Below are 57,671 nucleotides of genomic sequence, written 5' to 3' on the forward strand. Positions count from 1 at the left end.
ATTTTTATCGTTATTCGTTGTAGAGTTTTAAACAGAAACCAGATTTCAGGAATACCGCTCAAAACAGTGACTATTTAATTAAACAGTCATGTGACTAATACTATAAATTACTTCTTCTATCTCAAAATTCATCAAATTTAGCTATGCCAGCATGAACAGCTGAATGAATCTTTTATATAAAATCAGACTTTATGCCATGTTGTTTTTTTAGCCCGACAATAGAAAACAATTCTCATTATAAATTAAAAAAATACACGATTTATCCTAATTTCACTCTTATAATTGTTCACAATTATCTGATTTTGAAACTATATTGATCATGCCAAAAATAAAACCGACGAAATTGATTATGGTCGCCGTGATTGCCATTGCGTTAATCGCTGCAGGCTGGTATTTCCTCAAACCCAAAGAACAGCCTCCGCAATATATTACCGCTGAGGTGACTGTAGGAGACATTGAAAGCTCTGTACTGGCAACCGGTATTTTAGAAGCCACCAAAATGGTCAGTGTCGGCGCCCAGGTTTCTGGTCAGGTCAAGAAAATGTATGTGCAACTCGGAGATCAGGTCAAGCAAGGTCAGCTGATTGCCCAGATTGATTCTGTCCGTCAGGAAAATGAGTTAAAAACGGCTGAAGCCAGCATTAAAAATCAGATGGCTCAACTGGCGGTCAGACAGGCCAATCTGGCCAAAGTTGAAGCTGAGTATAAGCGTCAGCAGGCCATGTATGCACAAGATGCGACTTCACGCTCTGAACTGGAATCTGCACTGGCAAACTATAAAACTGCCCAGGCGGATATCACTGCTATTAATGCGCAGATTGAACAGTCGCGTTTGACTTTAGCCACTGCCAAGGAAGACCTCGGCTACACCCAGATTGTGGCACCGATGGATGGTACTATCGTGGCGATTGTGACCGAAGAAGGTCAAACCGTGAATGCCAACCAGAGTGCACCGACTATAGTCAAACTGGCCCAACTCGACACCATGACCATCAAAGCTGAAATTTCTGAAGCAGATGTAATGAAAGTCCATAAAGGCCAAACTGTTTATTTCACAACTTTGGGCAATACTGACAAAAAGATTTACGCCAAACTGCGTCAGGTTGAGCCTGCACCAAATTCAATAAATACCGATAACAATACCTCAAGCTCAACTTCAGGCTCTGCGGTGTACTATAACGCCCTGTTTGATGTACCCAATGAAGATGGCAAGCTGCGTATTGATATGACAGCGCAGGTCTATATCATTCTGGATGAGGCACGGAATGTGCTGACTATTCCAGCTGCTGCCATTCAAAGTTCAAACCGTCCACAACGTCCGAATCGTGGTGAAGGATCTCGCGGTGCTGGTGCCCCATCTGAACCTAACGAAGCTCAGAATCAAGCCCGTGGTGATGAACGAGCTGCAGGTGATCGCCCTGCCCGTCTGGTGCTTTCCGATGCTGAACGTGCCCTGATTGAACAAGGTAAAGCACAGCGTGGCATGGTTCGTGTGTTGCAAGCCGATGGTACTGCAAAACCAACCCCTGTACTGATCGGACTAAATAACCGTGTGACAGCGCAAGTGATTAAAGGCCTGAAACGCGGCGATCAGGTGGTGATTGCAGATGGTTCCGACACTTCCAATGATGCAGCAAAACGCGGTGGCAATAGCCGTGGCCCAATGAGAATGTAAGCATGAATTCACAACAACAGCCTCTTCTGGAGGTGAAAAATCTGGTACGTGAATTCCCTGCGGGTGAAAGCACGGTTCAGATTTTAAAAGGGGTCAATCTGGAAATTTATCCGGGTGAGCTGGTGGCGATTGTCGGCCAGTCCGGTTCGGGTAAATCGACCCTGATGAATATTCTGGGTTGTCTGGATAAACCAACCACTGGCAGCTATAAGGTCAAAGGTCGTGAAACCCGGGAACTGGAAGCGGATGAACTGGCGCAATTACGCCGTGAATATTTTGGCTTTATTTTCCAGCGCTATCATCTGCTGGGTGACTTAAGTGCAGCCGGCAATGTCGAAGTCCCCGCGATTTATGCCGGTGAGGATTCATCGGAACGCCGTGAGCGTGCGGTCAAGATTCTGACCGATTTGGGTCTGGGTGAAAAAACCCAGAACCGTCCGAGCCAACTGTCAGGTGGTCAGCAGCAACGTGTCTCGATTGCCCGTGCGCTGATGAATGGTGGTGACGTGATTCTGGCCGATGAACCGACAGGGGCTTTGGACAAGAATAGCGGTATAGAGGTAATGCGGATTCTGCGTGAACTGAATGCCAAGGGTCATACCATTATTCTGGTCACGCATGACCATAATGTGGCAAAAAATGCGACCCGAATTATTGAGATTTCGGACGGAAATATCATTTCCGATCAGCCGAATGTTCCTGAAGTCGAAGACCATCTTGAAAAACAGCCGCTGATCCGCAATGAAAAAAAGAAGATTTCTTCATGGCGTTCCGCGGTTGACCGTCTGGGTGAAGCCTTCCGTATGGCCTTGCTGGCCATGAATGCACACCGAATGCGGACTTTCCTGACCATGCTGGGGATTATTATCGGTATTGCTTCGGTAGTCTCAGTCGTCGCACTGGGCAATGGTTCACAAAAGCAGATTCTGGACAATATCAGCAGTCTGGGAACCAATACCATTACCGTATTTCAGGGCCGGGGTTTTGGAGATAATTCCCGCTCCTCACAAGCCAAAACCCTGATTCCAGCCGATGCCGATGCGCTGGCTGAACAGCCTTATGTAGATGGGGTCAGCCCGTCAGTAAATACCAGCGTCACCGGACGTTATAAAGAAATTGAAGCCTCAACCACGGTAAATGGGGTGAGTGAAGATTTCTTCTATGTACGTGGCATGACCTTCCAGTCTGGTCAGCCCTTTGACCGTAACAGTGTCACGCAACAAGCACAAGATGTGGTAATTGACACCAATACCAAAAATACCTTTTTTAAGGATGGTACCAATCCGGTAGGACAGGTGCTTTTACTGGGCAGTGTCCCGAGCCGGATTATCGGTGTGATCGACGCGCAAAAAGGCATGATGGGTAATAATGACAGCCTGAATGTGTATTTGCCGTATTCCACCGTAATGAGCCGTATGCTGGGGCAATCCAATGTGCGCAGTATCATTGTACGGATTAAGGATGAATACCCAAGTGCAGCAGCGGAAAATGCAATTCTGAATCTGCTGGTACAGCGGCATGGTGCGCAGGATGTATTTACCCAGAATGCCGACAGTATCCGTGAAACCATTCAGCAAACCACAGCGACCATGACCCTTTTGATTTCAGCGATTGCCGTGATTTCACTGGTCGTCGGCGGAATTGGGGTGATGAACATCATGCTGGTCTCAGTGACTGAACGTACTCAGGAAATTGGAGTACGGATGGCGGTGGGTGCACGTCAAAGTGACATTCTGCAACAGTTCCTGATTGAAGCGGTGCTGGTGTGTATTTTAGGTGGCATTTTGGGTGTGCTGCTCTCCCTCGGGATTGGCCAACTGATCACCCATTTTGCTGGTAGTACATTCCAGATGGCATATTCAACCACTTCGATCATAGCCGCCTTTGTCTGCTCAAGCTTGATCGGGATTGTGTTCGGCTTTATCCCGGCACGTAATGCCGCTCGTCTGAACCCAGTCGATGCACTCTCTCGCGAATAAGGAATCTGATATGCAAATGAATTTAACCAAGCTTGCCAGTGCCCTGTTGCTAGGAAGCTCGCTGGTCGGTTGTGCCGCAGTGGTAAAAACACCCTATGAGCCACCTGCTCTTCAGGTGCCTAACAATTTTCAAAATAGTCAGGCTTTAAGCCGGCAGATCCATGCCGATATTCTGACAGATCAGTGGTGGACTTTATTTAGAGATTCACAATTGAATAATCTGGTGAATGAGGTTCTGGCAGCCAATAGTGACCTGGCCGTGGCCGGGATTAATTTGCAGCAGGCCCGGATTCAGGCCAGACAAACGCAAAGCCAGCAAGGGGTCCGTATTGGCGATGCCGGACTGACAACACGTAGAAGTTTTGATTTAGAAAATGGTGATAGTTCATCAGGTTTTGGGATTAATTATCCAGGTTTAAGCTATGAGCTGGATCTGTTTGGCAAACTGGCCAATCAGACCGAAGCCGCTCGCTGGGAAGCCCTAGCCTCTGAGGAAGACTTGCAGGCAACCGCACAAAGCCTGATCGGCACCACGGCGCAACTCTATTGGCAACTGGCCTATCTGAATGAGCGTTATAGTGTGGTGCAACAAAATCTGGCGACTGCACAGCGTACTTATGATCTGGTGAATGTCCAGTATCGTGCCGGTGCAGTATCCGGTCTTGATCTGACCCAAGCCGAACAGGCCATTCAAAGCCAGCAGGCGACCTTAAGCCAGATAGCGCAGCAACGGGTAGAAACGCGTACAGCACTTGCGGTACTGCTGAATATACCGGTGCAGCAACTCTCTCTTCAGGAACCACAACGTTTACCCAACATTGCCTTGCCTGCGATTGAAGCCGGCTTGCCGGCAAGCCTGCTGGCACGTCGTCCTGACCTGAGAGCAACCGAACTGCGTTTACGCAGGGCTTTGGCCAACAAGGATGCCAATAAAGCCAGTTATTATCCGTCTATTAGCCTGACCGGCAGTTTGAGTACCGGTGTGGGCAGCAGCACCTCATTGTCAGATGCATTAAAAAATCCGGTTGCGACTTTAGGTGCCGGTCTGAGCTTGCCTTTCCTGCAATGGAATGACATGAAGCGTGATTTACAGGTGAATGAACTGGAATATGAAAAAGCCATTATCCAGTATCGTCAGACTATATATCAGGCTTTTGCTGATGTCGAAAACGCCCTGTCGAACCGTACTGAGCTAACCAAACAGGTCGCATTACAGCAACGCAATGTTGAACTGGCTGAACGTACAGAACGTCTGACTGAAGTGCGTTATCGTAATGGAGCTATAGCTTTGAAAAACCTGCTGGATGCACAGGAGACCACACGAAATGCCCGGCTGGCTTTGGTGCAAACCAGACAAAACCAGTACAATGCCTATGTAACTTTAATGCAGGCATTGGGTGGTAGCCCCCTCCGGGAATTGCCTTGAATCCAACCTGAATCATAAAAAAACCGCTGTCCAACAGCGGTTTTTTAGTGCGTGTGATTCGAGGAAAATTATTGCATTTGCAAATAAGCATTCACATTTTTCAATAATTCATTGGATCGCTCATGTCCGAGTAAACTGCCTTTTTCCAGCCAGTCTCGTGCGGTTCCGATATCACGCTCCACGCCAATGCCCTTAGTATATAAACGTCCAAGATGGCTATAAGCATCCACATTCACCTGCGCTGCCGCCTGCTGATAATACTGTACGGCTTGTTCAATATTACTCTCAACTCCTTGACCCTGCTCATATGCTTCGCCCAAAGCATTTAGTGCCACACCATTCTGCTGAGCAGCTGCTTTTCGCAGATAGCTCAAGCCTAAGGCAATATCCTGCGCAATCTGTTGCCCTTTAAGATACTTCAAGCCCACTTCTGCTTGTGCCTGGGCATGCCCCAATTGTGCAGCCTGATGCAGATAACGATTGGCCAGCTCTGCATTATTGCTAAACACAGGATAAATACCTGAGAGAGCTTGGTACAGGAACCATGCCGCTTCTTTCGAACCTTTCGCAACTGCCTGATTCAGGTACTGGACAGCTTTATCACGTGTCGACAATGGATATTCAGCCAGACTATAAAACCGGCCGACGCTATAAATTAAATCCGCTTCAGACTGAGCCACAATCTGCCAATACTGCTGTGCCGCGCTCTGAATCATTTGTGTGGCTTTACCCGTATCTTTCGCCGTACCAATACCATTTAAATAACACAGCGCCATCCCCATCTGTGCAGACACATCGTTAGGACTAAGCCGATAGGCAGCCTGATATAACTCAAATGCTTTTTGCGGTTCGTTGGCAACCAGATGCTGCTCAAAATACAGCGCAGCAATTATGCATAAGGCAGGCACATGTTTGCTGTTGGCCGCTTCCGACCAGTAACGAAATGCCATGGTTTCATTTTTATCGACATACCAGCCATGAAAATAGGCCAGCCCGATTAAAGCCTTGGCGTGTGCATCGGCGTGATCTTTGGACTGCTGCAATAAATGCTGAAACACGCGCTGACGCTGATCGGGATCGATACGGCCTTGCAACACACCGGCATAATAATCATAGAGACCTTTCTGGTCACCGAGACTGATACAGCGTTTAATAAATTGCAGCGATTGCGTCAAGTCTTGGGGGAGAATCTGTCCATGCGCATAATCATCGGCGATCTGCTGATTGGCAGCCAAATGATCCTGCCGAGCCGCCAGAAACAGATAATGTATTCCTTGCACTAAATCTTGGGCTGCAGAATCAGCCAGATAATACTGGGCCAGCTGATACTGCGAATTGGCATGACCCTGCCCGGCATTTTGAATGAATAATGCCAGACGCTGTTTTTCTGCAATCATCTCGTTTTGATGGTCTTCGGCAGAAGAAAGTTCAGTGATACGATACTGGGCATCCAGATTACCCCGTGCTACCGCATGACGGTACCAGTACAGGGCTTTTTCCGGGTCAGCCTGCTGATACGCCTCTCCTTCATGAATTTGACCCAGATGATAAGCTGCTTCATCACTACCTAGGCGAAAGGCTTTGTCCAGGTAGCTGATGGCTTTTTCAGTATTTTGCTCATGTCCCAGACCTTGCAGATGCATCAGACCCATCCCGACATAGGCTTGTGGGATTTCCTGTTGCTGAGCCAGTCCCTGATAAATCTGATAGGCACGTTCATAGTTCGGATGCTCCGGATCTGAACTCAATCGTGCTGCATGTTTAAGCTGCGCATCAACCTGCTCAATCCATAAATCATGATACTCGGCTTTGGCCTGATCACGTTTCACCGGATCCGGACGTTTCCACATCCACACCGCTAAAGCTCCTGTCCCCAAAATCAATACCAGCAAAAACCACATAGCTGCTCCAAAACATTATTTTTGTTCTGTGAATGAATCCTTTCATTCTAAACGTCACTTGAAAAAAAGCACAGATACTGTGCTTTTTATTTTTCAAATCAGGATTTTGCTCTTTTACTATCGAGCTTTTTCAGCCCTTCTGCCACGGCGACCATGGCAAAACTGGAGGTCACCACCACAGCCGACCCATACCCTCCACATCGCAAACCGGCACTGGCACAGACATCGGCACTTGAGAATGGATTATCAATTGAATAGACACAGGTAATACCGAATTTTTCTTTGGGCTTTTTACAGATGCCTTTAGCACGTAACTGGGCACGCAATTTGGCCAGCATCGGATCCTGCTCGGTTTTAGATAAATCTGCAACACGAATTTTCAGTGGATCCAGTTTACCCCCTGCCCCGCCCGATACGATTAACGGAATCTTGTTAAAGCGACAATGTAACATCAAGGCGAATTTGGCTTTGACATCATCGATGCAATCTAAAATCAGATCCGGTGTCGGAGCTAAAATTTCTTTGATATTCTCAGGTGTCAGATAATCATCAATCAGATTGATTTTAATCCGTGGATTAATTGCACGACACCGCTCGGCCATAACTTCAATTTTTTCATGACCCAAGGTGGTACTCATGGCAGGTAACTGGCGGTTGATATTTGATGCTGCGACGACATCCATATCGACCAAGGTCAGTTCGCCAATTCCGCTACGTGCCAGAGCTTCTACTGCCCATGAACCGACACCGCCGATACCGATCACCATCACATGACTTTTTTCATAATGGCTAAAGCTGTCTTCTCCATAAATTTTGGCAACACCGGCAAAGCGGCGCTCATATTCATCGTCTTGAAGCAGATCAGTCATAAGTCATCAATAGCAGTTAAATCACAGTTTATTTTAGCAAAGTCAGCATTGTTTTACTGCTCCTAAAATTTCGATACAAAATCCATCAGGAAAATCAGAAAGATAAATTCAGGAACACCTTATAATTGAATAAAATTTATACATATAATTTTAAATTAAATAGAATTTTAAATATAGGAGTCAAACCCTGTGCTCATCAATGCTCTTTTGACTCTCAACTTTATACTGATTGCGTTACATTTATATTTTTACAGTAGCCAAAAGCAGAAAAACTATGGGCTGAGTATTTTTATTCGTTTGCTGACTTTAGGCTTGTTTGGTTTTGTGATCTTGGATCGTTATGAAACCCAGACCCATTTGATTTTGGTGCTTGTATCGTGGGCCATATTTGAAATCATAGAGGGTCTTTTTAAAAAGAAAAAAGCCTCAGCACCATAAAAAAAGAGGCTTACGCCTCTTTTTCATCTATCGGAATTAGTCTTTATTCATGATGAAAAAATATTCACGATAGTATTTCAGTTCGGCAATTGAATCGCGAATGTCATCCATCGCCAGATGCGAAGCATTTTTCTTGAGGCCACTCATGATTTCCGGGCGCCAGCGTTTGGCCAGTTCTTTTACTGAAGAGACATCCAGATTACGGTAATGGAAATACTGTTCCAGTTCAGGCATCAGGCGGTGCAGGAAGCGGCGATCCTGACAGATCGAGTTACCACACATCGGTGATGATTTTGGATTCACCCATTTTTTCAGAAATTCAAGCGTTTGCTGCTCGGCATCCTGAGCGGTCAGTTTACTGCGACGCACACGTTCAATCAGGCCAGACTGACCATGTTGACGGGTATTCCATTCATCCATGGCATTTAACAGACGGGCAGGCTGATGCACCGCAAGCACAGGACCTTCAGCCAGAATATTTAAATTGTCATCGGTTACAATCGTCGCAATTTCAATAATTTGGTCGTTGTCTGTGTCTAGACCTGTCATTTCCAGGTCAATCCAAATCAGGCGGGTATCAGCGGTACTGCTCATAAATGTGCAATCTTATTGGGTTTAAAAACAACTATAGTAGCAAATTAATTACATCTTGGGTGTCATTCGGGGGCTGCTTCATGCTATTTTTGCCATCTGATTTACCCGGTTTTTTTAGGATATGAATGGCCTTAATACGTAAGCGTCGTCTGACAGAGCAACAACAGCGCCGCATTCAGAAACAACAGAAAACACGTCAAGAAGATCTCGATACCTCCAGCGATCTCGAAGGTCTAGTGGTGCAACATTATGGTCGTCAACTTGAAGTGCAGGCCTTGTCTACCCCCGACATTCATCCTGAAAAACCGGTGGTACAAGAGGGCGAACCTGAACCTTTCTGGAAAGAAATCGAGCTAGGCAGTGTCTGGCGCTGTCATACTCGGACCAATCTGGATTTACTGGTCACTGGGGATCGGGTCAAATGGCAAGCCGATCCAAATACCGGTTTGGGGATTATCACCGCGATTCATCCCCGCAAATCGTTATTGACACGCCCCGACCGCTATCACAAGGTTAAACCTGTAGCGGCCAACATTTCACTGATTGTGATTGTATTCGCTCCTCTGCCTGAGCCAGCGCCGGGTCTGATCGACCGTTATCTGGTGGCCTGTGCCGATGCCGACATTCCTGCGCTACTGGTAATGAACAAAGCCGATTTATTGAAAGAAAACGATCCAATTCTGAATCTGTTACAAGAATATCAGGACCTTGGTTATGAAGTGATGCAGACCCAGTCCGATGGTGACCTGAGTGCTCTGTCTAATCGTCTGGAAAATGAAACCGTGGCCTTTGTCGGTCAATCGGGCGTCGGTAAAAGTACGCTGATTAATGCGATCGTGCCAGATGCTGCACAAAAGACCAATATCATTTCTGAAAACTCGGCACTGGGTCAACATACCACGACTTCGACGCGCCTGATTCCATTCGGGGAAAATGCTGCGCTGATCGACTCACCGGGAATCCGGGAATTTGGTCTCTGGCATCTGACTTTAGACAAGATCCAGACTGGTTTTCCTGAAATAGAAAATCTGCTCGGTCACTGCCAGTTCCGCAACTGTACCCATAAACATGAAAAGCAGTGTGCCTTACGTCAGGCAGCAGCATCAGGTGAAATTTTGCCGCGCCGACTGGACAGCTATTTGCGTTTAATCGACGAAATTACTGAAGCACAGCAAAAAAATTAATTTTCTTAAGGCCTCGCCCTTGAAGCGGTGATTTTGATCACCATATTTATGAGCTATACTCTTGGCAATTTTAAAATTGTAATTAGGTGAATTGTGGAACGTTGGTTCGAGTTTATGGGGAATCACCCCTTCTTATTTGGAACACTCGCGGTATTAGTGGTTTTGTTCTTCATTGTCGAAGGCCAACGTAACGGTCGCAAAATCTCTCCGCAATCGCTGGGAATTTTAGTCAAAGCAAAAAATGCCATGCTGATTGATTTACGTGATGCCAAAGACTTCCGTGAAGGTCATATCAGTGGCAGCCGTAATATTCCATATAGCCAGATTACAAAACATGTTGAAGAGCTTAAAGCATCTGATCGCCCTTTGGTGTTCATTTGCAACCTTGGCCAAGTGGCTGGTACTGCGTTACAACAGGTCGGTCATGCCGATGCCTACCGTCTTGATGGCGGCATAAGCAACTGGAAAGCTCAAGGTTTACCTTTGGTGAAAAGCAAATAATCCACGAACAGGAGATTGATCATGGCTGAAGTGACTATTTATTCGACGACTGTATGTCCTTATTGCGTGCGTGCGAAACAGCTATTGGAACGCAAAGGTGTAGCATATAAAGAGATTAATTTATCTCAGGAAGCACCGGAAGTCCGTCTTGAATTGATGCAGCGTACCAATCACCGTACCGTGCCACAAATTTTTATTAATGATCAGTTTATCGGTGGTTTCGACCAGCTTTATGCTTTAGAGCGTGAAGGCAAACTTGATGAATTGCTGGCTTAACCTTACTAAAATTATCACTTCATATTAAGGATCAAAAAATGAGTGAAGAACAACAAGCTCAACCACAATTGGCATTAGAGCGTATTTATACCAAAGATATTTCTTTTGAAGTTCCTGGGGCGCAAGTTTTTACCAAACAATGGCAGCCTGAGTTAAACATCAATCTTTCTTCTTCTGCAGAAAAAATTGATGAAACTCATTTTGAAGTAACATTGAAAGTCGTGGTTCAAGCAACCAACGAAGGCGATACCGCGTTTATCGTTGATGTCACTCAAGCCGGTATTTTCCTGATTGATGGCGTTGAAGAAGAGCGTCTGCCATATATCCTGGGTGCTTATTGCCCGAATATCCTGTTCCCGTTCCTACGTGAGGCAGTGAACGATATGGTAACTAAAGGCAGCTTCCCACAATTGCTATTGACTCCAATCAACTTCGATGCTGAATTTGAAGCCAATATGCAACGTGCACAAGCCGCTGCTGTGGATGGTCAGGCTTAATCGCTGTCCTTCAAATCTAAAAAAAGACCGCTTATGCGGTCTTTTTTTGAGCCCCTCTTTTTAAAGAGAGATTTGGGGAGATTAATTTCTTAACTCAATCCCTCCTCACCTCCCTTTAAAAAGGGAGGAATTCTCTCATCTTCTAGAAGATGACAAGCACTGCTAGTAAGGGAGAGGTAAATAAAAATTCCCTCATCCCGACCTTCTCCCAAAGGGAGAAGGTGAAAAGCAGATTTTTATTCCGCATCTGCCATCAATTCAGCACTCATACCAACAGTGTTAAAGCCGGCATCAACATACAGGATTTCACCAGTAATCCCGTTGGCCCATGGCGAGCACAGGAATAAGGCAGCATTCCCCACATCTTCAATCGTCACATTACGTTTTAATGGTGCAACTTTCTCATTCAGGTCGAGCATTTTACGGAATGATTTAATACCTGAAGCTGCCAAGGTACGGATTGGACCCGCAGAGATCGCGTTCACACGAATCCCGTCCTGACCCAAGCTAGACGCCAAATAACGTACGCCAGCTTCTAAAGACGCTTTGGCCATACCCATGACGTTATAATTTGGCATCACGCGCTCAGAACCTTGATAGGTCAATGTTAGCAAACAACCTTGACGGACTTGCAGCAAAGGTTTTGCCGCGCGTGCCATTGCGATAAAACTATAGGCACTGATGTCATGCGCAATATTAAAACCTTCACGATCCGTGATTTCGGTAAAGTCGCCATCCAGCGTATGTGCCGGTGCAAAACCGATAGAATGCACTACGCCGTCCAGACCATCCCAGTGTTTAGCCAATTCAGCAAATGCATTGTCAATTTCAGCATCTACTGCCACATCACAAGGAAAAACCAGTTTCGAACCAAACTGTTCAGCAAAGTCATCTACCCGCTTTTTCAGCTTTTCATTTGGATAAGTAAAAGCCAATTCAGCACCTTCACGATGCAATGCTTGAGCAATACCAAAAGCGATCGATAATTTACTCGCAATGCCCGCGATCAAGAAGCGCTTACCCGCCAAAAGTCCTTGTGCCATGTGAATCTCACCTAAAAAAATGTATATGGCATGATGCCAAGTCTGGAGCATTTTAGAAATTGCATAATGCACCTTTTTTTCTATTTATGATGAACTGGGAATTTAAGACCGAGTTAAGAGTATTAACTTAAATGGTCAAATGCAGGGCCTGATGTGTATTTTGCCAGAGCTGTTCAGCCAGCTCCTCTTTGTGCATATTCAGGCTTTTTTCCAGCCCTTGCAACACATAAGGTAAATTGGCAGGCGTATTTCTAGTACGATGCTCGCTTGAACTTTGACAACAAAGCGGCGTCATATCCGGACAGTCGGTTTCCAGCACCAGATGTTCTGGTCCGACATACTGCACCACTTGATGAAGTTTTTTGGCGTTTGGATTGGTGATTTGCCCAGTAATACCGAGTTTAAATCCCAGCTTGATAAAGGCTTTAGCTTCCTCAATTCCACCACCAAAGGCATGCGCAATGCCACCCTGTTTAAATCGGTGCTGTTTTAACATCTGCAAAACCTCCGCATGTGATTTACGGATATGCAGCAAAACCGGCTTATCGAATTGCTGCGCCAGTTCCAGTTGTGCAGCAAAAAAATCTTTTTGTTTCTGGAAAATTTCAGCCTGTTTGTGCTGTTTTAAAAAGGTATCCAGACCGATTTCACCAATGGCAATACAGTGCTCATTTTTAAGCAGTTGCTCCAGCTCCTGTAAATGCTCAGTCTGATGCTGTTCAATATAAAATGGATGTAAGCCCGGCGCTAAATGGCTTTGCGGTACATTTTCCAGATCATTGATAAAGTCGTGGGTTCTTAGCAGGTCGGCAAAACGGTTTTGCAAAAAACCAATTAAAACCAGATGCTCAATACCGGCAGTTTTGGCCGCATACGCCAACTGTTCCCGATCAGGGTCGAACTCGGGAACATCAAAATGGGTATGCGTATCAAACAGCTTTAAGGTCATTTGGCTTTTGCAGCAGGTGCTGGCTTTATTTCAGAGGCAGCGTTTTCTGTGTGTGGCAAATATTCCGGTTTTAGCACACCTTGTAACTGCTCATACGGAATCATCAAACGTGGCAAACCAGCGACATAAGGCCCAATTTCATATTCGGCATATTGCAAGACTAGACCTTGCTGGGCCAGATAGAAGTTATCACTAAGCTTGAACTTCCAGGCCTGTTCATACTCGACCACATCTTTGGCAAGCTTGGAGTCTACTACCCAGTCTTTAAAAGCTTCATAGGCACGCGTTTCGAGTTTGGCTTTTTGCTTGGTCGCAATAATGTCGTCCAGCTTGACCAGTTTTTGCTGCTCGAGATCAAAGTTATAATAAGTCTGTGCAGATGCCCCATGTGCTCCTCCCAAATAATAACTGCTGTTCAGAACCACGGTCGCAAGGGGATCCCCTGAATTCAGAATCTTGGGTTTAATCATCAGGCTGATGCTATGACTGGCACTCAGTGCTTTGAGTTCTTTATCCAGATTCAAAAAAGTCTGTATATAGGGCTGAATTTGCTGTTCAAGCTGCTGTTTTGGTGTTGCTACTGTTGTCAAAGCTGCTTTGGGCTCAGAGGCAGCCGTTTCTGCTTCACTAGCCGCGGTCACTTTTGCCGGTTCAATCGCATCTACAGACAGGATACTTTTCAACTGTTGTAGAATCTGCTGATCAATCCATTCATTAATAAAACTTTGATTACTGTTCAGGCGTTCAATCGAGATTTCCGGGCAGCTTTTGTCTTCACATTCCGGAATTGTCAGCTTGAGTTTTTCGGTCTCACCCGTGAGTTTAATTACTTCAGGCTCGGTTTGTACCACTTCAGGAGCAGTCGACTCTTTTGGGGCATCGCCCTTTGGCTGGCAGGCACTCAGCAGCACCGCTGATGCCAGTATGGATAGACAAAAAATATTCTTATATATTGGCATTCACTCACCTTTTTGGAACCTGTAATCATCTTGCAAGATCACCAGCTTTAAAACATATGCTGATAGATCTCAGCTTTCAAGACCTGTTGTGTTTGTTGTTTTGTTAAATAAATATCCAGTTGTTTGGCGTCTTTACTGATTTCATGACTGCGAAAATGCAGACCGATGCCTTCCTGATCAAAGAACCAGTCAGCCTGGCCCCAATACAGTTTTTTTGGTGCTTTTTGCTGAACTTGTGAATTGTTTTCTTTTAGCCAAGCTTGATAAGCCTGCTGAATAATCTGATCCATCAGTAACTGCTGTTTAGAATCGATAATATCAAGTGGGGTCAGCATTTTCTGCTGGCGGCGATCGGCCACAAAAAAATAATAGCGCTCATGCACGCTGACATTTTCCTGTTTGGAGTCTACCCCGATCTGCATCAGCACATACTGATTGCGCTGGTAAGGAATACGGGTATATAGCGACAGTTCATAAGCCTTGTTCAAATTGAGCTGAGCTTGCCAGGCATCCGATTTTTTCACATAGGCATTGATGGCCTGCTGTAAACTCATGTCCTGTTTCAAGCCGATTTGATCCTGAATCACTTTTGCCTGCTGCTTTTCAATCCATTGGTTCATCCATGGATCAACCGTAACTAAGGTCTGAATATCCAGATTGATACAGTTTTTATTTTCACAAAATGGCAAGGCAATCTTGGCCGGCTGTTCTTGAATATTCAGATAAGGCAAGACATCAGCATTCTTCGCTACAGTGATTTTTTCATTTTTTGGAGTAGTAAGGGATTCTTTTTCACCCTGATCACAGCCACTCAGGACAAGGCTTAAACCAATCACAGAACCGAGGACGACTTCCTTACTGAGCTTCATTCTCTTTACTATATCTATCGAGTTATTAATTGTTTAAATGTAGCATAAAATAAAACAGCTTCCCGAGAAGCTGCTTGATATTTTTAGACTTTGGCTGCGAACCCTGAACTTTTAGTGTTCGCGTGTATTACGGAACACGATATCCGGATAGCGCTCTTGCATCAGCTGTAAATTCACCCGGCTTGGGGCAAGATAAGTTAAATGACCACCACCATCGACAGACAACTGGTCATGGGCTTTTTTCTTGAATTCGTTGAATTTCTTCTCATCATCACAAGATACCCAACGTACTGTGTTGATGTTGACCGGTTCGTAAACACAGTCGACCTTGTATTCTTCTTTCAGACGGTAAGCCACCACTTCAAACTGTAGCACACCCACAGCACCCACGATCAGATCGTTGTTATTCTGCGGCATGAATACCTGAGTCGCGCCTTCTTCTGAAAGCTCTTTCAGACCTTTTTGCAGCTGCTTGGATTTTAATGGATCCTTCAATCGGACACGACGGAACATTTCCGGCGCAAAGTGTGGAATACCGGTAAACTGAAGTTTCTCACCCGAGGTAAATGTATCACCGATCTGGATAGTGCCATGGTTATGCAGACCAATAATATCACCCGGCCAGGCTTCTTCAAGATGCTGACGGTCTCCTGCAAGGAAAGTTAAGGCATCGCTGATGCGCACATCTTTATCCAGACGCACATGCTTCATCTTCAGGCCTTTTTCATACTTGCCTGAACATATCCGCATGAAAGCAATACGGTCACGGTGTTTTGGATCCATATTGGCCTGAATTTTAAAGACAAAACCGGTAAAACCTTCTTCATCCGCTTCTACAACACGATCTTGGGTCGGATGAGCTTTCGGTGGTGGTGCATATTGGCTGAAAGCATCCAGAACATGGTCGACACCAAAGTTACCCAAGGCTGTACCGAACAGAACAGGTGTTTGACGACCCGCCAGAAACTCTTCACGATCCAAAGGCTCATTGGCCATTTGTACCAGTTCCAGCGATTCTTCAAATGCTGCCCAAGCCAGATCACCGACTTTCTCGCGAAGATCCGGATAGTCATAACCATCACGTACCTCAATGTCGGTAATCACTGAACCGAAGCCCGCTTTATAAACATAAAATTTGTCTTCGATCAGGTTATAAACACCAGCGAAGTCACGACCTGTACCCAATGGCCAAGTTAATGGTACACATTTAATTTTTAGAACGTTTTCAATTTCATCAAGAAGTTCGAGCGGCTCACGGATTTCACGGTCCATTTTGTTGACGAATGAGATGATCGGGGTATCGCGCATCCGACACACTTCCATCAGTTTAATGGTACGGTCTTCGACACCTTTTGCCCCGTCAATCACCATCAGCGCAGAGTCTACTGCGGTTAAGGTACGATAGGTATCTTCCGAGAAGTCCTCATGTCCCGGGGTATCCAGAAGATTGATCATCTTGTCTTTAAAAGGAAATTGCATCACCGAAGTCGTGATCGAGATACCACGCTCTTTTTCCATTTCCATCCAGTCCGATGTTGCGGCCCGGTCAGATTTACGGCTTTTTACCATCCCGGCTACCTGAATGGCCTGACCCCATAACAGCAATTTTTCTGTCATGGTGGTTTTACCGGCATCGGGGTGGGAAATAATAGCGAACGTACGTCGCTGGGCGACTTGTGCCGCCAGTTCTTGCTTAAAGCTCATGAAATATACCTACTGCTCAATGCACAGCATTCGAGATCAAATTCGATCAATATGAAAAAAATTGGCGATATTGTAGCAGAGTTTCAGGGTGGAGTTCCGTGAGCCATATTGTCTATCCTGACGCTCAATCAATTTGAGCGCTATTAATGGAATTGTAAATTTTCTAAACGTTGTTCATCTACCGGCAAGCCCAGTAAAAAACCTTGTAACTGTTCACAACCGAGCCGGGTTAAAATTTCCGCTTGCGCTTCAGTTTCAACCCCTTCTGCAGTCACCACCAACCCCAGTTTCATAGCCAACTGGATAATACTTTCCAGAATTATTTCTTCTTTGGAGCCGACTTCCAGATTTTTGATAAATTCCCGGTCAATTTTTAATTCATCAACGGCTAAATTCTTTAAATAGAGAAAGCTTGAATGACCCGTACCAAAATCATCAATGGCCAGACGGATGCCCATTTGTCTTAAGCGCTTAAAACTGCGAATACTCACATCAATATGATGCATGGCAGTCGACTCAGTAATCTCGATCATCAAATGCTGAGGACTAATTTTATATTGGGCAAACAACTTTTCCAAGGTACTAAAAAGCTGCTTATGCTCAAATTGTACCGCAGACAAATTAACCGCAACAGGGAAAAATTCGGTATGTGTATCTTGCCATTTTTGAATCTGCTGACAGGCCAGCTCTAATGCCCAGTAGCCCATTTGAATAATTAGTCCGGTTTTTTCAGCTGCATTGATAAACAGATTCGGGCCGAGCAGTCCAAACTGGGGATGATTCCAGCGGATTAATGCCTCTACCCCACACAAGCTACGGTCCCTGGTCCTAAACTTTGGCTGATAGAATAGTACAAACTGCTGTTCTTCCACCGCTTTATACAGATCATTAATCAGGGTACTTTGACTCTTGCTTTCATCCTGATCGGTAGAATAGTTAAACACCGAATAGGTATTGCGCCCCTGATACTTGGAACTGAGCATGGCAGCATCGGCATTGACTAACAAATCCTGTAAATTTTTGCCATGTTCCGGATACATGGCAATACCAATACTGCCCGAGATATGAATACTCTTGCCTTCAATCAGGAAACTTTCCTGGATCAGCTCGAGAATCTTTTCTGACATTTTTGCCGCTTTGGTAACAGAGGTATTTTCCAGTACCAGCAGAAATTCATCGCCGCCGATTCTGAGCAGCTTGGAGTGATGACCCAATAACTGGTGAATCCGTGTGGTCAACTGAATCAGCAACTGGTCACCGACCAGATGGCCAAACACATCATTGACCGCCTTAAAACGGTCCAGATCAATGTATAAAAAGGCTATTTCATGCTGCTGGGGCTGATCAGAAAATAATTTATTTGCATACTCAGCCAGATATAGACGGTTGGGTAATTTGGTCAGATTATCCTGAATGGTCTGGTTTTCAATTTGCTGATTGGCCCAAGCAAGCTGACGATTGCGTGAACCGACACGCAGTTCGGACACAACGATACAAATCAGCGTTAGCAGTAACAGCCCGCTCATTAATATTATGGCCAGAAAAAGCTGATCCTGTGTATGGGTAAATTGCGGGAACTGTAGCACATTGCTAGCAGTAAAATTGAATGCCATCATGCTGATATAATGCATACCAAAGATACCAAGCGCGATTATCCCGGTGACAAGAACTATTCGAAAAAACGACCAAGTCTTCCGTGTACTCAACCAGAAGATAAAGATAGCGGCAAAGCATACCACCAGAACAGAAAGGAGCAGTATCCCCCAATCTATTTCATATGTATGCAGCATAAAACTTGCTGTCAGCCCGATAAAATGGATCAACCAGATCAATAGTCCCAATAGCATAGCTGTTAGCATTAAACTGAAAGTTTTAACATTTGGCTGCGCAGCACCTGAAGCAAATTTTTTAATCCGGATAATCAGATAACAAGCAATCAATGCTGAAAGAATGGAAGCGGTGACCAGAGTAATATCATGCTGAATTTCAATCATATAAAATGCTCCCCATCGGTGACCATTTTTATAATACTCTGCACTGGTATTTCCATTTTCATCCGGTCAAATTTGAACTTATTAAAATCATCAAGCTGAACATCAATGCAAGTGAATTCATCTGCAACAGCATCAGTCTTAACTCAAACTTAGAATTTATATTTCTTTCTTTTGAAGTTGAGAATTGCCCCTAAAATCTGACTCAACATAAAAATAAAATATGACTTATATATTAGAAGTGTTTCAAATTTAAGCAAATATTTAGCTTCATTTTTTTAGCTCATTTATTCGACCACCGTCACAATTTTTTTCTTTTTATTTAGATAGATGGCACTTCATAGCAAAATTTAATTTGGTCTTTTGTGCAAACTGGCCGAATAAAAAAATAGCCTGTCGAAACAGGCTATTTTAATAAAAGATAAATAAAGTTAAATCTTAGGATTTTTTCTGCAGGTTGGCATAATCGAGTAACACATTTGCCGCTTCAATCACAAAAGCTTCTTCTTCAGGCAAAGCCGGACGTTCTTTGGCCTTCATCTTGGCACGCGTTTCAATCAAGGCATCCATCGAAGCCTGATAACTTTCCCAATTCGGATAAGGCTTAAGACCTGTAGCAATACGGCGGGCATTTTCTGCTTCCAGCGTTTTTTGCTCCATTGCAATCAGCTCGGCTTTACGCTGTTGCAAGTCCAGTACCTGACGCTTTTCTTCTTCAGCTTTCTTCATTACGGCTTTACGCTGTTCCAAATACTTGAACTGAGAATCAAGTGAAACCCGTTGCTGAGAAAGTTTAGCCAGTTCAGGGACATATTTCTGTACTGCGCCTTCACGTTTAAATGGCGCAGTTGGAATGGTATCCCACTGCAAGGCATTTTTGGCCTTACGCTCACCGAACTCTTCGTTATAAATATCAACCAGTTTAATGTCCGGAATGACCCCTTTATTTTGGGTACTGCCACCGGTCACACGGTAGAATTTACGCTGGGTCAGTGTCGCCTGTCCATGTGCCAAGCTATCCAGTTGTACCTGTGCCGTACCTTTACCTGTGGTGGTACTGCCAATCACAATCCCGCGCTCATAATCCTGAATCGCAGCAGAGTAAATTTCACTGGCTGAAGCAGATGCCAGATTGACCATCACTGCCAGTGGACCTGCATAGGTTTGTGCGCCGCCATCATCATCTTCAAAGACGCTAACGTTGCCATTCCCATCACGGATCTGTACCACTGGACCAGACTTGATCACCTGTCCGAGCATACGTGCCACTTCCTCCAGTGAACCGCCCGGGTTATTGCGCAAATCGACAATAATCCCGGCAACATTCTTCGCTGCCAGCTCTTTCAAGGCCTTGTTAGTATCTTCAGAGACCGAGCGATAATCCGTACCCGCACGGCGTGCACGATAGTTCAGATAGAACGACGGAATTTCGATCACACCATATTGATATTTTTTACCGTCACGTTGAATCTCAACTACACGTGTACGTACACCTGCATCTTCTTCCTGGATCACATCACGGGTAATGGTCACATTACGTGCCTGTCCCATAGGGGCGCCTGCACCGAGTAAGCGCAAAGTGACTTTGGTGCCACGCTTGCCGCGAATCAAACCGACAATTTCATTACTTGGCCAGCCAATAACATCGACCATCTGCTCGCCATCTTGAGCTACACCAATGATACGGTCACCTGATTTGACCTGGCCTGACTTACTGGCCGGACCACCTTCGACAATGGTTTCAATCTTGGTGTAATCTTCATTGCCGCGTTCCGGACGAATCGACACACCAATCCCTTCTAACTGCAAAGTCGTCTGACGATTCAGTTCCATCGCATCCACAGGTGGGAAGTAATTACTGTGCGGATCATAAGTCAGCATCATCGCGTTCAGTGTCTTGTCGAGCACATCATCGCTCTTGATGCGACTGAGGCGTTCGAGCTGACGGGTGTAACGCTTAGTCAAGGTTTGCGCAGGCGTCAGATCTTCAGGACCTGTGAGATCTTGTCCATTGGCCAGTTCCGGATTGGCTTTCAGGGCTTTCTGCTTGGCCTGTTCTTCCTCTTTGCTGATAGTCAGATTGATCAGCTGAGACACCAACATTTTTGACCAGTGCGCGCGCTGTTCAGCTTCTGTTTTAAAGAACGGTGCTTTTTCACGATCTGTTTCGATATAAACATTCGGCTGGTTCAGATTCTGCGGTTTTTTCAGCTCATTCAACATATACGTATAGAACTGGGTCAGACGCTGACGATATTGTTCATGTATTTCATAAGGACCCGACAAATTGCCGGCTTTCAGATTGGCACCAAAACTGGCACCATAACGTTTCTTGTAGTTTTCAACTTCTGGAGCCAGAAATAGACTATGTTCCGGATCAAGACTATCGATATAGAAATCAAAAATGCGCTGTGATGTCTGAGCATCCAGACGCATATTCAAATAGTGCTGACGGTCCACCAGGGTTGCCAGCTGGCGTGATACCAGTGCCTGTTCTTGAGATGGCTGAATCGCCTTGCTGAGCACTTCTGTACTATTGGCCGCAATCGCATCATTCACTACATGGGTAAAAAAGAATCCACCTGTCGCAATCGCAACGGCGCAAGCTATCGTTTGAAATTTCATAAATAATTCGTACTTCCTTGGCCTAGAGACCAATGTGACCGTGTTGCTTTTCGACCAGAATTTAAAGTATTCAGCATCTTAAACAACTTAATATGTTTATGTCGTGTAGTTTTATCATATTCTGTGCTGACAAAGTGTAGCAAATCATTGCAGAAATCAGGTATTGTTTCCCCGAAAAATTCTAAAATGGAATCCGCATATGATTGGCGCATTGATGCTCGACATCGCAGGCACCACCCTGACTCAAGAAGATATTGAACTATTAAGTGCGCCGCAAGTCGGTGGAGTCATTTTATTTGGTCGCAATATCGAATCTCCAGCTCAAGTCCGTGCCTTAACTGATCATATGCGTCAGGTTCGCCCGGATATTTTAATTGCGGTCGATCAGGAAGGTGGTCGTGTCCAACGTCTAAGACAAGGTTTTACCCTACTGCCTGCCATGGGAAAATTTGGCGAACTTTATACGAGTGATTCACTGCGTGCTCTGGAACTGGCTGAAAAATGCGGCTGGCTGATGGCGACTGAAGTACTGGCTGTCGGGATTGATTTCAGCTTTGCACCAGTATTGGACTTGAATGGTATCAGTGATGTGATCGGCGATCGCAGTTTCGCACAAAATATTCAGGATATTATTCCGCTGGCTGGCGCATTTCTGCACGGCATGAAACGTGCCGGCATGGCTTCAACCGGAAAACATTTCCCGGGTCATGGCTCGGTCAAAGCAGATTCGCATGTTGCTGCAGCAATTGATACGCGCTCCTATGCAGAGATCCAGCAGAAAGACATGCAGACCTTTATCCAGTTACAACCACAGCTGGATGCTTTAATGCCGGCTCATGTCATCTATAGTCAGGTGGATCCCAATCCAGCCGGATTCTCGGAATTCTGGATTCAGAAAGTTTTGCGTCAAGAGCTCGGCTTTGACGGCGTCCTGTTCTCGGATGATTTAAGCATGCAGGCTGCCTGTGTTGCAGGCGATGCCGATGCACGAATTCAGGCCGCCCTTAAAGCCGGTTGTGACATGGGTCTGGTCTGCAATGACCGCGCAGCACAATGCATTGCACTGGAAGGGATTGTTGATCTGCCCCTCCCGAACCAGCAACGTCTGGAACGCATGCGCGGCAACATCCCAAACATCCAGATTGGTGCAGAGCTTGATCTGGGAGAAGCATGGCGCAATATCCGTGACGAAATACTGGCATTCAAACAGCAGATGAGCTAAAGCTTTTTTAATCCAGTCAACACAAAAAAAGGAACACGACAAAGTGTTCCTTTTTAATTATAGTAATGAAAAGGTTACACTATTATGTAATTAACTTAAAAATAAAAATAAGGTAAGAACGATATGACAGAAACACTTTCACAACATCGCCATATTTCATTTACTGCGCACTATACCGGCTATATCTGGTATCAAATGGGGATCTCGCATCCAGCCTTTGCGACCACTAAAGGTAAAATTCTGGCCAAACTGCTTCACCCACTTGAGTCCTGGGCAGAGCGCTATGTCGGCGGTAGTATGCGTACGACGCTTAAGCAGCGCCATCAGATGATTGATGAGCATTTGTGTCAACTGCTTGAGCAATATCCACAGCTTCAGGTTCTTGAAATTGCCTGTGGACTATCTCCACGTAGCTGGAATTTCAGACAGAAATTTCCAGAAATTAATTATCGTGAACTGGATCTTCCCGATATGGCCAAGATCAAGACTCAGGCGTTGCAGCAAATCGATCAGCATGCCCCTGAAGTACTGACTGCCGATATTTTTAGTGAAGAGTTGGACTGTATTTTTCAGATGTTTGACCGCAACCAGCCCTTAGTGGTCATTAGCGAAGGACTGATTAATTATTTTGATCAGCAGATGTTACGCATTCTGATGCAGGGTATTACAGAAAATGCGCAGTATTTCCCGGCAGTTCACTATTTCAGCGATATTTATCCTGAACCGGTGAAAAATAAACTGGCGAACTTTATCTGGAGCAGTAGCCGTCTGCTTAAATTCATGTCTCGAAGTGCGTTTACCTTTCATTTTAAATCCCCCCAAGAACTGCAGCACTTTTTTCAAGATGCAGGATTTGACCAGGTTGAGGTACAACAACCTCAACGTTATTTTGCCGAGCCAGGCCAGCAAAATCCACGACCAGAACAGGATGAACATTTAGGTGATCTGGTCTGGATGATTCATGCAGTGAAAAAAAACAGCGTTTAAGTACGCTGTTTTTTTAAAGATGATGTTTTTAAATTACTGCATCCAATACTTCTGCCTGTAACAGCATTTTTTGTACTTGTATAAATTGCAATAAACGTTCTGCAACCTCAAAGCTGCCATGTTTGAATAAGGCACGCAGCTGTGTGTCAGCCTGCTCAAAGAGCAGGCATTCTATACGAAATTCCCCTTGTTCATCTTCAAGATGCAAAGCCAGATCACGTGGATGAGTTGCTGCACGCGCAACCTGTCCTGCATCTAACTCCAGCAATACTCCAAAGAAATTCATGTTCACTATCTCTGCTTTTAAAATGAGATCAGAATGACGATGACTTAAATAGCGCTGTGGATCTTGTACCTGAATCCGTTCTTCACCGCGACGTTCAATTTGCTGTATCTGTTCGCGCGTGAACGGAATAATGCCGTCTAGTTGATCAACAGCTTCATCACGTAAAAAAGTTGCAAATAAATGCATGGTTTCTTTACGACGTTGCAGCTGAGGTACATGGTCAGCACCTGCAATTTGCACATACTGCATATCCGGGCATTGCAGGGCAAAATCGGCATTTTCATGTGGCAAAGTAAAACTGTCATATTGGCCACATGCTACCAGTACTTTGCACTGTGGAATTGGTACATTGGTCAGACGCAATAAACGGTTGCAATTGATCTCATAGCGGTTCTGTTCGGTCGCTGTAAATTCCGCCATCTGTTTAAAGAACAGGCGCTTTGCAGTCGGTGACATCCGGGTTTCGGCCAAACGTGCATGATTGACCAGATATAAAATGACAGCCTGACCAAATTCATCCATACGCTGTTCTTTCATCAGATGTAAGGATTCTTCCAGCAGCATACGCCAGCTTTTACGGGTTTTCTGCATTACGCCCATCAGGATCATCCGGTCTACCAGTTCAGGACGTTGATCTGCCAGACAGGAGGCCACCACTGACCCCAAGGACATGCCTAGAATTGCCACTTGCGGTAGCTGCATCTGCTCCAGCCATCGTCCCAGCATCGCAGCAAGATCTTCGAGCTCCAGTGTTCCTGCAGACAGACCTGTGTCGACATTATTAATCTGCTGGTTCGCTCCCATGGAGGGCAGGTCAATCAGAATGATGGGGCCTGCATCAAAAAGCTGTTCTACACAATATTTGTAGGAATTAAAATTCTGAAAAGCTCCGCCAATAATCACCATGGGTCTTAAATGCAGAGTATCTGGACGGGCAATCGCCATATATTCAATTTTCCAGCCATTCATCCAGGTGGTACGTGGCGGCTGCTTAAAACTGTGCTTATCATAAAGATCAAAAAAGCCCTTATGGCTAGGTTGTTCCAATACTTGGGCATCCATATGAATGATGGAATTCATATTCCTTTTCCTCCGTCCTTGCCTTATTTTTATTGTGTAAGTCATGATGAACAGTCTTATATTTCAGGCGCATTCCGGTGTGCCTGAACACGCATCCTGCTCTTTAATAGTTATAAATGACTTCAATGTCGCGTGTTTCATTCTATACAGAGCTGCTTTTCACAAGCAACCGCTTGATTGACCACTTATCTGCTTTTAAACAGAAAAAAATTTCAAAATGTTTAGAAGTCTGCGAAAACAGATGATTTTTAACAGATGGGCTTCATTGTGCAGCAGCAGACTGTTAATATCGAAATGAAATTTCTAAGTGATCAAACCGCTATGCAAGAGTCTATTGAACAATATATGCAAACGGTAGGACAGCAGGCACGCCAAGCGTCTCGCATTTTGGCTCGTGCGTCTACCCAAACCAAAAACGATGCATTATCTGCTATTTATACGGCTTTAGAAAATAGCCAAGCTGCTATTTTGGCTGCTAACCAGAAAGATATGACCAAGGCGCATAACAACAACCTGGATACAGCCCTGCTTGATCGCTTAGAACTGAACCCCGCACGCTTCGAAGGTATGTTACAAGGCCTCGAAGATGTCATTGGCCTGAAAGATCCGATTGGTGAAATTACGGATATGGCCTATCGCCCCTCTGGGATTCAGCTGGGCAAGATGCGTGTACCTTTGGGTGTGGTGGGCATGATCTATGAATCACGTCCTAACGTCACGCTGGAAGCCGCATCACTTGCACTGAAATCAGGAAATGCCATTATTCTACGTGGTGGCTCGGAAGCACTGGAATCGAATCAGGCAATTGCAGCCGCAATTCAACACGGGCTGAAAGTGGCAGGCTTGCCCGAAGCTGCCGTACAGGTCGTGAATACAACTGACCGTGCTGCCGTAGGCCAGTTGATTACCATGACTGAATATGTAGATGTGATCGTGCCCCGTGGCGGCAAGAGCCTGATCGAGCGCATTACTGAAGAAGCACGTGTACCGGTCATTAAACATCTGGATGGCAACTGTCATGTTTATGTGGAAGCACAAGCGGACTTGTTAAAAGCATTGCCGATTGCTTTCAATGCCAAAACCCATCGCTATGGCGTGTGTAATGCCATGGAAACCCTGCTGGTCGATGAAAAAGTTGCTGAAGAGTTCTTGCCGCGTATTGCAGAACTGTATCAAGAGAAAAAAGTAGAGCTACGTGGTTGTAAACAAACTCAGCGTATCCTCGGTGATGCGGTAATTGCTGCCACTGAAGAAGACTGGTATACCGAATATCTTGGACCGATTCTGGCCATCAAGATTGTATCGGGTGTCGAGGAAGCCATTGAACATATCAATACATATGGCTCGCACCATACTGACTCTATCATTACTGAAAACTACAGTATTGCCCGTGAATTTTTAGCAGCTGTAGATTCCAGCTCGGTCATGATCAATGCATCTACCCGTTTTGCTGATGGTTTTGAATATGGTCTTGGTGCAGAAATCGGCATTTCGACCGACAAGATCCATGCTCGCGGTCCAGTTGGTCTTGAAGGCCTGACTTCCCAGAAATGGATCGTCTTTGGTGATGGTCAGATTCGCCAGTAAGTCTTTAGATCGCTCATTTAAAACAGCCTCATGTGTGAGGCTGTTTTTTTATGCACAGAAAAATCGACACTGAAATAGAGGGATCAGAACCTCCGGGTCATTTTATTGATGAATCTCTTTATAAAATTGTATGCAAGAACAAAATTTGCAATTTCAGACGCTAAACTAGAAAATCAATCTGTCACAAAATAAACGTTAAGCAGGATTTAACATTTTTATTGATCGTATTTTCAGCATCATTTTATTTATAAATGAAAACTATGAACTGATAAATTTTAGTTATTATTATTAACTTGGTCGATAATGCTTAAGTCTAATCTGCTAAAGTCTATCTAGGACAGAAAAAAAACAAATGTTAAAAGATAGGTATTGATCAATATTGCAGCTTCATGGTTTGCAATTGGATCAAGCAAATGGACGAGAATTTTAATTAAAAATTGGGTAATCAATCGTGTCTAAATCAGTATTAGTTATTAATTGTGGCTCTTCTTCAATCAAGTTCGCATTACTTCTTGAGGAGCAGAATTTCCGTATTCATGGTTTAGCTGAAAACTTAGGCACAGAGAATGCTCGTATTAAAGGCGTGACTGTCGGCAATGAGCCGGTGGATATCCACATTCCATTTGCTGACCATAAAAAGGCACTTGAAGTGGGTCTGGAACGTCTGGCCAACTACCGTCCGGACGCGATCGGTCACCGTGTGGTACATGGCGGCAGCCTGACCAAGGCCGAACTGATCAATGACGAAATTATTGAAAAAATCCGTGAAGCAACGCCGCTTGCGCCGTTACACAATCCGGCACACCTGATTGGCATTGAAGCCACCAAACGCTTATTCCCGGAATTACCACAGGTTGCAGTATTTGATACTGCCTTCCACCAAACCATGCCAGCGCATGCTTATCGTTATGCCCTGCCGAAATTTTTATATACTGCTCATGGTGTACGTCGCTATGGTTTCCACGGAACCAGCCATGCCTATGTTTCAGACCGTGGTTCTGAACTGGCAGGCAGCTTCAAGCAAGGGGGCTGGTTAACCGCGCATCTTGGCAATGGTAGCTCGACCTGTGCCGTTTGGAATGGGCAAAGTGTAGATACCTCTATGGGTTTAACCCCACTTGAAGGCATTGTCATGGGCACACGCAGTGGCGATGTCGACCCAAGCCTGCATAGCTTCCTGGCGAAAAATCTGGGTTGGGACATTTATAAAATTGACAAGATGCTGAATAGCCAAAGTGGTCTTTTGGGTCTGTCTGATCTGTCCAATGACATGCGCACCCTGATTGAAGCATCAGAGCAAGGCAATGAAGATGCCAGCCTGGCGATTGAAGTATTCTGCTATCGCCTGGCTAAATCCCTGGCAGCATTGAGCTGTGGTCTGCCACGCATCGATGGTCTGTTCTTTACGGGTGGCATTGGCGAAAACTCGGCGTATATCCGTGAAAAGACCATGAATTACCTGCCTCATTTTGGTTTCAATCTGGATAAAAATGCCAATAATGAACTGAAACGCGGTACCGAAGGCCGGATCGACTCAGGTACAGGCCCACAAATCTGGGTGGTGCCAACCGATGAAGAAGGCCGCATTGCCCAGGAAGTTCAGAGTGTTGTAGAACTCGAAATCGAGCAACATACTGCAAAAAAGTCTAAAGTTGAGGCAACGCCTGCATAAGCAGGCCCGGCCCCTTTTTAACTGATTTCTATTATTTTGCGACTGATATAACTTATGAAAACAATTTTATTGGTACCCACCGGGGAAGGCGTAGGCCTAACTTCTGCCTGTTTGGGCCTGATTTATGCACTGGAATGCCAAGGGGTAAAAGCTGGCTTCCTCAAACCTTTTGCTCAGGAATTGAATGAAATCGAAGACCGCACCACGGCTTTGTATCGTCATATTTCTCAGAGTGAAACTGTTGAACCCATCCGTTATAGCAAAGTCTTGCAGCAGATCAACCTGGGGGAACAGGATGAACTGCTTGAGGAAGCGGTACGTCTGCATCGTCAAATTGCCAAACAGCATGACCTGATTATTGTCGAAGGTTTGCTGCCAAATACTCAAGACAGTTTTGCCGACGATCTGAATGCTGCATTGGCACAGGCCCTCGATGCCAAAGTGATTGTGGTCAGCAATGCCAATATTCTCAAGCCGAGCCAAACCGCGGATAAAATTGAACATCAGCTTCGTAACTTTGGTGGTGCCAGCTCTACCCGTCTGGCAGGTATCATGTTGATGCGTACCAAGGGCTTGCCTGAAGAATCTGCACAGATTCCTGTCACGCTGAATCCGGATTTACGCCTCAAGACTGAAACTGCAGAATTTATTAAAGCCATTCAGCAGACTCATCCGCATATTGGTTCTGAAAAATTACCAGTGATTGGCTTGGTACCTTTCAGTAAAACCTTGAGTGTGCCACGTATGTCTGATCTTGCTGCATATATTTCTGGTTACTGGATTAATGAAGGCGAAGCCAAGCAGCGCCGTGTACAAAATAGCAGCCTGATTTCAGCCAATATCGAGCATGAACTGCATAAGTTTGTAGCGGGTGAACTGATCATCAGTGCATCCGACCGGATTGATGTGTTACTGGCCAGCAGTCTGGCCAGCAGTAATGGGATTCCTTTGGCAGGTCTGGTGCTGACCGAGCATCATCAGCCAAATGATCATGTGCTGGAATTCTGCCAGACTGCCATCAAGCAAGGTTTACCGATTTTACATACACCACTCAACACATTTGAAACCGCACAAAAACTGGCAAATCTCAGCAATGAAATTCCGGTAGATGATACTGAACGTGCGGATCAGGTGACGCGTTTTGTTTCAAGCCATATCAATCCAGAATGGCTGAATCAAATGTTGAACGGTTCTTATAAGCCACGTCTGTCACCTTCTGCTTTCCGTCATGAACTGGTACAGAAGTCGATTGCCGCAAAAAAACGTATTGTACTGCCAGAAGGAGATGAACCGCGTACCGTACAGGCTGCCGCCATCTGTCAGGCGCGTGGTATTGCACAGTGTATTCTGCTGGCCAAGCCTGAAACGGTGCTAGAAGTAGCCAAAGCGCGCGGCATTGAATTGCCTGAAGATCTGGAAATTCTTGATCCGGATCTGGTGCGTGAAAACTACATCGACAAGATGGTTGAACTACGTAAAGGCAAGCTCAACGAACTGCAAGCCCGTGAACAACTGCAAGATACGGTAGTACTTGGCACCATGATGCTGGCGCTGGATCAGGTTGACGGTTTGGTGTCTGGCGCAGTACATACCACCGCAAATACGGTGCGCCCTGCCTTCCAGCTGATCAAGACTGCTCCGGATTATTCTCTGGTATCTTCCGTATTCTTTATGCTCTTGCCAGATGAAGTCTATGTATATGGTGACTGTGCGATTAATCCGGACCCTGATGCGGAACAGCTGGCCGAAATTGCAATTCAGTCCGCCGATTCTGCCAAAGCCTTTGGTATTGACCCACGCATTGCCATGATTTCCTATTCGACTGGAACTTCAGGTACCGGTGCAGATGTGGAAAAAGTCGCGGAAGCTACACGCATTGCCAAAGAGCGTCGTCCTGATCTGCTGATTGATGGGCCATTACAATATGATGCAGCTTCGGTGGAAAGCGTGGGGCGTCAAAAAGCACCTGACTCACAAGTGGCCGGACGTGCCAATGTGTTTATCTTCCCGGATCTGAACACCGGTAACACGACCTATAAAGCGGTACAACGTGCTGCCAATGTGGTCAGTGTTGGACCAATGCTGCAAGGTTTAAATAAACCTGTGAATGACTTGTCACGTGGTGCATTGGTCGATGACATCGTGTTTACCATTGCCTTAACTGCGATTCAGGCCGAGCAGCAAGAAGCTTAATACTTCTTGAATTTTCTTGAATTTAAGTTTTCCAAACCACCTGGTTGAAAAATCAGGTGGTTTTTTTATTAATCATTTTATTTTCTTCTTATGACTGAGCAGATTTTCTATAATCTACACACGGATTATCTCGAAAATAAAAAATGTCGCCAAATATCATTAAACCTATACTTCAGTTAAATGGCGCTCGTATCTACTTAAGGCCTCTAAAAGTTGAAGATGCACCCATTTTCCTGGAGGCTACGCAAGTCGATGAGATTCGTCATATGACAGGCTTAAAGCGGAACTTTAACCTGGCTGAAATTGAAGCCCATATTCGACGCTGCCTTGATCATCCGCTCCGTTATGATTTTGCCATTTGTCTGCAGGCTGATCACCGTATGATTGGGGAATTATCTGTCTTAGAGATTGATCCTGAAAACCTAACAGCAGAATTTCGCATTGCGCTCTCTCAAATCAGGTTCACTAGCCAAGGTTATGGCAGTGAAGCCATCGAGCTCATCAAAACGTGGGCCTTTAAGCAATTAAGATTAAAAACACTATCTTTACAAGTGTTTGGACATAATCCACGCGGGATTCGTGCCTATGAAAAATGCGGTTTCCAAGTGATGGAAGTTAAAAAAGAGGCTTTTGAATACCAAGATAAATATTCAGATGAAATCATGATGCAGGCACGAAATCCCTTATATGAATAAAATAAATGCCGTAAAAAGCTTTGTTACACATAATAAATGCCAGCCTATCAGGCTGGCATTTAGCACTTTAACCGATCAATTCTGTCGGCCTAAACTTATAGCTGGTTTTTACTTTTTCGCCTAAACCAGCATCAATCAGACATCAAACACTTTTACACGGTGGTCCACTGCTGACGCACTTCTTCTGCTGTTTTATTTAAAACTACACTTCCATCTTTGATTTCACTTACCCAACTTAATGGAATTAAATGATGTTCATTATTTTCATCATCACTTCTCGTTAATTTAATTGAATTCTGACCTTCCAGATGATCCACCTTCCCGACTTGAGTACCACATGAAGCAATGACTGAAGCATGTTCTTTAATATCACTTGCATTAAAATTGTTCATTCTACTTGCCTGTTTCTAGAAGTTGAGAAAAACAGTCTAAGCAATAAAAAACGCTGCATGTGTAAGGGTTTTCAGGCTTTGGGTTTTTCTGGGTTAATAATGTAATTCTATAAAATGTGTGAGTTACCTGAGTATTGTGACAAGGGGAAGATGTTTGAAATATTGTTTTTTATTAATATTATTTGAAGATTTGAAGATTTGAAGATTTGAAGATTTGAAGATTTGAAGATTTGAAGATTTGAAGATTTGAAGATTTGAAGATAGCTTAATTCTTTGAGGTCTTAAAATAGGAGAAAGAAGATAAGCTTAGGCTTGCTCTTCTTTCTGACCGTACATCCAAGTTGCAGCGATATATACACAAAAACCAGCTGCCATTAAAATACCTGTAACCATTGTTAGGATCTCCTTTATTTGATAGCTGCATTATGTAAAAGTTTTATGACAGTTATATGACAAGCAGGATTTTTTATATTTTTAAATATTAAATAAAAATCAATAACTTAAATTTTTATAAGCTTTATTGAGGTGAAATACAAGCTGAAATATGACAATAAATATGTCACGAACTTGTCTTTTTTAACTATGCTAGTGACCAGAACAAGACGATAAATTGCTTAAACTATAAACTTTTGGCCAATGTCCCTGTAAAACACCCACAACTGGATTTATTTATCTTATAATTTAGCCCGCTAGCTAACAGCCCGCTCAAGAGATATTTGTATGACCACTATTATCAAGCAAGATGACTTGATCACATCGGTTAAAGATGCGCTTCAGTTCATTTCTTACTATCATCCACAAGACTTCATCCAAGCGATGAGCCGTGCGTACGACCGTGAAGAGAACAAAGCTGCGAAAGATGCAATCGCGCAAATCTTGATTAACTCACGCATGTGTGCAGAAGGCCATCGCCCTATCTGCCAGGATACTGGTATCGTCAACGTATTTGTTGAAGTGGGCATGGACGTTAAATTTGATTTAACCATGAGCTTGGACGATGCAATCAATGAAGGTGTGCGTCAAGGTTACCTTGAAAACTCGAACGTACTTCGTGCATCTGTACTGGCCGACCCTGCTTTTGGCCGTAAAAACACCAAAGACAACACCCCTGCCGTGATTTACCACAAGCTTGTGCCTGGTAATAAAGTAGATATCACTGTTGCAGCCAAAGGTGGCGGTTCAGAAAACAAATCTAAACTGGCAATGTTGAACCCGTCTGATTCAATCGTAGACTGGGTACTGAAAACTGTTCCAACCATGGGTGCAGGCTGGTGTCCACCAGGTATGCTGGGGATCGGGATCGGTGGTACTGCTGAAAAAGCCATGATGCTTGCCAAAGAAGCATTGATGGAAGAGATCAACATGGACGAATTGCTTCGTCGTGGTCCACAAAGCAAAATGGAAGAGCTTCGTATCGAAATCTTCGAAAAAGTAAATGCTTTGGGTATTGGTGCACAAGGTCTTGGCGGTTTAACCACTGTACTTGATATTAAAATCAAAGATTATCCTTGTCATGCTGCAGGTAAACCAGTCGGTATGATCCCGAACTGTGCTGCGACTCGTCATGCACACTTCACACTTGATGGTTCAGGTATTGCACATATTCAGGCACCAAAACTTGAAGACTACCCATCTGTGACTTGGGATTCTTCAACGTCTAAACGCGTTGATCTGGACAACATCACGCAAGAAGAAATGAACTCCTGGAAACCAGGCGATACGCTGCTTCTTAACGGTACAATTTACACTGGCCGTGACGCTGCGCACAAACGCATGGTGGACATGCTGAACAATGGTGAAGAACTTCCTGTTGATCTTAAAGGCAAGTTCATCTACTACGTAGGTCCAGTCGATCCAGTTGGTGATGAAGTCGTTGGTCCTGCAGGTCCTACCACTGCAACGCGTATGGACAAATTCACACGTCAAGTTCTTGAAGCGACCGGCATGTTTGGCATGATCGGTAAAGCGGATCGTGGTCCTGCTGCCGTTGAAGCAATCAAAGACAATAAAGCGACTTACTTAATGGCTGTAGGTGGCGCTGCGTACCTCGTGTCTAAAGCGATCCGTGAAGCTGAAGTGGTTGCCTTTGCTGACCTGGGTATGGAAGCGATCTACAAGTTTGTTGTGAAAGATATGCCGGTCTCTGTCGCGGTTGATGTGAATGGTACTTCTATTCATGCCACTGCACCGAAAATCTGGCAAGCTAAAATTGGCAAGATTCCAGTAGTTGATGCTGCTGCGGGCTAATTAAAGCTGTATAAAAAAGCACCCATTTAGGGTGCTTTTTTATTATCTTTCCTCAAAGAACTATCAAAATTACCAAGTCCGCGGATCCCACAGTTTAAAAGGCGTGGTCAATTGCACGTCTAGGCTTGGATCATAAGCAGTCGGTTTAATCTTCTGGGCTTTTTTGCGGATTTTTCCTGTTTGCTGATCCTGTGCAAAAAAGTTAAAACTGTCTGACTTTAACTGGGTAAAAGCAATTTCATTTAAACCCACATTATTCGGCATTAGCATCAGCGGTCCCGGTACACTACGACGGGTGCTGAGATTTTCCTCATCATATTTAATAAAATAGGACTGTCCTGCTTCTACCGTAAAGTCCAGATATTTAGGTGTCTGAAAGTGCAGAGCACCCAAAGGACGGCTAGTACTTAAACGATAAGTGCCTGCAGGTAGCTCGATCCAGTAATGGTGATTATGCAGTAAACTTGGAATGCGATGCTGATTGATAAACAGACTCGCAGCTACAATTTCCTGACGGTTCCATTTTGAATCTGGACGATATAAATAAACAATAGCTGCTTCTTCATGCTGTGGCTTAACCGTTTGGAAATGATGACCCTGTTTCTGGTTCACCCAACCACCAATCGTGAACATGCCTACCTTGTGCTTCTCGACGAAGCCTGGTTTTTTTTCAAGATCAATATTTTTTAAAGTACTGAGCGGCTGTGTAGGTTCAACTACGGCTTTTTTACCGTGACAACCCATCAGCGCCAAACTGCCGATGAGTACGATGGCGACTCCACGCATGCTTATCCCTCACTGCGTCTTTATTCTTGTATGCAAGTGCTTTGCGATATATTTTTTATAACTTTCGGCGTCCACGCCTAGATGTTGAGATTAGCATCTGCTTTTATTTTTGGAAATAAAAAAAGTGTGAAAACACGGGGTTTTCACACGTTTCTGACGAATAGCAACTCTCAGGCAGATTTGCTATTCACCACTTTTAAATCAACTTTTGCTGCTGTTTCTGGTTCATCATGTGGTTGACGCTCAGCACGAAACTCTGGTGCAGCTTTACCATTAATTACTGCTTCATTCACCACCACAGTACCTACATCACTACGGCTCGGCAGGTCATACATGGTTTCAAGCAATGAGTTCTCAAGAATAGAACGCAGACCACGCGCACCGGTATTACGTTCCAGGGCTTTTTTCGCCACAGCACGTAAAGCCGAGTCTTCAAAGACCAGGTCTACATTTTCCATTTCGAACAGATGCTTATACTGACGGGTCAAAGCATTTTTCGGCTCAGTCAGAATTTGCATCAGCGCTTCTTCATCCAGTTCATCCAGCGTTGCAATCACTGGCAGACGACCAATAAATTCTGGAATCAGACCGAATTTCACCAGATCAGTCGCTTCGACCTGACGGAACAGCTCAGACAGCTTTTTGCTTTCATCTTTGTTACGGACTTCCGCAGTGAAGCCAATACCACCTTTTTCCTGACGCTGCTGGACAATCTTCTCAAGACCTGAGAATGCACCACCACAAATAAACAGGATATTCGAGGTATCGATCTGAATAAATTCTTGCTGCGGATGCTTACGCCCACCTTGAGGAGGAATGGAAGCCACCGTACCTTCGATCATTTTTAGCAAGGCTTGCTGTACACCTTCACCCGATACGTCACGTGTGATCGATGGATTTTCCGACTTGCGGGTAATCTTGTCGATCTCATCGATATAGATAATGCCCTTTTGCGCTTTTTCGACATCGTAATCAGCTTTTTGCAAAAGCTTTTGTACAATGTTTTCTACATCTTCACCCACATACCCCGCTTCGGTCAGTGTGGTTGCATCTGCCATGGCAAATGGAACATCGAGAAGACGGGCAAGTGTTTGGGCCAGCAAGGTCTTACCTGAACCAGTCGGTCCGACCAGCAGGATATTACTTTTAGCAATTTCAACAGAATCATCTGCTTTCTTACCATTAGTCTGCACTTTCAGACGTTTGTAATGGTTATATACCGCAACAGATAAAGTTTTCTTCGCTACGTCCTGACCAATCACATATTGATCCAGCGCCGCACGGATTTCATGCGGTTTCGGCAAAGGACGGTTCGCCCAGTCATTGGTTTCTACCTGCTGACTGGTTTGAACCAAATCTAAGCATACGTCCACACATTCATTACAAATGTATGCGTCCTCGCCTGCAATCAGCTTTCCGACTTCAGACTGCGTTTTACCGCAAAATGAACAATGCTTTTGTCCTTGAGGATGTTCGGACATATTTACTCCAATATCTCAATCTTTAAAACTTATGGACGTTTAGTAAGTACTTCATCCACAAGACCGTACTCTTTCGCTTGCTGAGCAGTCATAAAGTTGTCACGGTCTGTATCACGTGCCACTTTTTCATATTCCTGACCACTATGTTCAGCCATTAAACGGTTTAAACGTTCTTTAATGAACAGAATTTCACGTGCGTGAATTTCAATATCTGATGCCTGGCCTTTAAAACCACCTAAAGGCTGGTGAATCATGACGCGGGCATTTTCCAGGCAATAACGCTTGCCTTTGGTCCCTGCATTCAGCAGGAATGCCCCCATTGAGGCTGCCTGACCCATACAATAAGTCACGACATCCGGTTTAATAAACTGCATGGTATCGTAGATTGCCATGCCAGCTGTCACCGAGCCACCCGGTGAATTGATATATAAATGAATATCTTTATCTGGGTTTTCCGCTTCCAAAAACAACATTTGCGCAACGATCAAGTTGGCCATATTGTCTTCAACTTCACCTGTTAAAAAAATTACCCGCTCACGTAAAAGGCGTGAATAAATATCAAAAGAACGCTCACCACGAGAGGATTGTTCTACCACCATTGGCACTAAAGCGTTTTCAATCGTTGGAACATACATAGGTTTATTTATTCCTAAATTTTTGTGACTTAATCCATAATTACAATATGAGGGATAATCAATGAAATTGCAAAATAATCGCCAATAAATCTCTCATATTTTTTGCATTAGTTTTGTGAAAAACAGATATATCAATAATATGAAAAAAGGCGCACGAAGCGCCTTTTTATGGAAAGCTAAAATTAGCCTTGTTGACGAGCCTGTTGCTCTTTCAATAAGTCTTCATAGCTTACAGTTACATCAGTCACTTTCGCAGAGTTCAGAATGTAGTCAACCACTTGATCTTCAAGTACTACAGCTTCGATTTGAGCACGTTGCTGCTTGTCATTCTTGAAGTATTCGATCACTTCGTTTGGATCTTCATAAGAAGAAGCCATGTCTTCGATGTAAGCTTCTACACGTGCTTGATCAACTTCGATTTTCGCATCAGCAAGTACTTTGCTTACTAGCACGCCAAGTTTCACAGATTTTTCAGCCTGTTCTTTGAACAGATCATCTGGAAGCATGCTTGAATCAAATGCTTTCGCGCCTTGAGCACCAAACTGTTGAGTGAACTGCTGGATCATTTGTTGACGTTGACGGTCAATTTCCTGAGCAAGCATGGCAGCTGGAAGTTCAACTTCGTTTGCAGCAACCAGTGCATCAAAAGTTGCGCCTTTAACCTGGTTGCGCAGGCCGTTTTTCACTTCACGTTCCATGTTTTTACGAACGTCAGCTTTCAACTTCTCAACGCCTTCTTCTTCAGATACACCGAAGATTTTCAGAAATTCAGCATCAATTTCTGGAAGTTTTTGTTTTTCAACAAGCTTCACAGTAATTTTGAATTGAGCCTGTTTACCAGCCAGGTTTTCAGCTTGATAGTCTTCAGGGAAAGTAACATCAATCACTTTCTCTTCGCCTTTCTTCATACCGATGATGCCATCTTCGAAGCCAGGAATCATACGACCAGAACCTAGAACAAGTTTGAAGTCTTCTGCAGAACCGCCTTCAAATTTTTCGCCGTCGATTGAACCTTCGAAGTCAAAAGTCACTTGCATGTCTTTTTTCGCCATGCCTTTGGTTTCAGCCCAAGAAGCGCGTTGTTTTTGAAGATTTTCAATCATCTTCTCAACATCTTTGTCATTCACTTCTGAAGCTTTGCGTTCAACTTCCAGGCCTTCGAATTTCACGTCAACTTCTGGATAAACTTCAACGGTCGCTTCATAAACTAAAGCGTCGTCTTTCATTTCAGTTTTTTCAATGTTCGGCATGCCTACAGCATTGATTTTTTCTTGCTGGATCGCTTCGAAAACTGTATCACGAATGATGTCGTTGACAACTTCTTGGTAGATACCAGCGCCGTATTCACGACGAACAACGTTTACAGGCACTTTACCTGGACGGAAGCCGTTGATCTTCGCAGTTTTAGCAGTGCGTTTTAAACGAGCTTCAAATTGCTCATTAATACGGCTCGTCGGTACAGAAACATTTAAACGACGGGCAACGCCCGAAACCGCTTCAGAAGTTACTTGCATGGCTTCCTCTATATATTTGGTAATAACAGGTTTATAAAAATGTGCCACATTATATGACAACATTTAAGGATATACAAAAAATACGCGCGAGTTCCAGCTTTTAAGTCTTTTTTATTCGAATTGCTACCCTTTCAGATATTCAGTCAACCCCACTTAAATGCAGAAAATGTATATTTTTATTGCAAATGATAAGTACTATCATTAATATCCAGTTTCTTATTTGAGCAACAATACTAATTTATTCTTCGGTTCGGGAATTTGGTCATGCATAGTTTTAGTCTTCGTCCGCTTACATTGGCAATTTTGGGAGCCACAGCAACATCTGCTTTTGCAGAGACACATAGCCCCTCAAACATCCCAACTACCACCTTGTCTACCATTGTAGTTTCTGCATCGGGGTTTGAACAACAATTAAAAGATGCCCCTGCCTCAATTAGCGTGATCACTCAAGAAGATATTCAACGTAAGAATGCCACCAATATTGCTGACCTGTTGGTTGATGTCCCTGGAGTGGATGTGCGTAATGGCGTAGGCAAAACTGCAGGACTAAATGTCAGCATCCGGGGTATGAATGCTGATGACACCCTTATTTTGATTGATGGTCGTCGCCAAACAACTTCTACCGATGTTACCCCGAATGGTTTTGGTGAAGCAGCGACAGGCTTTATGCCCCCTCTTTCAGCCATTGAGCGTATTGAAGTCATTCGTGGACCTATGTCGACCCTCTACGGTTCAGATGCCATGGGTGGTGTGATTAATATCATTACCAAAAAAGTTTCAGACGAGTGGAATGGGAACGTTACTGTCAGTGGCAACGTTATGGAGCATGGTGCTGAAGCAGATTCCTGGAAAACCAGCTTCTTGGTGAATGGTCCATTGGTCAATGATGTGCTTGGTCTGCAACTTCGCGGCAGTTATTATGACCGAGGTCAGTCTGAGCGTGTCGAAGGTTCAACTGGCCGTGATCCACGCCCGACCACCGCGCATAATTATGATGTAGGCGGTAAACTTACATACAAAGTAGATGATCAAAATGCCTTGTGGCTTGACTCATTCTACAGCCATCAAAACTATAAGAATGAAGACAATCGTTTAGGTACTTTAGATACTGCAACAACAGCAAATGGTTATAAAGATAAATTGATTTTTGATCGTACCCAGTTTGCAATCGGGCATGATGGCGACTATAGCTTTGGTCAGTGGAATACTTATATCAGCCACTCAGAAACTGAAACCAAAGGTCGTACGATACCTTCAGCTGCATTACCCGTCGGAAATGCACAAATTGGTGCAGATCGTGTGTTAAAAAATACCGATTTAATTGCAGACAGCCATATTATTTCAACTTTGGGTGCGCATAAGCTCACTGTGGGTACGGAATACAAAGAGCAAACCAATAAAGATAATATCGCTCTGTATTCGACTGGTGTAGACGAATTCGATAAAAAATCCTGGTCAGTTTATGCTGAAGATGAATGGCGTCTTTTGGATAGTTTAAGTTTAACCTATGGCGGTCGTTTTGAAGACCACTCCGGTTTTGGCGGTCATTTTAGTCCACGTGCCTATCTAGTCTGGAATACCAATGACATGCTGACTGTGAAAGGTGGCGTAAGTACAGGTTATAAAGCACCTTCTGCGAAAGCCCTTTATGACGGCGTTGTTGGCCTCAGTGGACAGGGACAAAACCTGACATTTGGTAATCCGGACTTAAAGCCTGAAACCTCAACCAACTATGAATTAGGTTTTAATTTACAGCCGACAGATGATATCAATTTCACGGCAACCGGTTTTTACAACCAGATTAAAGATGCAATTGTTTCAGAGAATCTTCCTGTATCCGCTGAATGCTTGACTGCAAGCTCATGTTCAACCAGCGTGAATGCGAATAAGGCCAAAGTTTATGGTGCAGAAGCAACTTTGCAATACAGCATTTTGCCTGAATGGGATATGAAAGCTGCCTATACCTATACCAGAAGTGAAATTACGGATGGAGAAAACGAAGGCACTTATTACAATAACCAGCCACGTAATGCGCTTAACCTGACTTCAACATGGCATCTGGTGCCTGCTGTAGACCTATGGTTACAGTACGAATATAAATCTGATCGTCAACGCTTCCTGACTACGCCAACAGCACCTGCTTCAGGTTTAGGCTCAAGCGACTATGAAGAATATAAATTATTTGGTGACAAGTTAGCGGGCTATAGCGTATTCAACCTCGGTGCAAGTTATACCGTCAGTGATCAATTACGTCTGAATATGGCTGTGAACAACCTGCTGGACAAAGATTTTACCGAAGGTGCAAAATCATATGAATATTTAGACAACCGTGGTCGTCTACAAACTGCCACCGGTTATAAATATTTAGATATCAGCTCTAGTACAACAGGTACTTATATTCCAGGCCGTAACTACTGGTTATCTGTTTCATACGACTTCTAATATAAAAGTCATGATTCAAAACCCTGCTTCGGCAGGGTTTTTCTATCGCTCAATGAATACTCCATGAAACCTCCCTAATTTGTGCCCTTCTAATAAACATCATTATTCTCAATAAAAAGTTAACAATCAGCTTTATTTATCAATATTTATTAAAATCAATTGTTTAATCAAGTATTGATATAATATTACATTTGAAATCTCATTTAATATTTTCTTAAAGATCATGAATTCCTATGACAAAAGGATAAAAATAAAAACAAGAATCATTATTATTCTCATACTTTTTTAATATTCATTTTTTAGGTTTAACATGACCTTCATTAAAACACGTAAAAAAATCGTTTCCTCTGCAATTGTTTCATCTTTATCAATGGTGGCTGGATCTGCGATGGCAGAAGAACAGGTGATCCAGTTAGAGACGATTCATCAAGAAGTCAAAGCTGAACCGGCACCTAGCTTCAAAGTAAGCCAATCTGCAAACAGCAAATTTGTAGCGCCTTTACTCGATACCCCCAAGTCAGTTTCGGTCATTTCAAAACAGTTAATTGAAGATACACAAGTCACTACCTTAAGTGATGCCTTGCGTACAGTTCCAGGGATTACCTTGGGCGCAGGTGAAGGGGGCAATCCAAACGGTGATCGTCCTTTTATTCGGGGTTATAATTCTGAAAGTTCCATGTATGTAGACGGCGTACGCAACGCCACTTCACAGAACCGTGAAATGTTTGCTGTCGAACAGGTTGAAGTCACTAAAGGTTCTGCATCTGCCATGGGCGGTGCAGGAACGACTGGTGGTAGTATCAACATGATTTCTAAAGTTGCTAAAGCGGGTGACTTTCTAGAAGGTTCTGTCGCGGGCGGTACTGACAACTATCAACGCATAACTTTGGATGGCAATAAAGATTTTGGAAGTGGTATAGCAGCACGTGTGGCCGTGATGGGTCACCATAATGAAAAAGCTGGCCAGAAAAATGGTGCCGAATATAAACGTGCCGGTATTGCACCGAGTATTGTATTTGGTCTGGACACCCCTACCCGCGCGACTTTAAGTTATTACTATTTAAAATCGGATGACACGCCGGATTCAGGTGTTCCTTATAAGTATGATGCGGCAAAAAAAGCCACCGTCGGTAAACCTGTCGATGTAAAACAGGGCATTTATTATGGTTTATTAAGTCGTGATTTCCAGAAACAGGAAAATCAGATCGGTACCATCAAACTGGAACACGATTTAACGGATAACCTGACCCTGAGTAATACAGCGGTATATAGCTCTGCCAAAAATGACTACTTATGGACCCAGCCAGATGACTCCAAAGGTAACGTGCTAAATGATAAAGTCTGGCGTCGTATAAACTCACGTATTACTGATACCAACATCTTTACCGACCAGCTTGCTTTGACAGGTAAGTTTAATACAGGTGCATTCAAGCATAGCTTTAATATAGGTGCAGAGTACTCAGATCAAAAATCTGACAAAGGTAACTACTTAACAAGTTATCCAGGCTATCCAGGTACCACCACAGGTGGTTTCAACAGCGACTGTGCTATCAGCGATGCATGGTGTACATCATTAACTAATCCAGACTCACGTGATCAATGGTTGGGCTCTTCCGCAGCCAACAAAAATCTCACGACAACCACGACCGAGACTACATCTGTCTATCTCTTAGATAATATCGAGTTTAGCCCGCAATGGTTATTAGATTTGGGTTTACGTTGGGATAAATTTGATACCAAGCAAACCACAAACGCGACTGGCGACTCTATTGAAAATAATACCGATTTCCTGACCTATCAGGCTGGATTAATCTTTAAACCTGTTGAAAGTGGTTCTATCTATGCAAGTTATGCGACTTCTGCCAATCCGGTCGGTGTAGATGGCGGGGATGGTTCAGAAGCAATTGGCCAAGCCTATATGGACTTAGATCCAGAAGAGAGCCGTACCTTTGAAATCGGTACAAAGTGGGATGTGTTAAATGAAAGACTGAGTTTAACCGCTGCCGTGTTCCGTACTGAAAAACAAAATACACGGATTCAACTGGATGCTGCTACATATACCAATGGCGGCGAAACCCAAGTAGACGGTCTTGAGCTGGGCGTAAATGGCCAAATTACGGATAAATGGGCTGTATCTGCTGGTTATACTTATCTCGACAGTGAAACTGTGAACCCAGGCCCATCCTGTAACCGTCAAGGGGTATGTACACCTGACAACCCTGCCAAAGGTAAGCAAATGCAGAATGTACCTAAAAATTCTGCAACCCTGTGGACTACCTATGCTGTAACACCTGCTTTAACTTTAGGTGCGGGTGCTGTTGCAATGGATAAAGTTTATGGTGATGCAGCCAATACCAAGTGGGTTCCAGGTTATGTCCGTTATGATGCCATGGCGCGTTATAACGTGAATGAAAATGTTGATTTGCAATTAAACGTCAACAACCTGTCTGATGAACGTTACTTCACTAAAGCTTATGCCTCTCACTATGCCACTGAAGCAGAAGGCCGCAGTGCAGTGCTGGCTGTCAACTTTAAATATTAATTCGATATAAGCGCATAGCCTCCTGAGGGGGAGGCTATGCTATTTTGAAAATGCAATTATTCGAGGGTTTCCAGTGCTGCATCATATTCCAAATGTACTGAGCAAAGAACAGGTGCAATATTTCCGTGAGGAGATGAAGAAGATTGAGTGGGTCAATGGAAAAGTCACCGCGGGTACACTCTCTGCCAGCGTGAAACAGAATCAGCAATTACCTGAAGATCATCCACTCACTCATCATCTCAGCAATATTATTCTGGAATCCCTGGGACAGCATGCTTTATTTTTATCAGCTGCAATTCCTCTGGATATTATTCCTCCCCTGTTTAACCGCTATGAAAATAATGAATCTTTCGGCTTTCATGTCGATAATTCGATTCGTCGTATTCGCGGGAGCAATGAACGCCTCAGAACGGATTTATCCTGTACGGTTTTCCTGAGTGAGCCGGAAGAATATGTCGGTGGTGAACTGGTGGTCGAAGACACTTACGGTTATCACGAAGTGAAACTGCCTGCCGGCGATATGATTCTGTATCCGTCGACCAGCCTGCATGAAGTCACTCCGATTACTTCTGGTTGCCGAATAGCCTCTTTTTTCTGGGTACAAAGTATGATTCGGGATGATGCAGAACGGCATATGCTGTTTAATCTGGATCAGAGTATTCAAAATCTGAGAATTGAGCTAGGTGATCAGCACGCCGAAGTCATGAAACTGACCAATCTGTATCATAATTTAATGCGTAAATGGGCCGAGCTTTGAAAGCCAGCATGAATTTAGTGATCTGTGAACATAAGCAGATTTATTTTTTTGTAAAAAAATACTGCATCATCGGGTATTTAAGTGTAAAAAATCATGCATTAAGTTTAAATTAAGAAAATATAAAATAAAATATTTAAAATTGGTGAAAATATTTTCCATGACTTAAACTTTATAAGAAAATCTTTATTGAGATACGACTAAAATCCATAAAAAAAGCAAAAACTTTTCGATTTAACTGGATTAAACTAAATTGTATAAGTGATACATGCAGGTTTTGTGGTTAAAACTAAATTTCACATATTTCGGAAGTTTTTTAGTTTTAATCCTGGTTCCAACCTGCATGAAAATGATTATAGACAAAATCTATTCCGCAACCTTTGCCAGTGCTTCAACCAAACACAGGCTGTATCAGGTTACACAAGGAGCTCTCTCATGATGTTGGCTGATCCAAGTAAAAAATACCGTCGCATGTATCAACGTGTGGACTTACCAGACCGTCAATGGCCGAATAACGAAATCAATAAAGCGCCAATCTGGATGAGTACCGACCTGCGTGACGGTAACCAAGCGATCTTTGAGCCAATGAACATGGAGCAGAAATTCAAGATGTTCCAGATGCTGGTAAAAATCGGTTTCAAGCACATTGAAATCGGCTTTCCATCAGCTTCGCAAATTGACTTCGATTTCACCCGTAAATTGATTGAAGAAGGTCATATTCCGGATGACGTTTATATCGAGGTATTGGTTCAAGCCCGTGATCACTTGATTCAACGTACCTTTGAATCTTTACAAGGTGCGAAACGTGCCATTGTGCATATCTATAATTCCAACTCGCCGACATTCCGCAACAAAGTCTTGAATGTTGATGTAGAAGGTGCAAAACAGCTTGCCATTAATGCTGCACAAAAAGTGAAAGAATACGCCGCAAAACAGCCGGAAACTGAATTTATCTTCCAGTATAGCCCGGAATGTTTTACAGCAACCGAATTAGAAGTCGCGAAAGATGTCTGCGATGCAGTCACTGAAATCTGGGAAGCATCACCGACCAATAAAGTCATTTTGAACTTGCCTGCCACCGTAGAAGTGTCAGGACCACACATCTATGCCGATCAAATCGAATGGATGCACCGCAACATCCAGCGTCGTGACGGCGTGATTATTTCAGTTCACTGTCACAATGACCGTGGTTGTGGCATTGCCGCTTCAGAATTGGCGATTATGGCCGGTGCTGACCGGGTTGAAGGCTGCGTATTTGGGAATGGTGAACGTACCGGTAACGTTGACGTGGCTGCGATTGCCTTGAACATGTACACCCAAGGTGTAGCACCGAATTTGGATTTCTCCAACATCAATGAAATCATTGCGACTGTGGAAGAATGTACCGGTTTACCTGTGCACCCGCGTCATCCATATGCCGGCGATTTGGTCTTCACTGCATTCTCGGGTTCGCATCAGGATGCGATCAAAAAAGGTTTCGAGTTCCAGAAAAACGAAGAAATCTGGGATATGCCGTATTTGCCAATCGACCCGAAAGATTTGGGCCGTGATTATGACGCCGTAATCCGTGTGAATTCACAATCAGGTAAAGGTGGTATTGCCTACTTGTTAGAATCGAACTACAACGTGATCTTGCCGCGTCGTTTACAGATTGAATTCTCTCAGATCGTACAAAAACGTACCGATGAACAAGGCACTGAAATCAGCGCGACCGAAATCTGGAAGTTATTCAAGGAAACCTATGTGAATGCTAAAAACGTTCACTATTCTGCGAAAAACTACAAATTGTCAGATGATAACGGCAATCAGGTGATTGAGCTTGACCTTGAAATTGACGGTCAGTCCCGTCGTATCCGCGGTGAAGGCAATGGTCCAATTTCTGCAATTCTGGATGCACTTCAGTTGCCAATTGATGTCGTAAACTATGAAGAGCGCAGCATCAGTTCAGGTGCCCATGCCAAAGCATTGGCCTTGATCGAACTTCAAGTGAAAGGTACCGGTAAATCTGCCTTTGGTGCAGGGGTACATGACAACATCGTGACCTCTTCCATCGAAGCGATTATCGCATGTACCAACCGTCTGATTGATCAAGGTGTGTTAAGCACCGATCAGGTGATTGCTGCTGCCGTCTAAACACGGTATTAGAATTAGCAATAATCCATAGCATTAAAAAGACTTTAGAAGGATACCTGCAAATGGTATCCTTTTATTATTCATACTCAAGATTTTAAGGCGAATCCCTCCCGTGTCTTTTCCAGCTGACTCAGTGGGCATTGTTGTCCCACAAAAGTTCCAATTTGAAGAGCCGTTAGAGCTTGAATGCGGTCGCATCCTTCCCCGTTTTGAACTGATGGTTGAAACTTACGGCGAACTCAATGCCGATAAGTCCAATGCTATTTTGATCTGCCATGCGCTTTCCGGGCATCACCATGCTGCAGGCTATCATCATGAAGATGATAAAAAACCCGGCTGGTGGGATTCATGTATTGGCCCCGGCAAAGCCATTGATACGTCAAAATTCTTTGTGGTTTCACTGAATAATATTGGTGGCTGTAATGGTTCTACCGGCCCGACCTCACCCAATCCTGAACATGATAACCGTCCTTATGGCCCGGATTTTCCACTAGTTACGGTTCGCGACTGGGTCAAAACCCAGGCCCTGCTCTCTGACCGTTTAGGGATTGATACCTGGGATGCCATCATTGGCGGTTCACTGGGTGGCATGCAGGCATTGCAATGGTCCGTGGATTATCCAAACCGTTTAAGAAAATGCGTGATCATTGCCAGCGCTCCAAAGCTTTCTGCACAGAATATTGCCTTTAACGAAGTGGCACGTCAGTCGATTTTGTCAGACCCGGATTTCCATAATGGTCGTTATCTGGAAAATGACAGCTATCCAAAACGTGGCCTGATTCTGGCGCGTATGGTGGGCCATATTACTTACCTGTCCGAAGAGGCCATGAAGCAGAAGTTTGGCCGCGATTTGAAATCAGGCAAATTTATGTATGGTTTTGACGTTGAATTTCAGGTCGAAAGCTATTTGCGTTATCAGGGCGAGCAGTTCAGCCGTAACTTCGATGCCAATACCTATCTGATTATGACCAAGGCACTGGATTACTTTGATCCGTCGCGTGAATATGAACAGTCGCTCAAAAAAGCCATGGCCAATACCCAGTGCAAGTTCCTGGTGGTGTCATTCACCACTGACTGGCGTTTTACCCCTGCCCGCTCACAGGAAATCGTGGATGCCTTGATCAGCAATCACAAACCTGTCAGCTATCTGGATATTGATGCGGAACAAGGCCATGACTCCTTCCTGTTCCCGATTCCGCTCTATGTAAAATCTTTGCGTGCATTTCTCGGGGGTGAAGAACACCTTAAAGCAACACCGAAGGAGACCATATAATGCGTATCGATCAACAACTCGCTGAAAAGTGGATCAAGCCGGGTTCTAGCGTACTTGACCTCGGTTGTGGTGACGGTGAACTGCTGGCACAAATGAGCAAAAAGCACGATATTCGTGCATACGGATTAGAAATTGATCAGGAAAAGATTGCAATTGCAGTCAGTCGCGGGTTAAATATCATCCAGCAAGACTTAAACCTCGGCTTAAGCCGCTTTGCTGACCAGTCTTTTGACAATGTGGTCATGGCACAAGCTTTGCAAGCTGTAGATGCGCCTGACGTATTATTACGTGATATGGTGCGTGTGGGGAAACAGGCCATTATTACCTTCCCGAACTTTGCGCATTGGAAGACCCGTTCTTTCTTGGCAATCAAAGGGAGAATGCCGGTTTCTGAAGCCTTGCCGTATATGTGGTATAACACCCCGAATATCCACTTATGTACATTTCGTGATTTTGAAGCACTTTGTGCGGAAAATAATATCAAAATTATTAATCGACTCGCTGTGAACGGGAATCAAGAAGATAGTTTGCTGAGCAAGCATCTCCCTAATCTATTTGGTGAAGTCGCAATTTATCGAGTGAGCGCGCTATGAAAAAATTATTATTAAGTACGACGCTACTGGCGGGACTTTTTGGCATGCAAGCCCATGCAGATTATGTTGCACCTAGTCCATCTGTTGCCAGTCAAGCGGCTCAGTATTCCATCATGGATATCAACAGTCTGACCAAAGCAGCGAAAGCTGGTCAGGCCGGTGCACAGTTTTATCTGGCCACCAAATACCAGTATGGTAAAGACATTCAAAAAGATGAACGACAGGCTTTTGCCTGGTATAAAGCTGCTGCGGATCAAGGTCTGGCAGTTGCACAGCTGAATGTTGGCCGTATGCTGGCCGATGGTATTGGCACCAGAAAAGATGAAACGCTGGCACGTCAGTATTTTGAAAAAGCCGCTAGCCGTGGCGATAACCGTGCCAGCTTTAACCTGGCAATGATGGAAGAGAAAAAGAAAAACTATATGGGTGCTTACCAATGGTATGAACTGTCTACCCGTGATGGCATGCTCGACAATAAGGTGATTACGCTATCGGAAGGCAGAAAAACTGCCTTGGCGGCGAATTTAACCCAAGAGCAGATCCGTCAGGCACGTGACCGTGCCGACAGATGGATTCAGGCACAATAAGCTGAATGGTATAAATAGCACCTTCGGGTGCTTTTTTATTGCCGCAAATTCTTCATCCATTGCTAAAATAGCACCCATTCTTTATCTAATAATGAGTTTTTGACATGGCTGCAACTGACTGGTTATCCCAAGGTACACTGGTATTGGCGAGTAATAACAAAGGTAAAATTGCCGAGTTTGAAAAACTGTTTGCCGAGCTGCAACTGCCGGTTGAAGTCGTGGCCCAGGGAAAATTGAATATCGAAGATGCGATCGAAGATGGTCTAAGCTTTGTCGAAAATGCGATTATTAAGGCACGTCATGCTTCTAAAATTTCCGGAAAACCTGCTATTGCAGATGATTCAGGCATTTGTGTGCCGGTTCTCGGAGGCGCTCCCGGCATTTATTCGGCTCGTTATGCCGGCGAGCATGGTAACGATGCCGCCAATAATGAAAAACTGCTGGCCGATCTCAAACCCTTACGCCAAGAGGGTGAAACAATTGAGGGTATGTTTGTTTGTGTACTGGCACTGGTCCAACATGCCGAAGATCCCTTACCGCAAGTCTTTCAGGGTATCTGGCACGGGGAAATTCTGGAAGCTGCGCGTGGTGAAAATGGTTTTGGCTATGACCCGTTGTTCTGGTTACCAGAACTGGGAATTTCCAGTGCAGAAATGAGCAAAGAAGAAAAGAATAAAATCAGTCATCGTGGTCAGGCGATGCAGTTGTTCAAGGCAAGTTTGGCGAAGTAAGTTCCGCCTCTCATTACCCCCTCTCCCTTTGGGAGAGGGCTGGGGTGAGGGATTTTTAAAATACACCTCTCCCTAACCCTCTCCTTAAAGGAGAGGGAAAATCATCCTTCTAAAGCTTTTACATCCTCTCTAACTCTCTCTAGGGGTGAGAGAACCTTTTTATGTTTTTATAATCCCGGCATCAATACATGCACCACTGCCCCATATAAAGCAATCAAGATCGCGCTGGCCAAAGTCCCCGAAGCAATATATTTGGCGGAATGGCCTGTTCCCTGATAATGGGTTTCCAGTGCCACAATATTGGCTGCAGGCGGCAATAAAAAGAACATCAGCATTACCGCATAAGTCAGCGTCTGCTGCGGAATAGGTAAATAATAAGCGGCAACACACAGCAAAACCGCAAACAGCCCTCTATAAAAAACCAGTTGCAGACTACGCATTAAATCGAAACGGCTGATCCGCACATTGCTCAGCCACATTCCCAACACACACATGCCACTAAAAGTCACCAGCACTTTATTGGCCTGATACAGCCTCTCTACCCAAGCGACTTGCTGCCACTGACTCAAATCCCAAAATGACAATAAGGCTGCCACTGACAGTGCCACCACTGGTGGTGAGAGCAGTACATTTTTTAAAATATAGCTGCTATCTTGTCTGGCTTCACTGACTGCCATCACCGCACAGACATTGCCAAACAAAGAACCACCGATGTACAGCGCCACCACAGTACTGGTCGCTTGCGGGCCAAAAACTGCCAGTGCAAAAGGAATTCCCAGCCATGCCCCATTTAAATAGCTCAGGCATAAGGCACGCAGTTTATTTTTCAGGGTGAAATAAAACAAGGCAAAGAATACGCAGGAACAGAAAAAGCTGAAGGCAATCAGCCACAAACTGCCCTCTTGGTAAAACACCATATTGTAGATAATCAGTACTGGAATCAGTACTCGCGCCAATAAAGCAGCCAAAAAAGGTCGAATCGGTTTTAAATATTGCACCCCCCAATAACCAGTCAAAAAAGACAGGAGGGGAAGAATCAAGGCCATGACAATGCTGCTGAGATTTCCATATCAGGCTGTATGCTAGCACAGTATATTTTTCATTGAATTACGAAATTTTTTATATGAGTGATTCATTCCCCTGCTGCCGTGTCGGCAAACTGTCATCAAAGCGTCACTCCACTGTCATACAAGCCTGCTGAGATAGGTGCATGAAATATAGAGGATAAACTAATGGCAGGATTATCAATTTGGCATGTGCTGATTTTTGCAATTGTGGTGATTTTATTATTTGGCACATCCAAACTTAAAAATCTGGGTAAAGACGTGGGCGGCGCGATTAAAGACTTTAAAAAATCAGTCAAGGATGAAGAGGCTGAACAGGCCAAGCTTGCAGAGCCACGTACCATTGATGCCCAGGTCAAAACCTCTGAACATCCAACTAAAAGTTAAGAGTTCGTTATGCTCAATATTGGAATGACCGAGCTGCTGATTTTCGGAATTATTGTACTTTTGGTTCTTGGGCCAGACAAGCTTCCGGAAGCAGTACGTTTTGTCGGAACATGGTACGGCAAGATCAAGCGTATGGTGAGCAATGTTCAGAATGACCTTGATCGTGAATTACGCCTGTCCGAATTGCGTGAACAGATGCAAGCTGAAATGCAACGGATTCAGGAGCTGGAAGCCAGGATGCAGGCACAAATGGCAGATTTACAGCAGCCGATTGCAGCTGATCAACTAAAAATAAAACCTCAGTCTGCTCAGCCCTTGCTCAGCTATCAGCCGGTGCAACAGCCCGTATCCTCCGTGTATTTACCCCAGTCTCTAGCAACTCAAAACGTAATGTCTAAACCTTGCTATACAGATATAAAGGTGGCCGTATGACAACCTTGCCAACTACACCAGCCTCCAATGATGCTGCAGCGCTGAATCTGGAACAGATGCCAATCACCCAGCATTTGGTGGTATTAAGAAAGCATCTTTTTAAAGTGGTTGTGATCCTGATTGGCCTGTTTTTCTGTCTACTGCCCTTTGCCAATCAGACTTATCAAAGGCTGTCTGAACCACTACGGGCACAATTACCCGCCAGCTCGACCATGATTGCCACGGATGTCACCGCAACCTTCATGGCACCGTTTAAGCTGAACTTCTTTGTCGCGCTGATGATCGCGATGCCGTTTATTTTGTATCAGCTCTGGAGCTTTATTAAGCCTGCACTGTATGTCAGGGAAAAGAGTCTGGCCTTGCCGCTTTTGGTCGGCAGTATCGTGCTTTTTTATACCGGCATCAGCTTCGCCTATTTTGTAGCATTACCTTCGATACTGCATTTTTTTATCAGTGTTTCGCCGGAAACTGTGGCCCCGATGACCGATATCAACAGTTATCTCAGCTTCTGTTTAAAGCTGTTTCTGGTGTTTGGTTTTACCTTTGAAATCCCCATTATTACCCTGGTTCTGATCCTGATTGGCGCAGTTTCAACACAGACGCTGATCGAGAAACGGCGCTTTATTATTGTAGGCTGCTTCTTTGTGGCAATGTTCGTCACACCTCCAGATGCCCTGTCGATGATTATGCTGGCTGTTCCCATGTGGCTACTGTTTGAACTGGGTTTACTGGCAGGAAAACTGATCGAAAAACGTCGTTTAAAGACCGAATAATAACAACCCGCCAAAACAAGAACTCATCTATCTGTTCAGGCAGCCTTGGCTGTCTTTTTATTTTATATAATTAATAAAACACTGATTTATTTAATTTTAATGTCATATTTTCTTAAGATTACTGTCACATCCCAAGCTTAAGGTATTGAAAACTTCTACACCACCAAGCACTTACTTTTTAATTGGGACTTTAAAATGAAAAACGAAGATATGATACCTTGCCAGGATCTGGTTGAAGACAGTAATAATTCCAATAATACCCACTTCCAAACGATCCTGAATCAATATATGAACCGCCGTAGCTTTATTGCAAAAACAGGCAGTGGTGCCATGGCATTGGCATTTGCTGCGTCGGTCAGTGGCTGTTCCGATGACAATGACGATGATACTTCTGTACCAGAAACACCACCAGCCAATGAAAAACCAGTAGATCAGCACGCCTGGAGCGATCTGGCGCAACGTCCAAGCAAGTTCTCGTTTAAAGCGGTCAAGAAAAACACCCAGAACTTTTTTACGGTGCCAGAAGGCTATGAGTTAAATGTACTCTATGCCGTCGGCGATCCAATCAATAGCAGTGTGCCAGAAAAATTGGATACAGAACTTCCATCAGGCGCTTCTTATCAGTTCCGTGCCGGGGATAACCATGACGGCATGTCCTTCTTCGGTATGGATCCACAGAAAAAAAATTATGCTGCAAAACAGTCACAACAAGGTTTGTTGGTGCTGAACCATGAGTATCTGCAACAATCGCAGTTACACACGCCAGGCGGTACGATTACGGTAGATGGTAAACGCCCTGAAGACCAGATTTTACGTGAAGTGAATGCACACGGGGTATCGGTGGTCGAAATCCAGAAAGACCCGAACACCCAGGCCGTCAAAATCAACCTGAACTCACCATTTAACCGCCGTATTACCGCTGCCACTGAAATGGAATTACGTGGTCCGGCACGCGGTTCAGACCTGATGAAAACCCGTTTTTCGCCTGCAGGCACCCTGACGCGCGGTACCTTTGCCAACTGTGGTAATGGTTATACCCCGTGGGGAACTTATCTGACCGCGGAAGAAAACTGGAGCGGCTATTTCTCCCGTGACGAAGGCGATGTACGTACAGATGCCGAACAAGTTGCTTTGTCGCGTTATGGTCGTGGCGGTCCGGCAACCAGCCAGTATCGCTGGGATAAAACCGATGCTGAACTGACGGGTGAGCGCGATCTGTATGACCGCTGGAATATTACTGCACAGGCGGATGGCAGTGCCCTTACTGACTATCGCAATGCCATGAATACCTGTGGTTTTATTGTTGAAATTGATCCGTTCAGTGCCAGTGCCCGTCCGGTAAAACGTACTGCCTTGGGTCGTTTTGCCCATGAAGATTGCCGTTGCAGTAATCCTGTACCCGGTCAGCCGCTCGCATTCTATATGGGGGATGATGCAACCGGTGAATATATCTACAAATTTGTATCGGATGCAAAATGGGATCCTAAAGACATCAACGGCGGTTATGCAGTCGGTGATAAATATATGGATCAAGGCACCTTATATGTCGCCCAGTTCAAGGAGGATGGTACGGGTCAATGGCTAGAACTCAGCCATGGTAAAAATGGCCTGGATGCATCAAATCCGGTGTATCCATTTAAAGACCAGGCAGATATTGTCGTGCATGCACGTCTGGCGGCCGACTATGTTCAAGCCACTAAAATGGACCGTCCGGAATGGGTAGCAGTAAACCCGGAAAATGGCGAAGTCTATGTAACGCTTACCAACAACGGTAACCGTGGGCGTGCTTACCCGACTGATGCAGCCAATCCGCGTAGCTATATTGACTTCAAGGGTTCAAGTGCCAGCAATTCAGGCAATATGAATGGTCATATCATCCGTTTTAGTGAAACGGAGAATACGGTCAATGCCACTGCATTTGCGTGGGATATCTTCCTGTTCGGTGCAGAAGCGCGTGCTGCATCCAACATCAACCTGTCAGGTCTGGATGATCTAAATGACTTTTCCAGCCCGGATGGCATGTGGTTCGATCCGCGCGGAATTCTGTGGATTCAGACCGATGATGGTCAGTATACCGATGAAACCAACTGTATGATGCTGGCAGCACTGCCAGGTAAAGTAGGGGATGGAACCAAAGCGCTTGCTGCCAGCACCAAGGCAGAAGGACAAGCAACCTTTGTTGGTGCCAAGCTGAAGAATGATCGGGTTCGCCGTTTCCTCACCGGCCCATCAGGCTGTGAAATTACCGGTGTGACCATTACCCCGGACTACAAGGCGATTTTCGTCAACGTTCAGCATCCAGGGAGTGCATGGCCAGCCAACCAAAGCGAGCGTTATAGCCGTTTAGGCAAAGTACCTCGCTCTGCGACTGTGGTGATTACCCGTAAAGATGGCGGCGCTATTGCGGGTGAAGCTTTGGAGCAAGCGACAGCATAAACAGCGATTGTGAAAAAATGCCGGCAGATGTCGGCATTTTTTATATCTGGCACTTATTTTAGTTTGATTATTTTTTCAATAATTTGACCTGCGGTCGCACCTTGTTGTGACTTTTCGATCCAGTGCCATTGTCCCTGCTGCATTCTCAAAAAATTGGAGCAACGGGTACCATAGGCCGGACTCTGGATAAAAGTCGAAGACAGCAGTTGTTCCATTTCCACCGAGATGCCTGTATCTGGCAACAGCTCCGGAATCACCTTGCGTTCATCTTCCAAAATATCCCAGACTGCATGACACAGTTCCGCTTCTGCAATCTTTTGTTGTTGCAGCATCGGTAATAGTTCCTGGGTAAAGCGTTTCCGCAAATGCCGGGTCTTGTACCAGTCTTCACTCATCAATCCGTTTGAAACGACATAGACCCCATGGGCCAGTACGTGCGGTGCTTCACCGCGATTGCTCATATATACAGCCTGATCCCGATCGCCAATAAACAGGTTAAAGCCGGCATAGTCACACTGTCTCTGTTCCAGATCTTGTGCGAAACGAATCGGAGTTAAGTCAGAATTTAAAAAGTCTTGAATAATATGTCCACGTGAAGTTGGATAGTGTTTTTTGTCCTGTCCGTCGCGGAAATTGGTGATCACCGCCCATCTTCCTGAAGCCGTAATGCCCATCCAGGTACCACCAGACTGTAAATCTTGTCCAGCAATAATCGGACTATTTTCCCATTCATATAAGCCATGCGTGGGACGTTGATAAAACTCGTCACGATTTGAAATCAGACATACTGGGGTCTGATCCAGAACCTGCCAAGCCAGTGCCACAATACACATAATTGATGCCCTCGATCTTTACACATTGAATGTACAACATTTTTCTTTGCTTTCAGCTAAAATCTGTGCAAAACAGAATCACAAGGAACAGGAATGCTCACCTATCCAAACATTGATCCCGTTGCGATTTCGCTCGGGCCTTTGCAAGTCCACTGGTATGGACTCATGTACCTCCTGGCTTTTTTATTTGCCTGGGGACTGGCAACTTATCGCGCTAAACAGCGTGGCTGGACGCCAGATATGGTCTCGGATCTGATTTTCTTTGGTGCTTTGGGTGTAATCATTGGTGGCCGTGTAGGCTATGTTTTATTCTACGGTTTTTCCCAGTTCCTGGCCGATCCTTTATGGCTATTCCAGATCTGGACTGGCGGCATGAGTTTCCATGGTGGCTTCCTCGGTGTGATTTTGGCCATGTTGTGGTGGTGCAAGAAATATAAGATGACCTGGTTCCAGACCCTGGATTTTATCGCACCTTGCGTGCCAACAGGGCTGATGTTTGGCCGGATTGGCAATTTTATTGGCGGTGAACTGTATGGCCGTCAGGTAACCGATCCAAACTTTGCCTGGGGTATGATTTTTCCGACCGATCCACTGCAACTGGTGCGTCATCCATCTCAACTCTATCAGGCATTGTGTGAAGGTCTGATCCTGTTTATTGTGCTGTGGTGGTTTAGTTCCAAGCCGCGTCCGCGTATGGCAGTTTCGGCATTGTTCCTGATCGGTTACGGTCTGGCACGTTTTGTGGTCGAGTTCTTCCGTGAGCCGGACAATGGCCAGCTGTTTATTGGCTGGATGAGCAAAGGACAATTCCTGAGCCTGCCAATGATCCTGATTGGCTTGTGGATGATGTGGTATGCCTACCAGAAGAAAATTTATGACTGGGGCCCACAAAAAAATAGCTAAGAAAAGAGCTGAATTTAGCGAGGCAGAGGCCTCGCTTTTTTATATCCAAAATATGCTAAAGTGCCGATTATCTCTTCTATTCTTTCATTATTATGCTTGAGTTCTGGTTTAATCCGCAGGTATCTGTTTTCAAAAAACTGTTGATTTTTATTGTGATTGCTATGGCAGCTGCAGGCTTGTACTGGATGGAGCCGCTGCCCTTAGATGCGATTCTGATGTTTGTCGGTACCGGCATTGTTTTTCTGATTTGCCGTTACTGTAAAATCCACTTTGCCAGTAAAAATCCGACTGACTTGCTGTATAGACTCCTGACCTGGATTCCAATTGCCTTATTGCTTGCTTTGGTTTTTATGAACATGCAGCAGGGTGAAATCCTGATTCCAGGCGCGCAGGGTATTGCCTTTATGGCTCTGGCGATTTGCCTGTTTTCTCCCCTGTCCCTGCTCAATCAGAACAAATCAGATTCGGGTTCACCCCATGCTTGAGTTCTGGTATTCGGAACGCTGTACCCGTCAAATCAAGCTGATGGTCATTATTGCGACCTGTATTTTGATTTATGCAGCATCAACTGTGGCCCAGTTAGGTTCGGTATTTGTTGGCGTGAGTTTAGCGATTGGAATTGCTGTGCATTTATTGCACCATTCCCGCCTGAAAATTTCGAAGTCCAATCCCTATGCAAATGGCTTTACCGCCTTGAGCCGGGTCATTCCCATCATTGCCTTAATTACCCTATTCAGCTATTTGCCCGAGCAACATGCGCAATGGACAAAATTTGCTTTGGGTCTGCAATGTTTTGGTTTTACCGCGATTGGACTATTTATAGTCTCAGTCTATGAAAACCGCGCGAAACGTTTCAAAGAGTGAACTTTGCACAGTTTTTTAGAAGTATGTTTCCAGACGATAGTAACTATAGGTCAGGTTTTTGGTGCGATAGATTGCATGACTATTCTGCTTGAAGTCTGATACCCAGGCAGTTCCTGAATATGCTGCAATGTGTCCATATTTATGATTTGAGGTACGATCAATAATATAGATATCACCTTTTTTAGGGCGGTCAAAAGAAGCATTAATTTTCTTATAACCCAATTGCATCAGGGTATTTCCCCAGTCTGCTGCGGCGACCGGATGATTCACGATTTTGGCACCCGAAGATTGCAGCCCGACACGAATACTGCGCGCGCATTTTTGGGTACTGGTTCGACGGGTAATACCCTGCAAATAGCTTGTGAATTTCTCGATATTGATACGATGACCGTTGCTTGAACTTACGGCTTTATGGATAGAACCTGTTGAAGGTTTTTTGGGATTTTGTTCAGCCTTAGAACGTAATATGATGTTCGCTTGAGCAGGTGCATGTATTGCACTCATGTCCATTGGTTGATCATAAACCATGCTTTACCTTTTACTCCACGCCGTAAATATCGGCTTTCATTTGTTAACGAACGGAGAATACTAGCCGGTTAAATGTTATTTTTCACATTCAATATGTAATAAAATTTTTCTATTGTTCGTTTAATGAAACTAAACTATT

The 57,671-nt window shown here is 44.5% G+C and carries 49 protein-coding genes; 30 read left to right on the top strand and 19 right to left on the bottom strand.

Features of this window, described 5'->3' with window-relative positions:
- The first annotated feature begins 319 nt into the window (after positions 1 to 319).
- The 3 genes from VXQ92_RS03300 to VXQ92_RS03310 are packed head-to-tail and all read left to right on the top strand — an operon-like array spanning position 320 to position 5,080.
- Positions 320 to 1,675 (top strand): MacA family efflux pump subunit, encoded by a 1,356-nt coding sequence (locus tag VXQ92_RS03300; protein ID WP_416680388.1) that lies wholly within the window; start codon positions 320 to 322, stop codon positions 1,673 to 1,675.
- 2 nt (positions 1,676 to 1,677) lie between these two features.
- On the top strand, positions 1,678 to 3,654 hold the full coding sequence (locus VXQ92_RS03305; protein ID WP_416680390.1) for a MacB family efflux pump subunit: 1,977 nt from the start codon (positions 1,678 to 1,680) through the stop codon (positions 3,652 to 3,654).
- A 10-nt stretch (positions 3,655 to 3,664) separates the two neighbouring features.
- Positions 3,665 to 5,080 (top strand): efflux transporter outer membrane subunit, encoded by a 1,416-nt coding sequence (locus tag VXQ92_RS03310; protein ID WP_416680392.1) that lies wholly within the window; start codon positions 3,665 to 3,667, stop codon positions 5,078 to 5,080.
- A gap of 68 nt (positions 5,081 to 5,148) precedes the next feature.
- Here the strand turns inward: VXQ92_RS03310 and VXQ92_RS03315 are convergent, their stop codons facing one another.
- Positions 5,149 to 6,981 (bottom strand): tetratricopeptide repeat protein, encoded by a 1,833-nt coding sequence (locus VXQ92_RS03315; RefSeq protein WP_416680394.1) that lies wholly within the window; start codon positions 6,979 to 6,981, stop codon positions 5,149 to 5,151.
- A 98-nt stretch (positions 6,982 to 7,079) separates the two neighbouring features.
- Positions 7,080 to 7,850 carry a ThiF family adenylyltransferase gene (locus VXQ92_RS03320; protein ID WP_191730384.1) on the bottom strand — a complete coding sequence of 257 codons (771 nt, stop codon included), beginning with the start codon at positions 7,848 to 7,850 and terminating at the stop codon, positions 7,080 to 7,082.
- Positions 7,851 to 8,039: 189 nt separating this feature from the next.
- Here VXQ92_RS03320 and VXQ92_RS03325 point away from each other — a divergent pair, with 189 nt between their 5' ends.
- A complete protein-coding gene (locus VXQ92_RS03325; protein ID WP_416680396.1) occupies positions 8,040 to 8,288 on the top strand; it encodes a hypothetical protein in 249 nt (82 codons plus the stop codon).
- 36 nt (positions 8,289 to 8,324) lie between these two features.
- Here the strand turns inward: VXQ92_RS03325 and orn are convergent, their stop codons facing one another.
- Positions 8,325 to 8,882: an oligoribonuclease gene (gene orn / locus VXQ92_RS03330; RefSeq protein WP_005103209.1), complete on the bottom strand. Its 558-nt coding sequence runs from the start codon at positions 8,880 to 8,882 to the stop codon at positions 8,325 to 8,327.
- A 125-nt stretch (positions 8,883 to 9,007) separates the two neighbouring features.
- Here orn and rsgA point away from each other — a divergent pair, with 125 nt between their 5' ends.
- The 4 genes from rsgA (at position 9,008) to secB (ending at position 11,340) form a co-directional block, all read left to right on the top strand.
- Positions 9,008 to 10,066 (top strand): ribosome small subunit-dependent GTPase A, encoded by a 1,059-nt coding sequence (gene rsgA / locus VXQ92_RS03335; RefSeq protein WP_416680397.1) that lies wholly within the window; start codon positions 9,008 to 9,010, stop codon positions 10,064 to 10,066.
- Between the two features lie 93 nt (positions 10,067 to 10,159).
- A complete protein-coding gene (locus VXQ92_RS03340; protein WP_064094799.1) occupies positions 10,160 to 10,567 on the top strand; it encodes a rhodanese-like domain-containing protein in 408 nt (135 codons plus the stop codon).
- Positions 10,568 to 10,588: 21 nt separating this feature from the next.
- Positions 10,589 to 10,843, top strand: a complete 255-nt coding sequence (gene grxC, locus VXQ92_RS03345) for a glutaredoxin 3 (RefSeq protein WP_004278388.1) — start codon at positions 10,589 to 10,591, stop codon at positions 10,841 to 10,843.
- Positions 10,844 to 10,881: 38 nt separating this feature from the next.
- Complete coding sequence (gene secB, locus VXQ92_RS03350) at positions 10,882 to 11,340, top strand: protein-export chaperone SecB (protein WP_064094800.1); 459 nt, start codon at positions 10,882 to 10,884, stop codon at positions 11,338 to 11,340.
- 236 nt (positions 11,341 to 11,576) lie between these two features.
- Here the strand turns inward: secB and VXQ92_RS03355 are convergent, their stop codons facing one another.
- The 7 genes from VXQ92_RS03355 to VXQ92_RS03385 form a co-directional block, all read right to left on the bottom strand.
- Positions 11,577 to 12,383 carry an enoyl-ACP reductase FabI gene (locus VXQ92_RS03355; protein WP_416680398.1) on the bottom strand — a complete coding sequence of 269 codons (807 nt, stop codon included), beginning with the start codon at positions 12,381 to 12,383 and terminating at the stop codon, positions 11,577 to 11,579.
- Positions 12,384 to 12,510: 127 nt separating this feature from the next.
- Entirely contained in the window at positions 12,511 to 13,332 is an 822-nt protein-coding gene (locus tag VXQ92_RS03360) for a TatD family hydrolase (protein WP_416680399.1), read from the bottom strand.
- Entirely contained in the window at positions 13,329 to 14,291 is a 963-nt protein-coding gene (locus tag VXQ92_RS03365; RefSeq protein ID WP_416680400.1) for an RsiV family protein, read from the bottom strand. The genes VXQ92_RS03360 and VXQ92_RS03365 overlap by 4 nt, the downstream gene beginning before the upstream one ends.
- Positions 14,292 to 14,338: 47 nt before the next feature.
- A complete protein-coding gene (locus VXQ92_RS03370; protein ID WP_416680401.1) occupies positions 14,339 to 15,160 on the bottom strand; it encodes a hypothetical protein in 822 nt (273 codons plus the stop codon).
- A 111-nt stretch (positions 15,161 to 15,271) separates the two neighbouring features.
- Positions 15,272 to 16,864, bottom strand: a complete 1,593-nt coding sequence (locus tag VXQ92_RS03375; protein WP_064102261.1) for a peptide chain release factor 3 — start codon at positions 16,862 to 16,864, stop codon at positions 15,272 to 15,274.
- Between the two features lie 143 nt (positions 16,865 to 17,007).
- Positions 17,008 to 18,858, bottom strand: coding sequence for a putative bifunctional diguanylate cyclase/phosphodiesterase (locus VXQ92_RS03380; protein ID WP_416680403.1), 1,851 nt, complete (start codon positions 18,856 to 18,858; stop codon positions 17,008 to 17,010).
- Positions 18,859 to 19,293: 435 nt separating this feature from the next.
- On the bottom strand, positions 19,294 to 21,480 hold the full coding sequence (locus VXQ92_RS03385) for a carboxy terminal-processing peptidase (protein WP_064094807.1): 2,187 nt from the start codon (positions 21,478 to 21,480) through the stop codon (positions 19,294 to 19,296).
- A 199-nt stretch (positions 21,481 to 21,679) separates the two neighbouring features.
- Between VXQ92_RS03385 and nagZ the strand changes: the two genes are divergently transcribed.
- Together nagZ and VXQ92_RS03395 are read left to right on the top strand one after the other, a co-directional pair.
- Positions 21,680 to 22,702 (top strand): beta-N-acetylhexosaminidase, encoded by a 1,023-nt coding sequence (nagZ, locus tag VXQ92_RS03390; protein ID WP_416680404.1) that lies wholly within the window; start codon positions 21,680 to 21,682, stop codon positions 22,700 to 22,702.
- 123 nt (positions 22,703 to 22,825) lie between these two features.
- Complete coding sequence (locus tag VXQ92_RS03395) at positions 22,826 to 23,689, top strand: class I SAM-dependent methyltransferase (RefSeq protein WP_416680405.1); 864 nt, start codon at positions 22,826 to 22,828, stop codon at positions 23,687 to 23,689.
- 28 nt (positions 23,690 to 23,717) lie between these two features.
- On the opposite strand, the gene VXQ92_RS03400 is transcribed toward VXQ92_RS03395, so the two are convergent.
- A complete protein-coding gene (locus tag VXQ92_RS03400; protein ID WP_416680406.1) occupies positions 23,718 to 25,055 on the bottom strand; it encodes an alpha/beta fold hydrolase in 1,338 nt (445 codons plus the stop codon).
- A gap of 321 nt (positions 25,056 to 25,376) precedes the next feature.
- On the opposite strand from VXQ92_RS03400, the gene VXQ92_RS03405 reads away from it, so the two are divergent.
- The 4 genes from VXQ92_RS03405 (at position 25,377) to VXQ92_RS03420 (ending at position 31,202) form a co-directional block, all read left to right on the top strand.
- Complete coding sequence (locus tag VXQ92_RS03405) at positions 25,377 to 26,642, top strand: glutamate-5-semialdehyde dehydrogenase (protein ID WP_144724111.1); 1,266 nt, start codon at positions 25,377 to 25,379, stop codon at positions 26,640 to 26,642.
- A gap of 451 nt (positions 26,643 to 27,093) precedes the next feature.
- Positions 27,094 to 28,314, top strand: coding sequence for an acetate/propionate family kinase (locus VXQ92_RS03410; RefSeq protein ID WP_416680407.1), 1,221 nt, complete (start codon positions 27,094 to 27,096; stop codon positions 28,312 to 28,314).
- A gap of 54 nt (positions 28,315 to 28,368) precedes the next feature.
- Entirely contained in the window at positions 28,369 to 30,507 is a 2,139-nt protein-coding gene (gene pta / locus VXQ92_RS03415; RefSeq protein WP_416680408.1) for a phosphate acetyltransferase, read from the top strand.
- A 143-nt stretch (positions 30,508 to 30,650) separates the two neighbouring features.
- Entirely contained in the window at positions 30,651 to 31,202 is a 552-nt protein-coding gene (locus VXQ92_RS03420; protein ID WP_064094813.1) for a GNAT family N-acetyltransferase, read from the top strand.
- Between the two features lie 152 nt (positions 31,203 to 31,354).
- On the opposite strand, the gene VXQ92_RS03425 is transcribed toward VXQ92_RS03420, so the two are convergent.
- Positions 31,355 to 31,594 carry a DUF2171 domain-containing protein gene (locus VXQ92_RS03425; RefSeq protein ID WP_064102255.1) on the bottom strand — a complete coding sequence of 80 codons (240 nt, stop codon included), beginning with the start codon at positions 31,592 to 31,594 and terminating at the stop codon, positions 31,355 to 31,357.
- Between the two features lie 720 nt (positions 31,595 to 32,314).
- Here VXQ92_RS03425 and VXQ92_RS03430 point away from each other — a divergent pair.
- Positions 32,315 to 33,841: a fumarate hydratase gene (locus VXQ92_RS03430; RefSeq protein WP_416680410.1), complete on the top strand. Its 1,527-nt coding sequence runs from the start codon at positions 32,315 to 32,317 to the stop codon at positions 33,839 to 33,841.
- A gap of 69 nt (positions 33,842 to 33,910) precedes the next feature.
- Here VXQ92_RS03430 and VXQ92_RS03435 read toward each other — a convergent pair whose 3' ends face one another.
- The 4 genes from VXQ92_RS03435 to tig all read right to left on the bottom strand — a co-directional run bounded on the left by VXQ92_RS03435 (position 33,911) and on the right by tig (position 38,257).
- Positions 33,911 to 34,627, bottom strand: coding sequence for a DUF2846 domain-containing protein (locus tag VXQ92_RS03435; protein WP_416680411.1), 717 nt, complete (start codon positions 34,625 to 34,627; stop codon positions 33,911 to 33,913).
- Between the two features lie 170 nt (positions 34,628 to 34,797).
- Positions 34,798 to 36,108: an ATP-dependent protease ATP-binding subunit ClpX gene (gene clpX, locus VXQ92_RS03440; protein WP_064094817.1), complete on the bottom strand. Its 1,311-nt coding sequence runs from the start codon at positions 36,106 to 36,108 to the stop codon at positions 34,798 to 34,800.
- A 29-nt stretch (positions 36,109 to 36,137) separates the two neighbouring features.
- The gene (gene clpP / locus VXQ92_RS03445) at positions 36,138 to 36,743 is read right to left on the bottom strand and encodes an ATP-dependent Clp endopeptidase proteolytic subunit ClpP (RefSeq protein WP_064094818.1); all 606 of its coding nucleotides are present in this window, start codon (positions 36,741 to 36,743) and stop codon (positions 36,138 to 36,140) included.
- A gap of 182 nt (positions 36,744 to 36,925) precedes the next feature.
- Entirely contained in the window at positions 36,926 to 38,257 is a 1,332-nt protein-coding gene (tig, locus tag VXQ92_RS03450) for a trigger factor (protein WP_064095175.1), read from the bottom strand.
- A 264-nt stretch (positions 38,258 to 38,521) separates the two neighbouring features.
- Here tig and VXQ92_RS03455 point away from each other — a divergent pair, with 264 nt between their 5' ends.
- The 8 genes from VXQ92_RS03455 to rdgB all read left to right on the top strand — a co-directional run bounded on the left by VXQ92_RS03455 (position 38,522) and on the right by rdgB (position 49,312).
- A complete protein-coding gene (locus VXQ92_RS03455; RefSeq protein WP_416680412.1) occupies positions 38,522 to 40,699 on the top strand; it encodes a TonB-dependent receptor domain-containing protein in 2,178 nt (725 codons plus the stop codon).
- A 310-nt stretch (positions 40,700 to 41,009) separates the two neighbouring features.
- Positions 41,010 to 43,241, top strand: a complete 2,232-nt coding sequence (locus tag VXQ92_RS03460; RefSeq protein WP_416680413.1) for a TonB-dependent receptor — start codon at positions 41,010 to 41,012, stop codon at positions 43,239 to 43,241.
- Positions 43,242 to 43,314: 73 nt separating this feature from the next.
- Positions 43,315 to 43,998 carry a Fe2+-dependent dioxygenase gene (locus VXQ92_RS03465; RefSeq protein ID WP_044111892.1) on the top strand — a complete coding sequence of 228 codons (684 nt, stop codon included), beginning with the start codon at positions 43,315 to 43,317 and terminating at the stop codon, positions 43,996 to 43,998.
- Between the two features lie 432 nt (positions 43,999 to 44,430).
- The gene (gene leuA, locus VXQ92_RS03470; RefSeq protein WP_416680415.1) at positions 44,431 to 46,128 is read left to right on the top strand and encodes a 2-isopropylmalate synthase; all 1,698 of its coding nucleotides are present in this window, start codon (positions 44,431 to 44,433) and stop codon (positions 46,126 to 46,128) included.
- 112 nt (positions 46,129 to 46,240) lie between these two features.
- Positions 46,241 to 47,401 carry a homoserine O-succinyltransferase MetX gene (gene metX / locus VXQ92_RS03475; protein ID WP_064094823.1) on the top strand — a complete coding sequence of 387 codons (1,161 nt, stop codon included), beginning with the start codon at positions 46,241 to 46,243 and terminating at the stop codon, positions 47,399 to 47,401.
- Positions 47,401 to 47,994, top strand: a complete 594-nt coding sequence (gene metW / locus VXQ92_RS03480; protein WP_004278415.1) for a methionine biosynthesis protein MetW — start codon at positions 47,401 to 47,403, stop codon at positions 47,992 to 47,994. The genes metX and metW overlap by 1 nt, the downstream gene beginning before the upstream one ends.
- Positions 47,991 to 48,581 carry a tetratricopeptide repeat protein gene (locus VXQ92_RS03485; protein ID WP_191730370.1) on the top strand — a complete coding sequence of 197 codons (591 nt, stop codon included), beginning with the start codon at positions 47,991 to 47,993 and terminating at the stop codon, positions 48,579 to 48,581. Before metW ends, VXQ92_RS03485 begins: the two co-directional genes overlap by 4 nt.
- Positions 48,582 to 48,685: 104 nt before the next feature.
- A complete protein-coding gene (gene rdgB / locus VXQ92_RS03490; protein ID WP_416680418.1) occupies positions 48,686 to 49,312 on the top strand; it encodes an RdgB/HAM1 family non-canonical purine NTP pyrophosphatase in 627 nt (208 codons plus the stop codon).
- Positions 49,313 to 49,479: 167 nt separating this feature from the next.
- On the opposite strand, the gene VXQ92_RS03495 is transcribed toward rdgB, so the two are convergent.
- On the bottom strand, positions 49,480 to 50,358 hold the full coding sequence (locus VXQ92_RS03495; RefSeq protein WP_416680420.1) for a permease: 879 nt from the start codon (positions 50,356 to 50,358) through the stop codon (positions 49,480 to 49,482).
- 186 nt (positions 50,359 to 50,544) lie between these two features.
- Here VXQ92_RS03495 and tatA point away from each other — a divergent pair, with 186 nt between their 5' ends.
- From tatA to VXQ92_RS03515, 4 genes are all read left to right on the top strand, one after another.
- Positions 50,545 to 50,763, top strand: coding sequence for a Sec-independent protein translocase subunit TatA (gene tatA / locus VXQ92_RS03500; protein ID WP_416680422.1), 219 nt, complete (start codon positions 50,545 to 50,547; stop codon positions 50,761 to 50,763).
- Positions 50,764 to 50,772: 9 nt separating this feature from the next.
- Positions 50,773 to 51,195 carry a Sec-independent protein translocase protein TatB gene (gene tatB, locus VXQ92_RS03505; RefSeq protein ID WP_416680424.1) on the top strand — a complete coding sequence of 141 codons (423 nt, stop codon included), beginning with the start codon at positions 50,773 to 50,775 and terminating at the stop codon, positions 51,193 to 51,195.
- Entirely contained in the window at positions 51,192 to 51,968 is a 777-nt protein-coding gene (gene tatC / locus VXQ92_RS03510; RefSeq protein ID WP_064094829.1) for a twin-arginine translocase subunit TatC, read from the top strand. Before tatB ends, tatC begins: the two co-directional genes overlap by 4 nt.
- A 195-nt stretch (positions 51,969 to 52,163) precedes the next feature.
- Entirely contained in the window at positions 52,164 to 54,404 is a 2,241-nt protein-coding gene (locus VXQ92_RS03515; protein ID WP_416680427.1) for a PhoX family protein, read from the top strand.
- A gap of 53 nt (positions 54,405 to 54,457) precedes the next feature.
- Here VXQ92_RS03515 and VXQ92_RS03520 read toward each other — a convergent pair whose 3' ends face one another.
- A complete protein-coding gene (locus tag VXQ92_RS03520; RefSeq protein WP_416680429.1) occupies positions 54,458 to 55,237 on the bottom strand; it encodes an NRDE family protein in 780 nt (259 codons plus the stop codon).
- 93 nt (positions 55,238 to 55,330) lie between these two features.
- Here VXQ92_RS03520 and lgt point away from each other — a divergent pair, with 93 nt between their 5' ends.
- The 3 genes from lgt to VXQ92_RS03535 all read left to right on the top strand — a co-directional run bounded on the left by lgt (position 55,331) and on the right by VXQ92_RS03535 (position 57,004).
- Positions 55,331 to 56,140, top strand: a complete 810-nt coding sequence (gene lgt, locus VXQ92_RS03525; protein WP_064094832.1) for a prolipoprotein diacylglyceryl transferase — start codon at positions 55,331 to 55,333, stop codon at positions 56,138 to 56,140.
- 92 nt (positions 56,141 to 56,232) lie between these two features.
- Entirely contained in the window at positions 56,233 to 56,625 is a 393-nt protein-coding gene (locus tag VXQ92_RS03530; protein ID WP_416680431.1) for a hypothetical protein, read from the top strand.
- Positions 56,618 to 57,004, top strand: coding sequence for a hypothetical protein (locus tag VXQ92_RS03535; RefSeq protein ID WP_416680433.1), 387 nt, complete (start codon positions 56,618 to 56,620; stop codon positions 57,002 to 57,004). Before VXQ92_RS03530 ends, VXQ92_RS03535 begins: the two co-directional genes overlap by 8 nt.
- Before the next feature lie 15 nt (positions 57,005 to 57,019).
- On the opposite strand, the gene VXQ92_RS03540 is transcribed toward VXQ92_RS03535, so the two are convergent.
- A complete protein-coding gene (locus tag VXQ92_RS03540) occupies positions 57,020 to 57,532 on the bottom strand; it encodes a CHAP domain-containing protein (protein WP_416680435.1) in 513 nt (170 codons plus the stop codon).
- Between the last annotated feature and the right edge of the window lie 139 nt (positions 57,533 to 57,671).

Source organism: Acinetobacter sp. 228 (genome assembly GCF_048147885.1).

What these genes read in the sequence shown, in the direction of transcription:
- VXQ92_RS03300 (WP_416680388.1), top strand. Translation starts at nt 320, where the DNA reads ATGCCAAAAATAAAACCGACGAAATTGATTATGGTCGCCGTGATTGCC.
- VXQ92_RS03305 (WP_416680390.1), top strand. Translation starts at nt 1,678, where the DNA reads ATGAATTCACAACAACAGCCTCTTCTGGAGGTGAAAAATCTGGTACGT.
- VXQ92_RS03310 (WP_416680392.1), top strand. Translation starts at nt 3,665, where the DNA reads ATGCAAATGAATTTAACCAAGCTTGCCAGTGCCCTGTTGCTAGGAAGC.
- VXQ92_RS03315 (WP_416680394.1), bottom strand. Translation starts at nt 6,981, where the DNA reads ATGTGGTTTTTGCTGGTATTGATTTTGGGGACAGGAGCTTTAGCGGTG.
- VXQ92_RS03320 (WP_191730384.1), bottom strand. Translation starts at nt 7,850, where the DNA reads ATGACTGATCTGCTTCAAGACGATGAATATGAGCGCCGCTTTGCCGGT.
- orn (WP_005103209.1), bottom strand. Translation starts at nt 8,882, where the DNA reads ATGAGCAGTACCGCTGATACCCGCCTGATTTGGATTGACCTGGAAATG.
- rsgA (WP_416680397.1), top strand. Translation starts at nt 9,008, where the DNA reads ATGGCCTTAATACGTAAGCGTCGTCTGACAGAGCAACAACAGCGCCGC.
- grxC (WP_004278388.1), top strand. Translation starts at nt 10,589, where the DNA reads ATGGCTGAAGTGACTATTTATTCGACGACTGTATGTCCTTATTGCGTG.
- secB (WP_064094800.1), top strand. Translation starts at nt 10,882, where the DNA reads ATGAGTGAAGAACAACAAGCTCAACCACAATTGGCATTAGAGCGTATT.
- VXQ92_RS03355 (WP_416680398.1), bottom strand. Translation starts at nt 12,383, where the DNA reads ATGGCACAAGGACTTTTGGCGGGTAAGCGCTTCTTGATCGCGGGCATT.
- VXQ92_RS03360 (WP_416680399.1), bottom strand. Translation starts at nt 13,332, where the DNA reads ATGACCTTAAAGCTGTTTGATACGCATACCCATTTTGATGTTCCCGAG.
- VXQ92_RS03365 (WP_416680400.1), bottom strand. Translation starts at nt 14,291, where the DNA reads ATGCCAATATATAAGAATATTTTTTGTCTATCCATACTGGCATCAGCG.
- VXQ92_RS03370 (WP_416680401.1), bottom strand. Translation starts at nt 15,160, where the DNA reads ATGAAGCTCAGTAAGGAAGTCGTCCTCGGTTCTGTGATTGGTTTAAGC.
- VXQ92_RS03375 (WP_064102261.1), bottom strand. Translation starts at nt 16,864, where the DNA reads ATGAGCTTTAAGCAAGAACTGGCGGCACAAGTCGCCCAGCGACGTACG.
- VXQ92_RS03380 (WP_416680403.1), bottom strand. Translation starts at nt 18,858, where the DNA reads ATGATTGAAATTCAGCATGATATTACTCTGGTCACCGCTTCCATTCTT.
- VXQ92_RS03385 (WP_064094807.1), bottom strand. Translation starts at nt 21,480, where the DNA reads ATGAAATTTCAAACGATAGCTTGCGCCGTTGCGATTGCGACAGGTGGA.
- nagZ (WP_416680404.1), top strand. Translation starts at nt 21,680, where the DNA reads ATGATTGGCGCATTGATGCTCGACATCGCAGGCACCACCCTGACTCAA.
- VXQ92_RS03395 (WP_416680405.1), top strand. Translation starts at nt 22,826, where the DNA reads ATGACAGAAACACTTTCACAACATCGCCATATTTCATTTACTGCGCAC.
- VXQ92_RS03400 (WP_416680406.1), bottom strand. Translation starts at nt 25,055, where the DNA reads ATGAATTCCATCATTCATATGGATGCCCAAGTATTGGAACAACCTAGC.
- VXQ92_RS03405 (WP_144724111.1), top strand. Translation starts at nt 25,377, where the DNA reads ATGCAAGAGTCTATTGAACAATATATGCAAACGGTAGGACAGCAGGCA.
- pta (WP_416680408.1), top strand. Translation starts at nt 28,369, where the DNA reads ATGAAAACAATTTTATTGGTACCCACCGGGGAAGGCGTAGGCCTAACT.
- VXQ92_RS03420 (WP_064094813.1), top strand. Translation starts at nt 30,651, where the DNA reads ATGTCGCCAAATATCATTAAACCTATACTTCAGTTAAATGGCGCTCGT.
- VXQ92_RS03425 (WP_064102255.1), bottom strand. Translation starts at nt 31,594, where the DNA reads ATGAACAATTTTAATGCAAGTGATATTAAAGAACATGCTTCAGTCATT.
- VXQ92_RS03430 (WP_416680410.1), top strand. Translation starts at nt 32,315, where the DNA reads ATGACCACTATTATCAAGCAAGATGACTTGATCACATCGGTTAAAGAT.
- VXQ92_RS03435 (WP_416680411.1), bottom strand. Translation starts at nt 34,627, where the DNA reads ATGCGTGGAGTCGCCATCGTACTCATCGGCAGTTTGGCGCTGATGGGT.
- clpX (WP_064094817.1), bottom strand. Translation starts at nt 36,108, where the DNA reads ATGTCCGAACATCCTCAAGGACAAAAGCATTGTTCATTTTGCGGTAAA.
- clpP (WP_064094818.1), bottom strand. Translation starts at nt 36,743, where the DNA reads ATGTATGTTCCAACGATTGAAAACGCTTTAGTGCCAATGGTGGTAGAA.
- tig (WP_064095175.1), bottom strand. Translation starts at nt 38,257, where the DNA reads ATGCAAGTAACTTCTGAAGCGGTTTCGGGCGTTGCCCGTCGTTTAAAT.
- VXQ92_RS03455 (WP_416680412.1), top strand. Translation starts at nt 38,522, where the DNA reads ATGCATAGTTTTAGTCTTCGTCCGCTTACATTGGCAATTTTGGGAGCC.
- VXQ92_RS03460 (WP_416680413.1), top strand. Translation starts at nt 41,010, where the DNA reads ATGACCTTCATTAAAACACGTAAAAAAATCGTTTCCTCTGCAATTGTT.
- leuA (WP_416680415.1), top strand. Translation starts at nt 44,431, where the DNA reads ATGATGTTGGCTGATCCAAGTAAAAAATACCGTCGCATGTATCAACGT.
- metW (WP_004278415.1), top strand. Translation starts at nt 47,401, where the DNA reads ATGCGTATCGATCAACAACTCGCTGAAAAGTGGATCAAGCCGGGTTCT.
- VXQ92_RS03485 (WP_191730370.1), top strand. Translation starts at nt 47,991, where the DNA reads ATGAAAAAATTATTATTAAGTACGACGCTACTGGCGGGACTTTTTGGC.
- rdgB (WP_416680418.1), top strand. Translation starts at nt 48,686, where the DNA reads ATGGCTGCAACTGACTGGTTATCCCAAGGTACACTGGTATTGGCGAGT.
- VXQ92_RS03495 (WP_416680420.1), bottom strand. Translation starts at nt 50,358, where the DNA reads ATGGCCTTGATTCTTCCCCTCCTGTCTTTTTTGACTGGTTATTGGGGG.
- tatA (WP_416680422.1), top strand. Translation starts at nt 50,545, where the DNA reads ATGGCAGGATTATCAATTTGGCATGTGCTGATTTTTGCAATTGTGGTG.
- tatB (WP_416680424.1), top strand. Translation starts at nt 50,773, where the DNA reads ATGCTCAATATTGGAATGACCGAGCTGCTGATTTTCGGAATTATTGTA.
- tatC (WP_064094829.1), top strand. Translation starts at nt 51,192, where the DNA reads ATGACAACCTTGCCAACTACACCAGCCTCCAATGATGCTGCAGCGCTG.
- VXQ92_RS03515 (WP_416680427.1), top strand. Translation starts at nt 52,164, where the DNA reads ATGAAAAACGAAGATATGATACCTTGCCAGGATCTGGTTGAAGACAGT.
- VXQ92_RS03520 (WP_416680429.1), bottom strand. Translation starts at nt 55,237, where the DNA reads ATGTGTATTGTGGCACTGGCTTGGCAGGTTCTGGATCAGACCCCAGTA.
- lgt (WP_064094832.1), top strand. Translation starts at nt 55,331, where the DNA reads ATGCTCACCTATCCAAACATTGATCCCGTTGCGATTTCGCTCGGGCCT.
- VXQ92_RS03530 (WP_416680431.1), top strand. Translation starts at nt 56,233, where the DNA reads ATGCTTGAGTTCTGGTTTAATCCGCAGGTATCTGTTTTCAAAAAACTG.
- VXQ92_RS03535 (WP_416680433.1), top strand. Translation starts at nt 56,618, where the DNA reads ATGCTTGAGTTCTGGTATTCGGAACGCTGTACCCGTCAAATCAAGCTG.
- VXQ92_RS03540 (WP_416680435.1), bottom strand. Translation starts at nt 57,532, where the DNA reads ATGGTTTATGATCAACCAATGGACATGAGTGCAATACATGCACCTGCT.